The organism is Paraburkholderia aspalathi (assembly GCF_905220735.1).
In the GTDB taxonomy this organism is placed as follows: Bacteria; Pseudomonadota; Gammaproteobacteria; order Burkholderiales; family Burkholderiaceae; genus Paraburkholderia; species Paraburkholderia aspalathi.
Window position 1 is genome coordinate 2,127,981 of record NZ_CAJNBA010000001.1, and the last position, 57,671, is coordinate 2,185,651.

The 57,671-nt window shown below is 60.1% G+C and carries 51 protein-coding genes and 1 pseudogene (1 of these 52 only partly in view); 27 read left to right on the forward strand and 25 right to left on the reverse strand.

All coding sequences use genetic code 11. The annotated features are described in order from the left end of the window. Together KHO30_RS09430 and KHO30_RS09435 are read left to right on the forward strand one after the other, a co-directional pair. Positions 1–280, forward strand: partial view of an HTD2 family dehydratase gene (locus tag KHO30_RS09430; RefSeq protein WP_211700672.1) — the 3' portion only. Its footprint begins 578 nt before the window's first position; 280 of the gene's 858 nt are visible here — the last part of the coding sequence; its start codon lies beyond the left edge, outside the window; the stop codon is at positions 278–280. 70 nt (positions 281–350) lie between these two features. Continuing rightward, positions 351–1,214, forward strand: a complete 864-nt coding sequence (locus KHO30_RS09435; RefSeq protein WP_211700673.1) for an HpcH/HpaI aldolase/citrate lyase family protein — start codon at positions 351–353, stop codon at positions 1,212–1,214. Between the two features lie 114 nt (positions 1,215–1,328). On the opposite strand, the gene KHO30_RS09440 is transcribed toward KHO30_RS09435, so the two are convergent. Further along, positions 1,329–2,234, reverse strand: coding sequence for an SDR family NAD(P)-dependent oxidoreductase (locus KHO30_RS09440; protein ID WP_168435551.1), 906 nt, complete (start codon positions 2,232–2,234; stop codon positions 1,329–1,331). Positions 2,235–2,368: 134 nt separating this feature from the next. Here KHO30_RS09440 and KHO30_RS09445 point away from each other — a divergent pair, with 134 nt between their 5' ends. Continuing rightward, on the forward strand, positions 2,369–2,533 hold the full coding sequence (locus KHO30_RS09445) for a rubredoxin (RefSeq protein ID WP_154558379.1): 165 nt from the start codon (positions 2,369–2,371) through the stop codon (positions 2,531–2,533). A 111-nt stretch (positions 2,534–2,644) separates the two neighbouring features. Here KHO30_RS09445 and KHO30_RS09450 read toward each other — a convergent pair whose 3' ends face one another. From KHO30_RS09450 to KHO30_RS09470, 5 genes are all read right to left on the reverse strand, one after another. Beyond that, the gene (locus KHO30_RS09450; RefSeq protein WP_211700674.1) at positions 2,645–3,841 is read right to left on the reverse strand and encodes an acetyl-CoA C-acetyltransferase; all 1,197 of its coding nucleotides are present in this window, start codon (positions 3,839–3,841) and stop codon (positions 2,645–2,647) included. A gap of 57 nt (positions 3,842–3,898) precedes the next feature. Beyond that, positions 3,899–5,158: an acetyl-CoA hydrolase/transferase family protein gene (locus KHO30_RS09455; RefSeq protein ID WP_211700675.1), complete on the reverse strand. Its 1,260-nt coding sequence runs from the start codon at positions 5,156–5,158 to the stop codon at positions 3,899–3,901. A gap of 34 nt (positions 5,159–5,192) precedes the next feature. After that, on the reverse strand, positions 5,193–6,362 hold the full coding sequence (locus KHO30_RS09460; protein ID WP_211700676.1) for a CaiB/BaiF CoA transferase family protein: 1,170 nt from the start codon (positions 6,360–6,362) through the stop codon (positions 5,193–5,195). Continuing rightward, complete coding sequence (locus KHO30_RS09465) at positions 6,359–7,345, reverse strand: NAD(P)H-dependent flavin oxidoreductase (protein WP_211700677.1); 987 nt, start codon at positions 7,343–7,345, stop codon at positions 6,359–6,361. The genes KHO30_RS09460 and KHO30_RS09465 overlap by 4 nt, the downstream gene beginning before the upstream one ends. A 107-nt stretch (positions 7,346–7,452) precedes the next feature. After that, the gene (locus tag KHO30_RS09470) at positions 7,453–8,229 is read right to left on the reverse strand and encodes an enoyl-CoA hydratase (protein ID WP_211700678.1); all 777 of its coding nucleotides are present in this window, start codon (positions 8,227–8,229) and stop codon (positions 7,453–7,455) included. Positions 8,230–8,470: 241 nt separating this feature from the next. Here KHO30_RS09470 and KHO30_RS09475 point away from each other — a divergent pair, with 241 nt between their 5' ends. Continuing rightward, positions 8,471–9,265, forward strand: a complete 795-nt coding sequence (locus tag KHO30_RS09475) for a crotonase/enoyl-CoA hydratase family protein (RefSeq protein WP_211700679.1) — start codon at positions 8,471–8,473, stop codon at positions 9,263–9,265. Positions 9,266–9,387: 122 nt separating this feature from the next. Beyond that, positions 9,388–10,629 carry a CaiB/BaiF CoA transferase family protein gene (locus tag KHO30_RS09480; protein WP_211700680.1) on the forward strand — a complete coding sequence of 414 codons (1,242 nt, stop codon included), beginning with the start codon at positions 9,388–9,390 and terminating at the stop codon, positions 10,627–10,629. A gap of 13 nt (positions 10,630–10,642) precedes the next feature. Here KHO30_RS09480 and KHO30_RS09485 read toward each other — a convergent pair whose 3' ends face one another. After that, positions 10,643–11,401 (reverse strand): SDR family NAD(P)-dependent oxidoreductase, encoded by a 759-nt coding sequence (locus tag KHO30_RS09485; protein WP_211700681.1) that lies wholly within the window; start codon positions 11,399–11,401, stop codon positions 10,643–10,645. A 247-nt stretch (positions 11,402–11,648) separates the two neighbouring features. Here KHO30_RS09485 and KHO30_RS09490 point away from each other — a divergent pair, with 247 nt between their 5' ends. After that, on the forward strand, positions 11,649–12,446 hold the full coding sequence (locus tag KHO30_RS09490) for an IclR family transcriptional regulator (protein ID WP_211700682.1): 798 nt from the start codon (positions 11,649–11,651) through the stop codon (positions 12,444–12,446). Between the two features lie 83 nt (positions 12,447–12,529). On the opposite strand, the gene KHO30_RS09495 is transcribed toward KHO30_RS09490, so the two are convergent. Then, positions 12,530–14,008: an MFS transporter gene (locus KHO30_RS09495; protein WP_211700683.1), complete on the reverse strand. Its 1,479-nt coding sequence runs from the start codon at positions 14,006–14,008 to the stop codon at positions 12,530–12,532. Positions 14,009–14,259: 251 nt separating this feature from the next. On the opposite strand from KHO30_RS09495, the gene KHO30_RS09500 reads away from it, so the two are divergent. The 3 genes from KHO30_RS09500 (at position 14,260) to KHO30_RS09510 (ending at position 17,152) form a co-directional block, all read left to right on the forward strand. Next, entirely contained in the window at positions 14,260–15,456 is a 1,197-nt protein-coding gene (locus KHO30_RS09500; RefSeq protein ID WP_211700684.1) for an amidohydrolase family protein, read from the forward strand. 140 nt (positions 15,457–15,596) lie between these two features. Then, on the forward strand, positions 15,597–16,391 hold the full coding sequence (locus tag KHO30_RS09505; protein WP_211700685.1) for an enoyl-CoA hydratase/isomerase family protein: 795 nt from the start codon (positions 15,597–15,599) through the stop codon (positions 16,389–16,391). 56 nt (positions 16,392–16,447) lie between these two features. Then, positions 16,448–17,152 (forward strand): SDR family NAD(P)-dependent oxidoreductase, encoded by a 705-nt coding sequence (locus KHO30_RS09510; protein ID WP_211700686.1) that lies wholly within the window; start codon positions 16,448–16,450, stop codon positions 17,150–17,152. Positions 17,153–17,287: 135 nt separating this feature from the next. Here the strand turns inward: KHO30_RS09510 and KHO30_RS09515 are convergent, their stop codons facing one another. From KHO30_RS09515 to KHO30_RS09535, 5 genes are all read right to left on the reverse strand, one after another. Next, positions 17,288–18,439 (reverse strand): NADH:flavin oxidoreductase, encoded by a 1,152-nt coding sequence (locus KHO30_RS09515; protein WP_211700687.1) that lies wholly within the window; start codon positions 18,437–18,439, stop codon positions 17,288–17,290. A 124-nt stretch (positions 18,440–18,563) separates the two neighbouring features. Continuing rightward, positions 18,564–19,271, reverse strand: a complete 708-nt coding sequence (locus tag KHO30_RS09520; RefSeq protein WP_211700688.1) for a TetR/AcrR family transcriptional regulator — start codon at positions 19,269–19,271, stop codon at positions 18,564–18,566. A 96-nt stretch (positions 19,272–19,367) separates the two neighbouring features. Then, positions 19,368–20,732, reverse strand: coding sequence for a hypothetical protein (locus tag KHO30_RS09525; RefSeq protein ID WP_211700689.1), 1,365 nt, complete (start codon positions 20,730–20,732; stop codon positions 19,368–19,370). A 43-nt stretch (positions 20,733–20,775) separates the two neighbouring features. Beyond that, entirely contained in the window at positions 20,776–21,630 is an 855-nt protein-coding gene (locus KHO30_RS09530; protein ID WP_211700690.1) for an oxidoreductase, read from the reverse strand. Between the two features lie 34 nt (positions 21,631–21,664). Further along, positions 21,665–23,131 (reverse strand): acyl-CoA reductase, encoded by a 1,467-nt coding sequence (locus tag KHO30_RS09535; RefSeq protein WP_211700691.1) that lies wholly within the window; start codon positions 23,129–23,131, stop codon positions 21,665–21,667. Between the two features lie 308 nt (positions 23,132–23,439). Between KHO30_RS09535 and KHO30_RS09540 the strand changes: the two genes are divergently transcribed. Both KHO30_RS09540 and KHO30_RS09545 read left to right on the forward strand, forming a co-directional pair. Next, positions 23,440–24,408 (forward strand): phytanoyl-CoA dioxygenase family protein, encoded by a 969-nt coding sequence (locus KHO30_RS09540; protein WP_211700692.1) that lies wholly within the window; start codon positions 23,440–23,442, stop codon positions 24,406–24,408. Between the two features lie 34 nt (positions 24,409–24,442). Then, on the forward strand, positions 24,443–25,261 hold the full coding sequence (locus tag KHO30_RS09545) for an SDR family NAD(P)-dependent oxidoreductase (protein WP_211700693.1): 819 nt from the start codon (positions 24,443–24,445) through the stop codon (positions 25,259–25,261). An 8-nt stretch (positions 25,262–25,269) separates the two neighbouring features. On the opposite strand, the gene KHO30_RS09550 is transcribed toward KHO30_RS09545, so the two are convergent. After that, positions 25,270–26,844 (reverse strand): AMP-binding protein, encoded by a 1,575-nt coding sequence (locus KHO30_RS09550; RefSeq protein WP_211700694.1) that lies wholly within the window; start codon positions 26,842–26,844, stop codon positions 25,270–25,272. Between the two features lie 70 nt (positions 26,845–26,914). Next, complete coding sequence (locus tag KHO30_RS09555; RefSeq protein ID WP_244863974.1) at positions 26,915–29,101, reverse strand: PAS domain-containing sensor histidine kinase; 2,187 nt, start codon at positions 29,099–29,101, stop codon at positions 26,915–26,917. A 441-nt stretch (positions 29,102–29,542) separates the two neighbouring features. Between KHO30_RS09555 and KHO30_RS39510 the strand changes: the two genes are divergently transcribed. From KHO30_RS39510 to KHO30_RS09570, 4 genes are all read left to right on the forward strand, one after another. Further along, positions 29,543–29,677: a hypothetical protein gene (locus tag KHO30_RS39510; RefSeq protein ID WP_280531433.1), complete on the forward strand. Its 135-nt coding sequence runs from the start codon at positions 29,543–29,545 to the stop codon at positions 29,675–29,677. Positions 29,678–30,391: 714 nt separating this feature from the next. Next, a complete protein-coding gene (locus KHO30_RS09560; RefSeq protein ID WP_211700695.1) occupies positions 30,392–30,856 on the forward strand; it encodes a hypothetical protein in 465 nt (154 codons plus the stop codon). A gap of 10 nt (positions 30,857–30,866) precedes the next feature. Next, positions 30,867–31,574, forward strand: a complete 708-nt coding sequence (locus KHO30_RS09565) for a nucleotide-binding protein (RefSeq protein WP_211700696.1) — start codon at positions 30,867–30,869, stop codon at positions 31,572–31,574. After that, positions 31,564–32,295: a hypothetical protein gene (locus tag KHO30_RS09570; protein ID WP_211700697.1), complete on the forward strand. Its 732-nt coding sequence runs from the start codon at positions 31,564–31,566 to the stop codon at positions 32,293–32,295. The genes KHO30_RS09565 and KHO30_RS09570 overlap by 11 nt, the downstream gene beginning before the upstream one ends. Before the next feature lie 49 nt (positions 32,296–32,344). Here KHO30_RS09570 and KHO30_RS09575 read toward each other — a convergent pair whose 3' ends face one another. From KHO30_RS09575 to KHO30_RS09585, 3 genes are all read right to left on the reverse strand, one after another. Beyond that, the gene (locus tag KHO30_RS09575) at positions 32,345–34,582 is read right to left on the reverse strand and encodes a ParB/RepB/Spo0J family partition protein (RefSeq protein ID WP_211700698.1); all 2,238 of its coding nucleotides are present in this window, start codon (positions 34,580–34,582) and stop codon (positions 32,345–32,347) included. A 131-nt stretch (positions 34,583–34,713) separates the two neighbouring features. Continuing rightward, positions 34,714–35,547: a DUF932 domain-containing protein gene (locus tag KHO30_RS09580; RefSeq protein ID WP_211700699.1), complete on the reverse strand. Its 834-nt coding sequence runs from the start codon at positions 35,545–35,547 to the stop codon at positions 34,714–34,716. A 542-nt stretch (positions 35,548–36,089) separates the two neighbouring features. Then, entirely contained in the window at positions 36,090–36,752 is a 663-nt protein-coding gene (locus tag KHO30_RS09585; protein ID WP_211700700.1) for an alpha/beta hydrolase, read from the reverse strand. Positions 36,753–36,780: 28 nt separating this feature from the next. Between KHO30_RS09585 and KHO30_RS09590 the strand changes: the two are divergent. The 9 genes and pseudogenes from KHO30_RS09590 to KHO30_RS09625 all read left to right on the forward strand — a co-directional run. Further along, a pseudogene (locus KHO30_RS09590) lies at positions 36,781–36,921 on the forward strand (IS66 family transposase zinc-finger binding domain-containing protein); the annotation flags it as partial. Continuing rightward, a complete protein-coding gene (gene tnpB / locus KHO30_RS39820; RefSeq protein ID WP_483311289.1) occupies positions 36,919–37,017 on the forward strand; it encodes an IS66 family insertion sequence element accessory protein TnpB in 99 nt (32 codons plus the stop codon). The pseudogene KHO30_RS09590 and the gene tnpB, both read left to right, overlap by 3 nt. A gap of 519 nt (positions 37,018–37,536) precedes the next feature. Continuing rightward, the gene (locus KHO30_RS09595) at positions 37,537–40,344 is read left to right on the forward strand and encodes an outer membrane protein assembly factor BamB family protein (protein ID WP_211700701.1); all 2,808 of its coding nucleotides are present in this window, start codon (positions 37,537–37,539) and stop codon (positions 40,342–40,344) included. Between the two features lie 79 nt (positions 40,345–40,423). Then, entirely contained in the window at positions 40,424–40,894 is a 471-nt protein-coding gene (locus KHO30_RS09600; RefSeq protein ID WP_172309134.1) for a hypothetical protein, read from the forward strand. A gap of 219 nt (positions 40,895–41,113) precedes the next feature. After that, entirely contained in the window at positions 41,114–42,073 is a 960-nt protein-coding gene (locus KHO30_RS09605; protein ID WP_211700702.1) for a CPBP family intramembrane glutamic endopeptidase, read from the forward strand. Beyond that, positions 42,070–43,002: a CPBP family intramembrane glutamic endopeptidase gene (locus tag KHO30_RS09610; RefSeq protein WP_211700703.1), complete on the forward strand. Its 933-nt coding sequence runs from the start codon at positions 42,070–42,072 to the stop codon at positions 43,000–43,002. The genes KHO30_RS09605 and KHO30_RS09610 overlap by 4 nt, the downstream gene beginning before the upstream one ends. 31 nt (positions 43,003–43,033) lie before the next feature. Further along, positions 43,034–44,371 carry an HlyD family secretion protein gene (locus tag KHO30_RS09615; RefSeq protein ID WP_172309139.1) on the forward strand — a complete coding sequence of 446 codons (1,338 nt, stop codon included), beginning with the start codon at positions 43,034–43,036 and terminating at the stop codon, positions 44,369–44,371. Between the two features lie 33 nt (positions 44,372–44,404). Then, the gene (locus tag KHO30_RS09620; RefSeq protein ID WP_172309138.1) at positions 44,405–46,498 is read left to right on the forward strand and encodes a peptidase domain-containing ABC transporter; all 2,094 of its coding nucleotides are present in this window, start codon (positions 44,405–44,407) and stop codon (positions 46,496–46,498) included. Next, positions 46,495–47,970: a TolC family protein gene (locus KHO30_RS09625; protein WP_211700704.1), complete on the forward strand. Its 1,476-nt coding sequence runs from the start codon at positions 46,495–46,497 to the stop codon at positions 47,968–47,970. The genes KHO30_RS09620 and KHO30_RS09625 overlap by 4 nt, the downstream gene beginning before the upstream one ends. Positions 47,971–48,219: 249 nt before the next feature. On the opposite strand, the gene KHO30_RS09630 is transcribed toward KHO30_RS09625, so the two are convergent. From KHO30_RS09630 to KHO30_RS09655, 6 genes are all read right to left on the reverse strand, one after another. Continuing rightward, positions 48,220–49,449, reverse strand: coding sequence for a tyrosine-type recombinase/integrase (locus tag KHO30_RS09630; RefSeq protein ID WP_211700705.1), 1,230 nt, complete (start codon positions 49,447–49,449; stop codon positions 48,220–48,222). Beyond that, the gene (locus KHO30_RS09635) at positions 49,394–50,482 is read right to left on the reverse strand and encodes a fatty acid desaturase (protein ID WP_211700706.1); all 1,089 of its coding nucleotides are present in this window, start codon (positions 50,480–50,482) and stop codon (positions 49,394–49,396) included. The genes KHO30_RS09630 and KHO30_RS09635 overlap by 56 nt, the downstream gene beginning before the upstream one ends. Before the next feature lie 201 nt (positions 50,483–50,683). Continuing rightward, positions 50,684–51,460, reverse strand: coding sequence for a CDP-diacylglycerol diphosphatase (locus KHO30_RS09640; RefSeq protein WP_372341858.1), 777 nt, complete (start codon positions 51,458–51,460; stop codon positions 50,684–50,686). A gap of 91 nt (positions 51,461–51,551) precedes the next feature. Beyond that, a complete protein-coding gene (gene iaaH / locus KHO30_RS09645) occupies positions 51,552–53,006 on the reverse strand; it encodes an indoleacetamide hydrolase (protein WP_211700707.1) in 1,455 nt (484 codons plus the stop codon). Positions 53,007–53,185: 179 nt separating this feature from the next. Then, a complete protein-coding gene (locus KHO30_RS09650) occupies positions 53,186–53,401 on the reverse strand; it encodes a transcriptional regulator (protein ID WP_093636067.1) in 216 nt (71 codons plus the stop codon). A 477-nt stretch (positions 53,402–53,878) separates the two neighbouring features. Next, positions 53,879–54,538: an NADPH-dependent FMN reductase gene (locus tag KHO30_RS09655; RefSeq protein ID WP_200623009.1), complete on the reverse strand. Its 660-nt coding sequence runs from the start codon at positions 54,536–54,538 to the stop codon at positions 53,879–53,881. 461 nt (positions 54,539–54,999) lie between these two features. On the opposite strand from KHO30_RS09655, the gene KHO30_RS09660 reads away from it, so the two are divergent. From KHO30_RS09660 to KHO30_RS09670, 3 genes are all read left to right on the forward strand, one after another. Next, positions 55,000–55,680 (forward strand): J domain-containing protein, encoded by a 681-nt coding sequence (locus tag KHO30_RS09660; protein ID WP_211700708.1) that lies wholly within the window; start codon positions 55,000–55,002, stop codon positions 55,678–55,680. Positions 55,681–55,874: 194 nt separating this feature from the next. After that, the gene (locus tag KHO30_RS09665; RefSeq protein WP_093636175.1) at positions 55,875–56,075 is read left to right on the forward strand and encodes a hypothetical protein; all 201 of its coding nucleotides are present in this window, start codon (positions 55,875–55,877) and stop codon (positions 56,073–56,075) included. Between the two features lie 213 nt (positions 56,076–56,288). Further along, positions 56,289–56,810, forward strand: coding sequence for an arsenate reductase/protein-tyrosine-phosphatase family protein (locus KHO30_RS09670; RefSeq protein ID WP_200623013.1), 522 nt, complete (start codon positions 56,289–56,291; stop codon positions 56,808–56,810). 79 nt (positions 56,811–56,889) lie between these two features. Here KHO30_RS09670 and KHO30_RS09675 read toward each other — a convergent pair whose 3' ends face one another. Beyond that, a complete protein-coding gene (locus KHO30_RS09675; RefSeq protein WP_093636065.1) occupies positions 56,890–57,216 on the reverse strand; it encodes an H-NS histone family protein in 327 nt (108 codons plus the stop codon). Positions 57,217–57,671 lie beyond the last annotated feature (455 nt).

The following is a 57,671-nucleotide window of genomic DNA, read 5'->3' on the forward strand; positions in this document are numbered from 1 at the left end:
TATTCACTACGACCGGCCCTATGCCATGGAGAAGGAAGGCTATCAGGGGCTTGTAGTGCACGGCCCGTTTCTGGCGACGCTGCTGCTGGATCTGGTGCGATCGGCTCTTCCCGGCGCGCGAGTCGTAGCGTTTTCGTTTCGCGCAGTCAGTCCGGTGATCGACACGGCGCCATTCGTTGTTTGCGGACGTCCGGACAGCGATGACGGCAAGACGCTCAAACTGTGGATCGCAGGTAGCGACGGCACCTTGCGCATGCAAGCGGAGGCCGTTCTGGGGTAACTGTCACCTTTATCGCCGATAGCGAACACCTGCTATTTCCGGCATCTGACGTTAATTTTCATGGGGCGTTATGCGTTCATTTCTGTTTGTTCCGGGGATACGGCCTGAGCGTTTTAGCAAAGCGCTCACTTCTGGCGCCGATACCGTGATCGTGGATCTCGAAGATGCGGTCGCTGAAGCGGACAAGGCGCAGGCTCGTCAATATGTCGCGGATGGCGCATCGGCATTCGACGCATCGACCACGCGCGTGCTCGTGCGCATCAACGGCTTCGGTACGCCATGGTTCGATGACGACCTGGCGTTGCTCACGGCGCGCGGCATCGATGGCGTCGTATTGCCGAAAGCGGAGAGCGCGGAAGCTCTTCTTAATGTCGCGCGCGTGAGCGGCAAGCCCATTCTGCCGATCGTCGAATCGGCACTCGGCGTGTGGCAGGTTCTCGAGGTGGCCAGGGCGCCCGGCGTGGAGCGGCTCGTATTCGGTTCGGTCGATTTCGAACTGGATCTGGATTGCTCAGGTTCATGGGATGCGCTCCTCTATGCCCGCTCGAGGATCGTTCTGGCGTCGCGGGTTGCTGGTCTGCTGCCGCCAGTGGATGGCGTAACCGTAACGCTCGATGACACCGCGCAACTCGCGGCCGATGCGTCGGCCGCGCGACGCCTGGGTTTCGGCGGCAAGCTGTGCATCCATCCGAAACAGGTAGCTCAGGTCAATGCCTCGTTCAGTCCGGGCGAGGATGAACTAGCGAAGGCGCGGGAAGTGGTCGAAGCATTTGAGCGCGCTGGCGGCGGCGCGGTGTCCGTCGACGGGCGGATGGTGGATCTGCCGGTTCTGCTCAAGGCGCGGCGTCAGTTGGCGATGGCAGGCGGCTCGACGGGCGCACGGAATGGCAACGCACCGGACAGCGGTTGCGCTAGTGAATCGTGCGTCGGATAGAGGTCACCGCTTTGCCGCGCGCCTGGATCGAGTCGCTGTGCGGCAGAACAACCAGCCGCGGCTGAGCGGCCGGCCATCAAGGTCGCTCGCGGCTGGTGACGTGTCGGGACCGTATTAAACCGGATCCCAGGGCGTCAATGTGAGTGACGGCACGTTCGGGAAGAAGCTCGACTCGAACGCGGGCATCACCTGTTCGGCGATCGACTCCGGGGTCCAGCCGCCATCGCGATGCAGCGAGCGCACCATGCGGATCTGGTTGAAGAAATAGATTTCGTTAGCACGTACACCGAAGATCTGCCCCGATACCTTCGCCGCGCGATCCGACGCCAGATAGACCGCAAGCGGCGCCACCTTGCGCGCTTCCATTTTCTTCATGATCTCGACGCGCGCCTTCTGCTCGGGCGTCTCGGACGGAATCGATGCGGTCATCGCGGTCCATGCCCATGGCGCGATACAGTTTGAGCGCACATTGAACTTTGCCATGTCGAGCGCGATCGACTTCGATAGGCCCACGACGCCCATCTTCGCCGCCGAGTAGTTGGCCTGGCCGATATTGCCGATCAGACCGGAGGTGGACGTCATGTGAACGTAGCTGCCGCCGTTCTGCGCCTTGAAGTGCGGTGCGGCGGCGCGCGCCACAAAGAACGAACCGTTCAGATGCACGTCGACAACGGCCTTCCATTCTTCCGGGCTCATGTTGAAGAACATACGGTCGCGTACGATGCCCGCATTGTTGATCACGCAATCGACTCTCCCGAAGGTGTCGAGCGCTGCCTGCACGATCTTTTGCGCCGAATCCCATTCGGCCACGCTATCCGTACTCGCCACGGCTTCGCCGCCTGCTTCCCGGATTTCCGCGACGACGCGCTGTGCCGCGAACTCGCCACTTTCCGCATGACGCCCCAGATCGTTGACCACCACCTTCGCGCCGGCCGCCGCGAACTGCAGCGCGAAATCGCGGCCGATGCCCGCTCCCGCTCCGGTTACGACCACCACCTTGTCTTTCACGATATCGCTCACTGTCGTCTCCATTCGTTTCAGGCGTTGATGTAGAAAATCCGTCAGCCTATAATAACAAAACTGAACATCGTTGCATATTGTGAACGGAAGGGCGGTGCATCGACTCTTCACTCAAACCCCGCAGGACGACATCGATGAAACAGTGGCAATGCATCTTTTGTGGATTTTTCTACGACGAATCCGTCGGCCTTCCCGCCGAAGGCTTTCCGCCGGGCACCCGCTGGGCAGACATTTCCGAAGACTGGGTTTGCCCGGAATGCGGGGCGGCGAAGGCGGACTTCGTGATGATTGAAGTGTGATGTCTGCCGCCGTGCAGTACGGTTGCGCGGATAACGTCGCCACGATCACGATCGATTACCCGCCGGTCAACGCATTGAGCGTTGCCGCGCGATGCGGTTTGTTGCGCGCCTTCAGGCCCGCTCGAATATTGCGGCCAGCCCCTGACCACCGCCGATGCACATTGCCTCGAGACCGTAGCGCCCCTTGCGCCGTTGCAGCTCGAAGAGCAGTGTGGTCATCATGCGTACGCCCGTGGCGCCGATCGGATGACCCAGCGAGATGCCGGAGCCGTTGACGTTGAGCCGCTCCGGGTCGTTCCATCCCCATCCCTTGAGTACCGCCAGCACCTGGCAGGCGAATGCTTCGTTCAGTTCGACAAGATCCATCTGATCGATCGACAAGCCGGTGCGTGCCATCAGTTTCTGGACGGCGGGCACGGGGCCGATTCCCATGCGCGACGGCTCGCAACCTGCCGCGGCCCAGCCATTCAGATAGGCCATCGGCTCCAGACCGAGTGCTTCGAGTTTGTCCTCCGCGACGACGAGACACGCGGCTGACGCATCGTTTTGCTGGCTGGAATTGCCTGCGGTGACGGTGCCACCCGGGATCAGTGCGCGCAGCTTGCCGAGGCTCTCCATGCTGGCATCCTCGCGAAAGCCTTCGTCCTGCGCAAAGACGAGCGGGGCGCCTTTTTTCTGCGGGACGGTGACCGCCACGGTTTCGGCTGCCATGCGGCCTGACGCCCAGGCTTGAGCCGCGCGACGGTGGCTGCGCACCGCATATTCGTCGGCTTCTTCACGGCTGATGTGAAAGTCGTTGGCGAGGTTTTCAGCCGTTTCTATCATTCCCGAAATGTGTCCGAAGCGCGCCTCCGGTTGCGAGCGTTCGCGGCCACGCGCGAGCCGGTCGTGGAACTGTACCGAACCCGCGCGGGCTCCCCATCGCATGTCGGTGCTGTAGTACTCGATGTTGCTCATGCTCTCGACACCACCCGCCAGCACGACATCGGCCGCGCCGGTCTGGACCATCATGGCGGCCGTCGCGAGCGCCTGGAGTCCGCCGCCGCAACGCCGGTCAAGCTGCATGCCGGGTACTTCGACCGGCAGTCCGGCTTGCAAGGCGATCCAGCGTCCCACGCAAGGCGTTTCGCTGTTCGCGTACGACTGCGCGAACACCACGTCGTCGATCCGCATGGGATCGAACCCGGTGCGCTTGAGAACTTCTTTGGTCACCAGTGCGCCCAATTCCTCGACCGGCACGCTGCGCAAGCTGCCGCCAAAGGTGCCGACCGGCGTGCGTACGGGGGAGACGATCGCTGCGCGTTTCATATGCGTTCCTTCAATGGGTGTGGATCTTGTCGTCGGCTGCGTGGAGACCGGATTGCGTCAGAGGGCTCCGGCGTTTGAGCATTCGAGCGCGGCCCGGTAGTCGGGGTGGGCGATCGCCAGCAGGCGCTCGCGTCGCTGTTTCAAGGTGAGTCCGCGCAGGTCCGCGACGCCGTATTCGGTGACGATGATGCCGGCATCGCTGCGCGGCGTGCTGACGGGGCCGCTGAGCGTCGCGACAATGCGGCTTGCGGCCTTGGCCGCTGTCGACGGCATCGCGACTACGGGCAGACCGCCTCTGGCATGACGCGCGCCGCGCAGGAAATCGAGTGCGCCGCCTACGGCGCCGACGTAGCTGCCGTTGGCCACTTCTGCGTTGATCTGCCCGCTGAGGTCGACTTCGAGCGCCGAATTCAGAGCGACAAAACGGTCGATGCGGGCCAGTACGTCAGGATTGTGCGTGTAGTTCGTTGAGCGAAACTGTACGGCCGGGTTGCGATGTGCGAACCCATGAATGCGGCGACCGCCCATCATCACGCCGGCAATTGTCAAACCCCTGTCGACATTCTTGCACGTGTTGTTGATCACCCCGGCGTCCATCAGATCGGCGACCTTGTCTCCGATCGCACCCGAGTGAACCCCCAGGTTGCGCCGGTCGGACAGACGTGCAAGCACGGCTTCGGGAATCGCACCGAGCCCGAATTGAAGCGTCGAGCCGTCCTCGATCAAACCGGCAACATGGGTCGCGATCGCCAGTTCGACTTCGCCGATTCTGCCGGGGGGATTTTCGAGCGGCGCACGCGATGTCGGCAGAATGAAGTCGAGGTCGGCGTGTCGCAGATAGCGCTCGCCATACGTCCACGGCGCCTGCTCGTTGATTTCCGCAACGATGACGCGGGCGGTGTCCAGCGCCGGAACCAGATACTCGTGCGCGATCGACAGGCTGTAGCGGCCTTCATGATCCGGAGGTGCCAGTTGCAGCAGCAGCACGTCGATTTTGAGTGGGCCGGAGCGCATCATCTGCGGGAATTGCGAGTAGTGGCAGGGCAACACATCGAGTGCGCCGGCCCGCGCCAAAGCGCGATTGGCGCCTGAGCCGCAGTAGGAAACGAAGTCGATGCAGTCGGCGTGTTCAGGCCGGCATGTATCGGTGGTGCTCGCGCCCAGAAACACGCGGAACCGGCCGATCTGCCGTCGCTGCGCAATGAGTGCCTGAGTCAGCGGCACCGGTTCCGCGTTCGCCTGACCCCACATGACGTTGTCGCCAGGGCGGACGATGGAGCTAAAGTCGATGGAGCCGGCTTGCAGGAGTATGGGCATGAGGCTGACGGAGGGCGGACGGAATGGCTCGGCGCTATGTCTTCGCGACGGCATTCTGTGTGCGAATGACACCGGCAGCACCAAGCGCGGCGACGTGTTCGGCGGCGTAGCCGAGCGTATCGAGAATCTCCGCTGTGTGCTCGCCGATGGCCGGAATCGACAGTGATGGTTGTGCCGGATCGCGCTGGAACCGGATCGCGCTGCCGAGATGCCGGCGGCCGTTCGCATCGACGTTCACCATCTGACGGGCCTGCGTGTGTGGCTGCGCTAGCGCATCGGTCAGCGTCATGACAGGCGCGACACTGATGCGACGGCCTTCGAACCACGCAAGCCATTCGCTCAGTGTTCGTGTCAGGAACCTCCTCGTCAGGAAGGCGCTTAGCCCCGCTTGTGCTGCGCCGGCCGGTCCGACCGCGACGCTAATCAGATCCGGGCGGCCTAGCGGCGTCAGCAGATTGGTCGCGAAGTCGAGTTCGCGTCCACCCAGGCAAAGCCACTGCGCATCGCGCGTCTGATATGCGGCGAGTAGGGCAATCGCGTTGCTGCCGTATGCGCTATCGACCGGACCGCTCGCTGCAGGGTTGAGCGCACGCGCGGTCAAATGCGGCTGTGCGCACAGCGCTGCGTCGTACAGCGAAATATCGACGAAGTCTCCCTCACCCGTTTCACGCGCATGCAACAAGGCCATCAACACGGCGGATAACGCCGTCAACGAACCGGCCAGCGCGGCAAGCGAGGCGCCTGAGGTCACGGGCGCGCCGCGCTCATCGCGCGGCAATGTGCCGGCCATGGCCTGGATGACCGGGTCGTGCGCGGGCACTTGCGCAAGCGGGCCGGTCTGGCCGAACGCGGTCAGCGAACAGTAGACGAGGCGCGCATTGGTGCGGCTCACCGTGTCGTAATCGATGCCCAGGCGCGCCGCCACGCCCGGCCGCGACGACTCGATGACGACGTCGGCCGCATCGATCAGCTTACGCGCGATGGCGAGGCCGTCGGGGTGTTTCAGGTCCAAAGCGATGCTGCGCTTGCCGCGATTGAGCGCCACAAAGAACTCGCTGTCCGACTCGAGCGATCCGCGTGCCGCCTCGCCCGACAGCGGCTCCAGTTTGATGACGTCGGCGCCATGGTCGGCAAGATTCGATGCGAGCATCGGCCCAGGCATGAACTGCGACAGATCGACGACGCGAATGCCCGCAAGCTTCATGCGGCGGACACCTTGAATGCGAAGGGCCGTTGCGCGATTGCGGCGGCCTGCTGCATGATTCGCGCGATCAACTCGGCGCAGGTGGGCAGATCGTGAATCAGGCCTGTCACCATGCCGGCCGGAAAGGCTCCGCCTTCAACGTCGCCACTCGCGAATGCGTCCATCCAGCGGCTCGCACCGGTCAGCGCATACAGGTCGGCGACGGTGGCGCCGCCCGCGTTTTCCAGTTCGATTGCCGCGAGGCTGACGGTGTTCTTAATCACGCGGCTCGAATCGCGGAGCGTGCGTCCAACCAGCAAGGTGTCGCGTTCGGTGGCTTCCAGCAGGCGTTGCTTGATGGCGGGATGCACGCGCGATTCCTGCGTGAGCATGAAGCGTGTGCCCATATTGATACCGTCCGCACCGAGCGCGAGCGCGGCCATCAGGCCCCGGCCATCGGCGAAGCCGCCTGAGGCGAGCAGCGGAATCTTCAGCTTGTCCGCGGCGGCGGGGATCAGGATCAGCCCCGGAATATCGTCTTCGCCTGGATGCCCCGCGCATTCGAATCCGTCGATGCTCACCGCGTCAGCGCCGAGCACTTCAGCCTTCAACGCGTGCCGTACGGCGACGCATTTATGGATCACTTTGACGCCGTTTGCCTTGAACGTTTCGATGTACTTTGCGGGATTGCTGCCGGCGGTTTCGACAACCGGTACCCCTCGGTCGATGATGGTGCGCACGTAGCCGTCATAGTCGAGCCCGGCGTTACTGCCGAGAAGCGTCAGATTCACACCAAACGGTTTGTCGCTGAGCGCGCGAACCTGGTCGATCTCCCGTGCCAGTGCGTCGGCGCTCGCATGGGTGTGCGCGGAAATGAAGCCGAGTCCGCCGGCATTACCGACCGCCGCCGCGAGTTCAGCGCGAGCCACCCAGCGCATGCCGCCCTGGATGATCGGGTAGTCGATGCCGAGCAGTTCGGTGATGCGATTCTTTTGAGAGCTCATGGTCGGTCGTGAAGCCAGGATAGCGAATGACAGGTTGAAAAGGATCAGTCGAGCGAGTGTCGTTCAACTGATTCAGGCGACTGCAAGTTCATGCGTGCGCATGGTGCTCAGCAATGGCGAAACACGGGTTTGCGCTTTTCGGCGAACGCGGTCATGCCTTCCTTGCGGTCTTCAGTGGCGAAGGTTGAATAGGCCATTCGCCTCTCGAACAGAATTCCTTCGGCAAGACTCGACTCGTAGGCGCGATTGACACATTCCTTCGCAATCGCAACGACAGGTTGCGAGAATCCGGCGATGACGTCCGCTGTCTTCAATGCTTCTTCCAGCAACTCATCGAGGGGCACGACGCGGCTGACCAGCCCGCAGCGTTCGGCTTCGACGGCATCCATCTTGCGTCCGGTGAGGATCATCTCCATCGCCTTCGATTTGCCGAGCACGCGTGTGAGACGTTGCGTGCCGCCAGCGCCGGGAATGGTGGCCAGCGTGATTTCAGGCAGCGCGAAGCGGGCGTTGTCGGCGGCGAGAATGAAGTCGCACATCATCGCCAGTTCGCAACCGCCTCCCAGCGCGAGGCCGGCCACAGCGGCGATCACGGGTTTCCGGCAACGTGCCGTGCGTTCCCAGTTAGACGTGATGAACTGGTTCTTGAACACGTCCATGTAGGTCCACTCGCCCATCATCTTGATGTCGGCGCCGGCGGCAAAGGCTTTTTCATTCCCGGTCAGTACGATCGCGCCAATCGCCTGGTCCGCTTCGAAAGCATCGAGCGCAGCGGTCAATTCATCGGTCAACTGGTTGTTTAGCGCGTTGTACGCGTGCGGTCGATTGAGCTTGATGAGTCCGGTCTTGCCGCGTGTTTCGACGATGAGCGTTTCATAGGCCATGAGTTTTCCTCGCATGAATCCGGATGAACACGTATGCCAGCATGCCGTCCCGGCGACGAGGCATGCATCGGTACCCGCAGCGAGTTCCGGCGCGCTGCATCGCAGCACGAATCTGGACGGATCGGCGGTGTGCGGGCTTGCTCGTTATTTGAACGGTGTTTATAATTGTGAATGCGCGATGAGGCTTTGTCAATCGAGCTTCGAGCTGGCGCTCCATCACAATGACGCAAGGAGGCACGGCATGACGACACGCCATGAGGACGGACAGATACGCACGGAGCAGCGCGGTCACATTCTGTTGATCGGCATCGACCGTCCGGAAAAGCGCAACGGCTTCACCCCCAAAATGTTCGAGGAACTGGCCAAGGCGTACACGCTTCTCGAAGCGAGTCCCGATCTTTTCTGCGGGCTGCTTTACGCCGAGGGCGATCACTTCACCGCCGGCCTCGACATGCCGAAGATCGTGCCGTTGCGCCGCGAAGGCAAGCCATTGCTTCCGGTTGGCGAAGTCGACCCGTTCAATCTGCGCGAACCGTTACGCAAGAAGCCGGTGGTGATCGCGCTGAAGGGAATCAGTTTTACGGTGGCTGTCGAGCTGATGCTGGCGTCCGAGGTGGCGGTGGCCGCCGACAATTGCCGCTTTTCGCAGATGGAGGTCAAGCGCGGCATCATGGCAGGCTGTGGTGCGACGATCCGGATGGTGGATCGCGCAGGGTGGGGTAACGCAATGAAGATCCTGCTCACTGGCGACGAATTCACGGCACAGGACGCGTATCGCATGAATTTCGTGCAGGAAGTGGTGCCGGCGGGTGAGGAGTTCGGGCGGGCGCTGGAAATCGCGGAGCGTATTGCCGCGCAGGCTCCGCTGGCCGTGCAGGCTACCATGGCCAATGCGCGCGTGTCGCTAGGGTCGGGATGGCTGGACGCGTATTCGAAGATCCAGTCGACCCAACAGATTCTTTACAACACGGAAGACGCGAGGGAAGGCGTGCAGTCGTTTGTCGAAAGGCGTGCCGCGAGATTCATTGGGCGCTAGTCTGGCGGCAAGCAAGGCAAACGGCCACGAAAAAAGGCGGGGCGCAGGCGAGCGCCCCCGACGCTGGAAGACGACAGGTCCGGACGCAGCGTCCGGTACGAATTCAACGGAAACGATTCGATATGACGAAAGGTGCGTTGTCCGGGATTCGCGTGCTCGATCTGAGCCGCATTCTCGCAGGCCCATGGGGCGCGCAGATGCTGGCGGATCTGGGGGCGGAAGTGATCAAGGTGGAACGCCCGGGCAAGGGTGACGATTCGCGCCAGTTTGGCCCACCGTTCCTGAAAGATCGCGATGGCAACGACACGCGTGAATCGACCTTTTTCATCAGCGCGAACCGGGGCAAGAAATCGATTACCTGCGACATCGCCACCCCGGACGGGCAGGCGTTGATCCGGTCGCTCGCGGCGAAATGCGACGTACTGCTGGAAAACTACAAGGTGGGGGACCTGAAGCGCTACGGGCTCGATTATGCAAGTCTCAAGCTCGTCAATCCGCGCCTCGTTTACTGCTCGATCACAGGTTTCGGGCAGACGGGGCCGTACAGTCCGCGGCCGGGCTACGATTCGATCTTCCAGGCAATGGGTGGCCTGATGAGCATCACGGGCAACGGCGACGACATGCCCGGCGGTGGTCCCATGAAAACCGGTCCGAGCCTCGCGGATATTCTGTGCGGCCAGTACGCGGCGTCCGCGATCGTGGCGGCCCTCTATCATCGTGATGCAGGCGGCGAGCCAAGCGGCGAAGGGCAGTACATCGACCTCTCGCTGCTGGATTCGATGATCGCTGCCACCTCGCACTATGCGAGCCAGTACCTGGTGTCCGGCGAGGTGCCGGTGCGGCGCGGCACCGAGGGTAACGGCGGCATGCCGTCCCGGATGTTTCGCTGCGCGGATCGCGACATCATGATCGTGGCAGGGAACAACGAGCAGTACGCGCGGCTATGCAAGGTACTCGATCACCCGGAACTCGCCACGGACCCGCGCTTTAGCGAGATCGCGCTGCGGGTCAGGAACCGCCGGGCGCTCGGTGATGCGTTCGAGCCGCTGATCGCGCAGTGGCGGAGTGACGAATTGCTGGTTGCACTAGATGCCGCAGGTGTGCCGGCGGGTCCGATCAACAATCTGGAGCAGGTGTTCGCAGACCCGCATGTCCAGGCACGGCAGATGTGCGTGGAGGTCGCGCATCCGTTGTCAAACGATGCAGTACGCATGGTCGCCAACCCGGTGAAGATGTCCGGCACACCGATCGATGCGTACATGCCGCCGCCGACGCTCGGCCAGCATACCGAAGTCGTGCTGCGCGATCTGCTGGACATGTCGAGTGCGGAGATCGATGCACTGCGTGCACGCAAGGTCATTTGATCCCGCGGCGTAACTAAAGCATCGTCTGTCCACCATCGACATTGAGGGTCTGTCCTGTCACGTAACCCGCGCTTTCGCTGCAAAGGAATGCAACGACTCGTCCAATATCCTTCTCCGGATCGCCGAAACGGCCCAGCGAGATTTCGGCCAGGTAACGCGCGCGCTCTACCGGATTCGCTTCCAGGTAGGCATCGGCGGCAGGCGTGAGCGCCGCGGGACACACCACGTTGACCGTGATGCCGAAGGGCCCCCATTCGCGCGCGGCGACTCGCGACAAGGCCCGGATACCTTCCTTGGCGGCGGCGTACGGCGCGAATCCCTGCGTACCTTCAATGCCGGTGCGCGAGGCGAAATTGACGATCCGGCCGGAACCTTGCTGCTTCATGTGAGGCAGGACGGCCTGCATGAAATACAACGTGCCGTAGAGACCGGACTCGAGCGTTTCGCACCAGTTTTCATCGGTTACCGCTTCCAGCGGCACGCCCGGCGTGCTGCTTTGTGCGTTGTTCACAAGAACATCGATACGCCCGAAATGCTCGATGGCGAGAGCCACCGTTTTATCTGCATCGGCACGCTTGCGCGTGTCGCCAGGCACCACGAGTACCTGAACGCCGTGTTCCTTCAGCATAGTTTCGGCCTTTCGCAGCTTCGTTTCGGTGCGTCCCGTCAGAACGAGGTTTGCACCCTCGCTGGCCAGCGCAATTGCAATCCCCAGTCCTAATCCTTGCCCGCCGCCAGTGATGATGGCAACCCGGTCCTTGAGTGCACTCATGAATCAACTCCTTCGCGATACGACTATTGAACGCTCGCACGATGCGGATCAAACCGGCTCATGATGCAGGACAGCATCGTGTCGAACACATTTGTGAACGTCGTTCAATTATAATGCAAGCATGCCTTTTTATGGTCTTGGCGTAATCCCGAATCCTCCAGGAATATGTATGCTAAACCGGCGACCGACGTGAGACTATGTGAATGGTTCATTTATAATGGGTGCGATCAAATGGAAGGGGAGTGATATGTCGAAAGAAATCCTGGCTTCGGCTGACAAGGATGTAACCGGACCGCGTTCGCTGACTCGTCTGCTCGGGTTGTTCGATGTGTTGGCTAAAGCGTCGGACGGGATGTCGCTGGCAGAACTGAACGTCGCACTGGAGTCGCCCAAGAGTAGCTTGTTAAATCTGTTGCGGCCGCTTGTGGCAGAAGGGTTTCTGATGCACGACGGTGGCCGTTACCGGCTGGGGCCGTCTATTTTCCGACTGTCCGCGAATGTGATGGCCGTATGGAATTTCTCGAAGATGCTGCGTCCGTATCTGGTCGAACTGTCGGAGCGGACTCACGAGACGGTCTATATCGGTGTGCTCGATCCGGAGCATAAGGTCATTACGTACGTCGACGTCATCGAAAGCGCACAGTCCATTCGATACTCGATGATTGTCGGCATGCGCCGGCCGCTGTATTGCACTGCTGCCGGACGCGTTCTGCTGGCTTATGCGCCGGACGAATTTGTGACCGAGTACCTGCGCACCGTCAAACTCGAGCGTCATACGGAGCAAACCACAGTCAACAAGAAAGTCCTGCGCGAGGAACTGCAGCATATTGTGGAGACGGGTTTGTCGGTCAGCCGCGGCGAACTGCTGCCCGACTCGGCGGGTCTGTCATCGCCGATTTTCGGGCCGAACGGTGAGGTGATCGCGGCGATGGCAGTCGGTGCGCCGCTGGAGCGGTTCGATCGCCAACGCAAGCATCTTGAGGAACAGATGCTTGCGGTCGCGCAGCGGGCCTCGGCCTTGGGTAAAGCGAGCGAGGAAGAGTAAGGCCCGGCGAGGCGCGTCACGGTTCTTCACGGCGCTCTCACGGGCCTCAAACAGCGGCGCCCGTGAGAGGGTGCCGCTCTAAGTCATTGCATGCGTGCAGGGCCGCTCAGGCCGGCGCCTTCGATAACACTGGGGCGGTGTTCCGGGTCGCGACGCTTCGGTAACGCGTATGCGATAACGAGCCCTAGCAGCGCACTGCCGGCAACATATCCAAACACCACCACATAGCTTTGCGCCGCCGGAAACGAGGCGCCGCCGTTGCTCACGGAGGCGCCCTGCAGCAGCGTGAAAACCGCTTGCGCGCCAACCGCGAAGAAGCACGAGAAAAACACGTAGAGCAGGCCGGTCGCTTCGCCTGTCTGTTGCGCGGGTGTTGCTTCGATAATCAGGTTGTAGACAGCGGTCTGCGCAAAGGCGAGCCCGAACGAACAGAGCATCGCGCCTGGAACGAACAGCACCACACTGCGATGAAGCGGGATCAGACACGCCCAGGCAACCACCAGCATGCTCATGCCGATCAGCGCCGCCGGCCGCGCGGTATGGCGTGCGGCAACGCGACCGCTCCACGGACTGGCGAGCATCGCGGTGACGTTAAAGGTGAACATGAGGAGGCCCGCGCCGGTCGCTGTCAGTCCGAACCCGGCCCGTGTCCACGCCGGCTGCTGCAAAAAGAGCGAGAACACCTGTCCGAGTTGCATGGCGCCGACCGCGATGCACATCATGCAGGCGTTTGCGAGGATCACCTGGCGTTTGGCCAGTAAGCGGATGTTGATAAGCGGATCCACTACGCTGCGCTGATGCTGCGCCCAGAACCACAGTATCACCGCGCCGCCGATCAGCAAGCCGGCGGTTCGCGGATCCCGCAGTCCCCATGTGTGGATTTGCTGCACCGCAAAGAGAATCGCACACAACGCCGGCGCGAAGGCGAGGCCGCGCACGAAATCGATTTGAGTGCCGGGCCTCGGGCTCGATTTCGGCACGCACAAACGTACCGCCGCGATTGTCATCACGCACAGCACGACTTTCAGCCAGAACCCGCCTTGCCATGAGTAGCGATCTATCACGATACCGGCGCAAATGTAGATCAATCCGGCCGAGACCATGCCGGCCGCGGTGACAAGTCCGACTGCCGAAGGTATATCGCGGGGCGGCAGATTTTCGCGGACGAGCCCCATGGAAAGCGGTGTGATGCCCGACGCGATCGACTGCATCACGCAGCCGACGATCAGCACGGCGAGGTTGGGCGCGCACGCCGACACGATGCCTCCAACGGTAGCGATCGCGAGTAACACGAGCAGGACACGCCGGTAGCCGAGCAGATCCCCCAGGCGTCCACAGATTGCCGCGAAGACCGCCGCGCCGAGCCAGTACGCGGTCACCGTCCAGCCAACCGAGGCTGATCCGGGGAAAACCCTGTAGAGCGTCACGAGCATCGTGTAAATCACGGTGATGCCGGCTGACGCCGAGACCGCCGATATCAGTAGCGCAAGCAGGAACCAGCGTCGAGGACCCTCGACGAGCGGTTGACGCGAAGACGATTGCGGCAGTGCATCAGCGTGCATTGGATGTCTCCTTTTTAGGTCGGCTTTTGTTCATTTTCTCATAGTTGAACGCCGTGCGCATAGTTACATAAAATATTTCGCGTATGTCCTACGCGTTGTGATGGTCGCTTTCGCCGATATCAATCCGGTATCGGTCTTTCTGGTTTCGATATGGGGGTTTGAACGTCGACTGCGTGTGCCGATACTCCGGTATCAGCAGGCCAACAGGCGCGGCATTGATTGCTCGCTTCATATCGACAGGAGACTTTTTCATGCAGACCTACCAAGGAAAGATCTACGACGCCGACACGCATTTCTACGAAGTGGATGATGCGTTCAGCCGTTACCTGCCCGAGAAGTTCAAGAAAGAATGGGGCTTTACCAGCCGGGTTACCGCAGAAGGAAACCGCTGCATGTACGTCGGCGATCGCAAGGTGGAGATCAGCGAAGGCTACACGTCGGCAGAAGGGCTCGTGCCGCCGCCGGGGAAACTGCACGAATGGCTGCGAGCCATGAAGGACGGCCAGAGCAACGTCGAAATGCGGGTGCCTCCGACTCCGGACATGTTCAACCGTGACGCGCGTCTGAAGAAAATGGATGAGTTCGGCGTCGAGGCGTGCACGATGTATGTCGGCGAAATGGTGGCGTGCATTTCCTATCTGAACGAACCCGTTGCGGCAAACGCTGTACTGCACGCGTACAACCGCTGGATGCTCGACGACTGGACCTTCAACTACAAGGACCGTATTTACAGCACGCCGATCGTGACACTCGACGATCTCGACTCTGCCGTCGCCGAAGCAAAATGGCTGGTGGCGAATGGCGTGCGTGTGATTCTGATGCCGATGGGTCCATTCAATGGACGCGCGCCTGGCGATCCGTATTTCGATCCGTACTGGTCGATTCTGAACGAGGCGGGTGTGTGCGTGACTTTCCACGTTTCAGAAGCCATCTACATGAAGGACCACATGGCCGTATGGGGCGAACCGGTACAGCAGTCGCGCCAGCGCCAGACCGCCTTTGTGTGGATGCATGGTTACGGCGAGCGTCCCGTGATCGAAACGCTGTCGTCCTTCATCTTCTACAATTTCTTCGAGCGTTTTCCGAACGTCAAACTGTGCAGCGCGGAAAACGGCGCGGAGTGGGTACCGTCCATGCTGGTCAAGATGGACAAGTGTCGGGGTATGTCGAAGAATGGCTACTGGCCCTGTGGTCAGTTGAAAAGCCGGCCGAGCCAGATTTTCAAGGAAAATGTCTTCGTGGTAGCGTATCCGGAAGACGACCTCGCGCAGATCGTCGAGCAGACCGGTTCGGCGGACTTCCTGTTGATGGGCTCCGACTATCCGCACGCAGAAGGCGTTCCTGAACCCATCGATTTCGCAAGCGAAGCGTGCGGGCCGTTGTCCGAGGAGGACACCCGGAAAATCATGTACGACAACGGGCGCCGCTTCCTGCCCGCCCGGGCCTAGCCGCTCGATATCGTGTCGCCACACGGGAGACATCGGGCTGCAAGCCTTACGAGCTTTTTTGACTGATCGAATGACTACGCAAGCGTGAGTGAGGAACTGCAACGGCTCCGCACATTTGCGTCACTGTGGACAGGCTAGCCATGAATTTACTGGACTATCAGGCGTTGTTGCTGGAGCGTGACGGCGGCATCCTCACCGTTACCCTCAACCGGCCCGATACCTTGAACGCGTTCGACGAACAGATGGACGTCGAGTTTTCGCGGCTCTTCGTCGACGTTACGGAAGATCCCGAAACCCGGGTTGTCGTGCTTACGGGGGCCGGCCGGGCATTTAGCGCCGGCGGCGATATCGAGCATATGCAACAGGTGATCGACGATCCGTCGCAGTTTCTTGCCGGTATGCAGCGCGCAAAGAAAATCATCTTTTCGATGCTCGATTGTCCGAAACCCGTCATTGCCAAGATCAACGGTCACGCGGTGGGACTCGGGGCGACCATCGCGCTTTTTTGCGATCTGAGTTACGCGGCAAACCATGCGAAGATCGGCGATCCGCATGTGAAGGTGGGTTTCGTCGCGGGTGACGGCGGGGCGGTGATCTGGCCGCAACTCATCGGCTATGCGAAGGCCAAGGAATATCTGCTGACCGGCGATCTGCTGGGTGCAGAAGAGGCGGCCCGTCTCGGCCTGATCAACTACGCCGTTCCAGCCGACGAACTCGATGCGGTCGTAGCCACGATGGCGAAGCGTCTGGCAGCGGGTGCTTCGCTGGCCATTCAGTGGACCAAGACCTCGATCAACATCGGTTTGAAGCAGCTGGCGCATTCGATACTCGATGCGTCTATCGCCTATGAAGCACTGTCCAATCAGACCGAGGATCATCAGGAAGCGGTGAATGCGTTTCGCGAGAAGCGTGATCCGGTCTTCAAGGGCCGCTAAGCAGCCTGCGCCTGGTTGGGCCGGGGCCATTCCGTTACGAAACAGAGGTGTTTTACATGCAACGAGTCGTCGCGATTACAGGTGGATTCGGCACACTCGGACGGGCGGTTGGCGACGCGTTTGCCGCCGACGGGTGGAAGGTCGCGTTGCTGGATCGGGCATCGGCGCCTGACGCGTCGACCCAGGAGGGGCAGGAAGGGCAGGACAGGCAATGGCGGCTGGGTGGCGTCGATCTGACCGATCTCGGCCGCGCACGGACCGCGATGTCGTCGGTCGTCGAGCGGTTTGGATCGCTGAATGCATTGATCAACGTGGCCGGCGGCTTTCGCTGGGAAACGCTGGCCGATAGTGATCTGGATGCCTGGGATCTGATGTACCAGATGAACGTTCGCACGGCGGCGACGGCATCAAGGGCGGCGCTTGATCTGATTAGCGGCGAACCGCAGGGCGGCCGCATCGTCAATATCAGTGCAGGGGCGGCGCTGCGCGCGGGCACGGGGATGGGTGCCTATGCGGCGTCGAAAGCGGGCGTGCTGCGTCTTACCGAAGCGCTCGCCGACGAACTGAAGGATCGCAGCATTACGGTGAACGCGATTTTGCCAGGCACCATCGATACGCCGCAGAATCGCAAGGACATGCCTGATGCGGATTTTTCGCGCTGGGTGCAGCCTGCTGATATCGCGGCGGTTATTCTCTTCCTCGCGTCCCAGGCTGCCTCGGCCGTGACCGGTGCGGCCATTCCGGTCACTGGCCGTTCATAGATCCGCGCACGGTGCGCCGCCGTCTTCCGTAGGGTGGCGTGCTGGTGGACGCTGCTTTACGAGGCGAGGGCCTGACGCGGTCGGCGGGCCCTCGCGATCCCCTTGACGTCCAGGATCTCACGAGGGCCTCGCCACTCAGGTCAAACGCGTCAGGGAATCCGTGCTGAATCCGAGGAACGGTTCACCCAGGCGGGCGCGTCGAGCCCAGTGCGCGTCATGCAGCAGCGAGCGTCCCACCCCGATCAGATCGAACTCGTTGCGCAGGAACCGTTCGAGCAACGGCGTGAGGTCGGGCTGGGCAACGGTTTCCGTCCCGGCCATCGAGTCATAGAAACCTTTGTTGATCCCGATGCCGCCTACGGTCATCGACAGCTTGCCCGTCACCTTTTTTACCCAGCCGGCGAGATTCATCTCCGAGCCGTCGAACTCCGCACGATTGAAATACCGTGTGCTCGCCTCGAAAATATCGACGCCCGCCTCAGCGAGCGGCCCGAGCGTCTGTTCGAGTTCAGCAGGCGTGGTCGCAAGACGTGCCTTGAAATCCTGCTGTTTCCACTGCGAAAAGCGGAAACTGATGGGCATGGCTTCGCCGATCTCCGCGCGTAATTCGCGGACCACTTCCACGGCAAAACGGCTCCTGGCAGTCCGATCTTTGCCCCAGACGTCGGCGCGTTGATTGGTCTCACTCCAAAGAAAGGAATCGATCAGGTAGCCGTGGCCGCCGTGAATGGCAATTCCGTCGAACCCCGCGGCCTTCGCGTATGACGCGCTGCGCCGATAGGCAGCGATGACATCTGCGATTTCTTCATCGCTCATCGCGCGGGTAGGGGCACTCACGCGCGCCAGATAGCCGGCATCGAGCGAGGTCAGGCGACCGGCCGGACCCCACAGTCCGGAAGGGCGCATCGGCGCTGCAGCAGGAACGGGACCGGTATTGGCTTCCTTCATCGGGCCCATGTGCCACAACTGCGGAAAAATCACACCGCCACTCGTGTGTACCGCATCCGTCACACACCGCCACGCCGCGACGGACTCCGCTCCGGCCAGTGTCGGGATTGAGTTTTCTCCGAGACCGGCTTCGCCGAGCGCCGATGGATGATCGATGCCGACACCTTCAGTAATGATGAGCCCCGTCTCGCCTTCGGCGCGCCGCTGATAATACGAGGCGACATCAGGCCCGGGCATGCCATCGGGAGAGAAGCCGCGCGTCATCGGCGACATGACGATACGGTTTGCCAGCGTAACTCCGCGGACCGAAAGTGGCGTAAAGAGTGGCGCTGTGATCATACCTGTCTCCGTGCGTATAGTTGACTTGCGTACGGATAATGATACGCTAGATTCCTGCCGCAAAAAAGCATGCCGGCCCAGTTTCAGGTCGTGGGCCAGATGGATGCATAGAAGAGGGCGGGACCTAAGTTCGCGACTTGTGCTGGTGGTCGGGCAACTGATACCGCCACGCCGAGAGCAGCAACTGCTGAATGTGTGCGGCACGCTGCTCGCGTTGCGCGGGCGTGGTTGGAATGCCCATCAGGACTTCCACGCTGCCGGCTACGAGCGTCAGCAGGTCGCGGGCGGCCTGTGGCGCGTCGGAGACGTTTATCGTCCCGCCTTGAGCGGCTGAGGCGATGAAGGCCGCTACCGGTTCCAGCATCGCATTCACGTATTGCAGGAATCCCTTCGCTACATCCGGAAAGCGATGCGATTCCCCGACACTGACGCGGGTGATTTCGATCGTGTCCGTGGTCGCCATATGGTCCGTCAGTGTGCGCACCAGGACCAGCAATGTCTTCGCGAAGTCGCGGCGCGGCTTCAGCAGTTGTTCGATCCTGCCACGCAGATCCGACATGCCGTGCCAGATAGCCGCGCGAAACAGGTCTTCCTTGGTGCCGTATTGCCGGTAAACGGTAGTCTTGCTGATTCCCGCACGCTCGGCGATTTCTTCGACTCTGGCCCCGCCGAACCCTTCTGCCCGGAAAGTCTGCGTGGCTGCTGTCAGGAGCCTTTCGCGCAATTCGGCGGCGGCGTCCTGCGTGGGGCGCCCCGCGGAGCGCGGTGCGGCTGTCGCAGTGCCGTCAACGGTAGCGGAGCGCGAAGCTCGAAGTGCCGAGGGCTTGACCATGGGCAGAGGGACACGAGGGAAAAGAAGAAAGTGTACTCACGTCCCTGCCGGTCCGCCAGTGGGGCCGACCTTGGGCAGGCCGGCGCGCCAGCTACGTCACACGTCGATCATGCCGCGGACATAAGATTCCATCGTGCCCGCGCAGGACAGCTTGTCCTCTCCTTCCTCGAGATCCGCGTAACGGCCGACCTGCCTGACGAGCGGCCCCTTGAAACCGTCCGTGGCGCCTTCGGGAGAGAAGTCGATTGTGACCTTGTCGCCAGTGATGAATCCGCCCCAGTACCCTTCGGCAAGCAGATCGAAGAACGCAAAACGGCCTTCGACCACTCCGTTGCCATCGGCGGGATTCAGCAGTTTTTCGCCTGACTTGTCGAGCACGAACGGGACGATCCACGGACAGATCGCATAGCCTTGTGCCACGTCGGACCATGGGCCGGTGCCGATCATTTCGGACATGCCGTAGCTGTTCTGGACGTTCTCCGGTTGAATGCCATAGAAGTCGATGATCTGCTTGCGGAAATCGGCCGGCGCCTGAGTACCCTTCAAGCCGCCGCCTGTGGTGATAACCGTTTCTGGATGACAGATGCCATCCGCCACGCCGCGCCGGCGCGCGTAGTCGACCAGCGTCCAGTGCAGCGACCAGTTGCCTTGCACGAGCACAGGCCCATCGCGGCGAGCGAGTAGTTTGTCGAGAAAACGGTCAATCATTGCGCCGGTGTGTCGCTGACGCGCGGCCGCCTGCTCCTGGAAAGCCGCTATCTCGCTCGGCTTTGCGCTGCCGTCCGCGAGCGCGCGGCGCATGCGGCCCATCGCGATCGTCGCGGAGGCGAGCGCCGGCTCGTCGAACATCAGCGTGTTTTTGCTGCCGAGCTGCGTGGCGGCGTTCAGGACCGGCCCGATATGACGATGCGCGCCGCTCGGTGGCATCATCAGAAACACCGGACGTTTGCCGAAATCCCGCGCGATCAGCTTGTTTCCATACACGCCGAGTTTCACGCACGAGGCTGTTACGTGGTCCAGGTCGGCGCGCGTCTGATCGATGAAACTGCATTTACCGGAGGTGCCGCTCGAACTGAACACATGGTGTCCTGCGTTATGCAGGCGATCCATCCATGCATCGACATTGTCGACTCCGTCGACATTGACGTCAGTCACCGGTCTGCTCGTCAGCGTTTGCAGCCAGGTATTCAGATGCTTCCAGCGACCGCTTTCCACGAACTGTTCGGGATAGCTCTTGTAAATCTGATGCGCGAAAAGCAGCGGCACCATGTCGGCTTCGCTGCGGATTTCATCGACGCCCGTGTCAGCGGCGCGACGGCCTAGCAGTCTGATCTGTTCACGGCGCTGGGCGAAACGCTCCTGCATTGCCGTCAGTTGAAGCGCGCGCAAATTGTCGGGATGGTCGCGAAACGGGTCCCCGTCCTGTTCAAGCAGGCCGTAAAAGAGGTTGAGCGTCGACATGGTATCTCCGGCGTGACGTAACGTTGCGCCACGCGCCAGTGCGTTATTGATCGAAATCCGTGGCGCTCGAGACTTCGAGCCACGCGTCGAGGTTGTCCTGCAAGGACGCAAGTTTGTCGCGTACCACGCTCACGGCATCGGGCCCGAGCGGCAACCGCAACGGTGGCGGTTCGGCGCGGACCGCCTGAATAATCGCCGCCGCAGCCTTGGCCGGATCGCCGGACTGCGTACCGTGATAGTGGGACATCTGTTCGCGTATCCGGCCCACGGATTCCGCGTACGCAGGTTCGACGGCTTGGCTCCAGCGCAGCGAGCCACCCGCAAAATTGGTGCGAAATCCGCCGGGTTCGACGAGTGTGACGTGCACGCCGAACGGTTTGAGTTCTCGCGCAAGCGACTCCGACAGGCCTTCGACCGCATGCTTGGAAGCGCAATAGAAGCTGCATCCCGCGATGCCGATCAACCCCGCGACAGACGACAGGTTGACGATATGTCCGGAGCCTCGCTGACGGAAGTGCGGCAGCACAGCCCGGATGGTGTTCACGGTGCCGAAGAAATTCGCCTCGAAGACCTGCCGCGCCTCGGCGTCGGAGACCTCTTCCAGTGCGCCGAACAGACCGTATCCGGCGTTGTTGACGAGCACGTCGATGGTGCCTGCGTGAGCAAGCGCCTCTGCGATTGCGCGAGGCACGGCAGTTGAATCGGTGACGTCGAGCACGACGCCATGTGCGAATCCGGCAGACGACATCTGTTCGAAGGCGGCGATCTGAGATGCGTTGCGTACGGTACCGACGACCCGGTCGCCACGAGCCAGGACGGCTTCGGCGAGGGCGCGGCCGAAGCCGGACGACACACCGGTGATGAGCCAGACAGCGGAGGGTGTCGGTATAGCGGTCATCAAAAATCTCTCCCGAATGAAAGCAAAGCGGATTTCACACGGGCCGGCCGGCTTCGGCTACGTCACCCGCTTCTTCAGATATCCACTTCATGAAACGGTGGATGGGAAACATGCCGTCATGTGGATAGCCGCCGACGCCGTCCGAAATCGATTCGCCGAGCGTCACGATGCGCTGCACGCCGGCACATGCAAGCGCATCGCGTACTTCGACGACGCGATGCGGCGGATAAATGCCCACTGTCTGCGTTGCCACGGTGGCAAAGCGGGTGGCATCACGCAGGCTTTGCACCGGCACGACATTCACGGTTTTGCAGATGGGATGAAAGTCCACCCGCTCGTCCGACCTGACGACGAGGCCTTTGCCGTCGTATCCCCCGAATACGCGATAAAGGGGTTCCATTTCGCGCAATACGTCGACTGCCTCGCGGATGTCGGCCGGTACGACAGGACCCTGGCCGTCGCCATAGCGAAAGTCTTCGCCAAGCGCGGCTGCCAGATGTTCGCAATAGCGGTCGGCGTCCTCCTCATTGCCTTCTATGAACTGGTAGCGGCTCGCGTTGCACGCATCCTGATTGAACGATTGCACGTCGGCTGCGCCGGCACGCGCCACCTGCTTCAGCAATTCGTCAGAGGCAAACGCTTCCCGGCCGATCAGCGAGATCGATACCTTGGGGTCGAATGCGACCAGTTCGAGACCGGGGCCCGCGTAACGCATCGCGTGGCGCACGGCGCTTTCGCCCCCCCACACGACAAGCTTGTCGAAGTACTGCGGGCGATACAGGATCGACTCGACGTTTTCGTCGCCACCGCGCCAGTAAGCTGCCGAAAACGATTGCGTCAACGGATGTGCCGGGTCGATCTCGGCCATCGTACGCAGAATGGCGGTCGCGGTGAACAGATCGTTGGACGGTAGTTTCAGCAGATGCACGCCCTTGGTCAGCGCCGCGCGCATCACCGTCATCGCCGCCACCATGGGCGAATTACCCGCAAGTATGTGAACGAGCCGGGGCGGAAATGCGCGCAGACGGCTTGGGCGGCCACGCAATGTGCGCGGCATCCAGCCGTCAATGAAGCCGGCCTCACCGAGGCTGAGGCGCAATTCATCTTCGATCACGCCGCGCGAAAACAGGTTCGGGATATCGCGGTAGCAATTCTCCAGAATTCGACGCCCGAGCGGGCTCACTTCGATCATCGATTCGAGTGCCTGTTGCATCAGCTGGTTCACGTCCAGATGCAGCCGCGGACCGAGCTCGACGAGGAAATCGATGACTTGTGCAATCGGCAGATCGAATGCCGGACCCGCCTGCGCACGGGGCCAGACGAGATCGTCGAGATCTATCGCTGGCGTGCAGAATCCTTTGCCGAGATCGCGCGATACGTGCGTGACTGCATTACCCACCACCGTTCGCCCACGATAGACGTGCGGCACAGGCAGCGTTGAGGTGGCGCCACATTGCGGCGCTGGCCCGGTTTCGCGGGTTGGTGATTCGACGTGATCCATGGGGTACTCCTGCGCGATTGAATGCAAATATATGCACGATATTCAGAAAGTGCAACGAATATTGTCGTGTGGTTTTCCCCAAGTTGTGAGCGGCCGACAACACGCGCGACGATGCAACATCCCGGCAGGAGATGAGGTTGGGAGATCTGATGAGACCCTTCGTCACGAACCAGGTCCTGCATTTGCTCGTACTGATAATGCAACTGATAGTTGCATTAAATTGGGCTCAAGACTAGACTCGAATTCCGGGCGTCACGGGTGGGATATCGACCGCACGAATGAGCCGCGACGAACAATAAGGAGACGAAATGACCCCAGTACTGGAAGCTGGTGTGCTGCCGGCCATGCAGGAACTGCACGTATCGAACGATATTCTCGACAACCGCGTGGCACTTGAGGCTGCCTGGGAACGTGATGGCTACTGGTTCTTCCGGGGTGTACTGGATACGGAAGCGGTCGAGCGCTTGCGTAGCAAGTTTCTCGACGAGATCGCGCAACTCGGCGTGATTGCCCCAGGCGACCCGATCGCTCGCTACAGCGGCAAGAGTCTCAGCGAATTCCCGTTCCGTATGGAACCGCTCGCGGCACGCAAGATATGGAAGCCATTCGTTGCCGAGCCGGCCATCCATCGTTTCTTTACCAGACTGCTTGCCGACGAGCCGTTCTGGATTCCGACTGTGGAATACCGCGCGACGCCGCCAGCACAGGATCGGTCCCGTCCCCGCTTCGATTACGTTCATCAGGACGGCTTCTACAACGCGGGCATACCGTTCCTCATCTGCTGGATCCCGCTCGCGGAAATTGATGCGGATGTCGGTGGGCTGGTACTTGCCGAAGGGCTGCATAAAGGGCCCTATTTGCATGATCTCTCGCAGCCGCCGCTGTTTCCGATTCCCGATGGCGCAGTACCCGCGAACGCGTGGCGTCGCACGACTTATCGCCCGGGTGATGTGGTCATCATGCATTTGAACACTCCGCATACCGGTGTGGCGAATTACTCGGATCGCTTCCGGCTCTCCATGGACATCCGGGTGATGGCGACGTCCGGTAACACGCCGATCGTCGGCAATATCACCTCGATCACGCAGCGCGAGGTGGCAGTGCAGGGCGAAGATGGCCGCAGTGGAACGTTTACGCTCGATGAAAGTACGTATAGCCGCGGTCTCGATGGCGGCAAGGTGCCGCTCGATGAAATCCCCATGCGCTTTCACCCCGGTGACGAGGTTATTCTGGCGTCTCATGAAGGTCGCGTAACAGTCTTGCGTCCTCCTCATTAATTGTTCATCGGTTTACTTCATATTGGGTAACGAGATGCCTTATCCCAAAACATTCCATCAGCGTCTTGCGGGTAAGGTCGCGATCGTGACGGGTGCCGGTTCGCAAGGTCAAGGCGTCGGCACGGGCAAGGCGATTGCCTGCGTTTTCGCGCGTGAAGGTGCGTCGGTGTGCCTCGTCGACCAGCACGAGGCGCGAGCCGCCGAGACGCTTGCGATGATTCAAGAGGCGGGCGGCAATGCGTTTGTCTGTGCTGCCGATGTCACCGACAGTGATGCCTGCGCGCGTATCGTGGCCGCCACGGTCGAACGTTACGGCGCGCTCCACGTGCTGGTGAACAACGTCGGCGTGGCAGGCGCGGGCGGCCGCTTCGACAATCTCGACGAAGCTTCGTGGGATCGCATCATCGACGTGAATCTGAAGAGCGCGTTTCTGATGAGCCGCTGCGCGGCGCCGCGACTGATCGCGGATGGAGGCGGCTCGGTGGTCAATGTCAGTTCGACCGCGGGGATCCGGAGTCATGGGTCGGCCGCCTATGGGTCGTCAAAGGCCGGCATGATTGCTTTGACGCGAGAATTGGCGGTCGTGTATGGACGCGGCGGCATGCGCGCCAATGCGATTGCGCCGGGTCATATCCTCACGCCGATGGTCGAATCCATGCTGGACGACGAGGCCAGGGAGCGGCGCCGGAAGATCGCACCGCTCGGCATCGAGGGAGACGCATGGGACGTCGCATCGGCCGCGTTGTTCCTGGCCAGCGACGAAGCGCGCTTCATTACCGGCGCGTGTCTTCCGGTCGATGGCGGCGTGACGGAGATCGCGGCGCTTTGCGCTTATGAATTGATGCAGCTGTAATGAATCGGTCAACTCCCGTTGACCTGCCTGCGCAGGTCGGGCTTTCGAACCTTTCCGGAGGCTGTGCGCGGTAACTCTGCAACGATATAAAGACTTTCCGGAGTCTTCTGACGTGCTACGCCAGCCTCGGAGAAATGCTTCTGTACAGAGGCAAGGTCAAGAAATGCGTCATGTTGAAGCACGACCACAGCGCACACTTTTTCGCCATACCGTGAGTCGTTTTGGCCGACGACAGCCACGTCCCGTATCGCCGGATGCGTGGCAAGTACACGCTCGACCTCTTGCGATGAGATGTTCTCGCCGCCGCGAATCACAATGTCTTTCTTGCGATCGGTGATCGTGAGGCAGTTTGCCGAATCGAGCTTGCCAATATCGCCGGTGCGAAACCAGCCATCGGCGGTTAACGCATTTGCGTTGAGCGTCGGGTCGGTGTAGCCGACGAATAGCTCGGGACCCCTAGTCAGGATCTCCCCCTGACTACCGAGCGGTAACGCTCGATCCATCTCGTCCACGATGCGCACCAGGCTGCCGGGTTGAACGCGCCCATCCGTGCAGGCGCGCTCCTCGAAGGAGCTATCGCGCCAGCCGATGCTGACCGTCGAGTGTTCCGTCAGCCCATAAGCGCGAGTGCCCGCGAAGCCGGCGCGGTCCGCCAGTTCGATATGTTCGGGTGTGACGCCGGTTCCTCCCAGACCGTAGGCCGCGAGAGACGAGAGGTCGCGTCCTTCAAGCCGGGCCGCCTCCAGCAGACCTTGCAGATGGAAGGGCGTGCCACCGGAGAGGCGAACCCGGTAGCGCTCGATCAGCTCGGCTGCGAGCGATGCATTCCAGCAGTCCGTGAACACCATCTCCGTAGCGGTCACGAAGGGGCGCAGCAGAAAATTGAAACCGGCGATGTGACCGGCAGGGAAGGGGGTGAAATAGGGCCCGGGGCCGTCGATGAAGGGGATGGACCATTCGGCGCCGACGGTCTGGTGCGTGTGTTGCACGCCCTTTGGCGCCGCCGTGGTGCCCGACGTATAGAGCAGCAAGCAGACATCCTGTGGCTGTGGAAGCGGCGAATATAGGTCGATCGCCGATGCTTGCGAAAGCGCTTCAACGGCCGCGAGCGTGATGCCGTTGCGTGGCGTGCGATTGCCAACGACGATGACGCGTTCCAGATCGGGCAGGCTGCCAAGTGCATCGACGCGTTCCAGGAAATCGATTCCGCGCCAGCGCTCGGGCACGCACAGAAATCGAGCCCGCGAATCCCGCAAGATGAAACCGACTTCGGCAGGCCCGTAGATATGTACGATCGGCACCAGTACCGCGCCGACTTCAAGCGCGGCCAGGTATAGCACTGCGGTTTCCCGCTGGGTCGGCAGTTGCATGGCGATAGCGTCGCCGGCTCGCAACCCGAGGGCGCGCAACCCGTTGGCGAGGCGCGTCGCCGTGCTCAACAGTTCCAGCGTGGTGACGCTCGCGACGCCTTCTTCGGTGTGAAAGTGCAGCCGTGTCTCAGGATGAGCCTGCACAGCTCTCGCCAGCAGCACATTCAGCGGGACCTCAGGTTTCCAGTCGGTGCGACTGGCGGCGTTGTTCATGTCGACGACTCCAGTAAATCCCGCAAAACATCGACCCTGACGTCACGTTTGTCATGGCCAGGGCCCGGACCTAAGGCGGATTAGGGAAGGTTAGCATCTCTGATCGACTGGGCACGTGTACCTTGATTACGGTGCCGTTGCCAGGCGAGCTGGTGACGTCAAGCTCGCCACCCAGCATCAATACACGTTCCTTCATGCCCGCTAACCCAAAGGACTTCTTTCGGATCACCACGGGATCAAATCCGCGACCGTCATCGCGCACTTCCAGCAGACACTCGTCCCCCTTTTGCTCTAGCGTAATGAATACCTGTTGTGCGTCGGCATGTCGCGTGACATTTGTGAGTGCCTCCTGGACGATCCGGAACATCGCAACGGCCCGCTCTTCGGCCAGATCCGGAATTTCTTTCGGCACGCTCAGACGGCAGGTCGTCTGACCCTGCTGCGAAAATTCGGCAGCCAGCCACTCGAGCGCCGCGGCGATACCCGCGTCGAGCACCGCGGGACGCAGCGAGGTCACGACGTTGCGTAGCACCTGCATCGTCTTGTCAGACATGAGCAATATCTTCTGAACCTGCTCGCCGAGGTCCGGATTGTCCTGGCCGAATCGCACCCGCAGGGTGGAGACACCCATGCGAAGGGCGGTCAGATGCTGGCCGAGTTCGTCGTGCATCTCGCGGGCAATACGCTTGCGCTCGTCTTCGCGCGCCGTTTCGCGGCGCGAGGTGAGTTCGCGCAACAACTCGTAAGATTCATGCAAGCGTTGCTCGGCTTCCTTGCGCTCGGAGATATCGCGCCAGATAGTCAATACGCTCTGGACTATCCCATCCGCGTCGTACTCGGGTACAGCATGGGCATACCAGCAACGAGGCTCGCCGTGCCGGTTCCAGTTCACTTCGAATTTGGCCGCCACGCCGCTTTCCACGATCTCCTTGAGTTTCTCGTGAACCAGACGTGTTGCTTCGTCCGCTGCACCCAAGGAATTCGCAGGGTCGCCTAGCAGTTCCTCGGCCTTGACGCCACTCACGCGCACGAACTCCGGATTGACATACGTACGGCGGCAGTTCCGGTCGTAGCGGACAATCGCATCCGGCGCATTCTCCGCAAGCGTGCGAAAGGCCCGTTCGCTGTCGCGCAATGCCAGTTCGGTCGTTCTCAGTTTCGTGATGTCGCGCCCAATGCCCAGCACGCTCACGACCTTGCCTTCGGCGTCCTTCTCTGGGAAATGCCGCGCCTCGAGTATGCGGACGTCATGGATGGTTTGCCATCGCGTTTCATCCTCGTTCGGCTGCCCCTCCAGAAACGCGCGTTGGATCTCCCGCTCGATACGCTCGGTTTGCTCCGCGTCGCTGGTGGGAAGCTCGCTCGCCCGCTTGCCGACCAGGGCCTCTTGTGGCAGGCCGTACGCCTGGGTGACGGCGGGATTGGCGTAGAGATACCGGCATTCGCCGTCGAATCTGGCAATGAAGTCCGGGAAATTCTCGGTCATCGTGCGAAAGAGTTGCTCGCTTCGCTTCAATTCGTCGACGTCGCGACTGATGGCTAGCACGCTGGCAACCTTACCGTCGGGCGCAAATTCAGGAAGGATCCGCAGATGACCCCAGCGAATCCGTCCATCGACGTCGCGCAGTCGCACCTCCCCCGTCACTTCAGCACCTGTTTGCGCGACTTGCTGCAACTGCTTCATATACTGGTCCGCGTCGAGAAACGTCGACCGTTCAGCCGGTGTCGTGCCGAGCACGTCGGCGGCTGGCAGGCGCATCAACTCGAGAAGGGCCGGGTTAGCGTATACGCGGCGATAGTGGAGATCGTAACGGGCAATATAGTCAGGAGAATGCTCCACGACGGCGCGAAAGGCCTGTTCGCTCGCGTAGAGCCGTCGCTCCGCCTCCTTGCGTTCGGTGATATCGCGTGCGAGTGCCAGGTTGTATTCCTTGCCACCGTATTCGAAATGGCTGGCGTTGACCTGGACAAAAAGCAGGCTACCGTCCTTGCGGCGGTGCACGGTCTCGATGAAAAGCGAATCACCGCTCTCGCTCAGCGCCCGCCATGCCTCAGCCCACCTTTCGGCGCTCCAGTCGGGATCGATATCCGGCACCGTCATCTGCAACAGTTCTGTGTCGCTGTAGAGGAGCGTTCGGCAGGCTTCCTCGTTGACATAGACGAAGCGGCCGCTTTCATCGATCAGATAGGCGGCTTCACACACGCGATTGAGCGCAAAGCTTTTCAGGTTCAGGAGTTCATCACGTTCGGCCAGCAAGCGCTCCAGATTCTCGCGGTCTTTGCGCAGAGCAGCATTTTCTCGTTCCAGTTCCTTGAGAATCGCCTCTGGCGCTACGTCGCGTGTGGATTTCTTCATACGTTGCTTACCGATAATCCTGCAAGACGCGGAACCACGCCTCCAGTCGGAACTTCAGCGCCAACTCACCAAGCCGTTTTTTTCGCGAATTTCTTGCAGTTGACGAGGCGCGGGTTAATGTTTGCATCAGATCCTTAAGAAAGCGAGTCCCGCAACCCAGACTATTACCATACGCTCCGGAATAGGGACAAGCCAGTTGAATCGATTCTGGACGTCAGTGCCTCGTTTGTGTACCGGGTGCCCGCAGCACGCCGCTGCCCTTCGTGATACACGATCCTTTCACAGAGTCAGACCGGTAAGTCTCCTCGCGCGTGACGCCGACAACCCGGGTATTGGGCAGCCATGAACACAGATCCCGATGTTCGCGTTGATCTGATCGATCAGATTACGGAAATACGCAACATGATCGCGGGCGGCACGCGAGCACTTGTTGGCAAGAACAAGGCGGCAGGGGCTGCGATCATGTTTATCCAGTAGAAGTGCGCTGCATATGGTGCCCAGAACCGGCGGTAGCCTATCCTGCCATCACTTTTCGAATGTTGTATTTCGGCCGTGGAATTTGGCATTTTCCACGAGGTTGATCTGCTGAGTCTGAGAGGTCACCCGTGCGATTCCGTTGGTTCTGTGCCGACAGTCTGTTAGCGTGTCCAGTCGATTCGGATGATTACATCTCGCGAGGTCGAGGGGTTGGCAGTGGCAGTCTGATGGCTCTGAGCCCGCAGTTCGCGAGGTCATCCGGGTGAATTTACACAGGCAATACTGCAGGTCGCGCTGTCGTGTCGCTTCAGTCTGACGGGCTACCGCCATATGTCGGCTAGCTCACGTTGCCGGTTTGTGATCTGGGCGTGAGCAGTCCGTAGAGCGACCCGATCAAGTCTGCCGGTATGGTCGCTTGAGTCTTGCAGGTGCTGCGTTTGCGGGATTGCTCACTACGCGATTCACGTTCGAGGGTGAAGCGGGTGTGCTCGCGCGCCGCCGCGCAGCAGTTTGATACCTCATACACCAAAGTCTGCGATGTACCCTATTGAAGGCTGTCGATTCGAGAACGGCATCAAAAATATTTCTTTGTTCCATCGGTTTCCTGCGTATTCCGACTGATTCCGATCGCGTAATTCTATCGTCGGAAGGGGTATTGACGAGCCGTTTCACGATTCGCATGATGGTCTCGATGGCGACGCATGGGAGCGAATCGTGCCGGTTGCAAAAAGCTATACACGGGCGCAGTGGGATGAGTTTGTCCATGCCCTTGAGGCATTACCGGAGAAACCCCGGAATGAACAACGCGTCACGGTTAGCGATGCGATGAAAGAGATCCGGGCACATATCACTGCCACGCAGGCAAAGGGCTATACGCTCGAGGAAATTGTTCAGGAGGCTGTGCGTAAGGGGCTGGATGTGAGTATTGGCGCAGCCAAATATGCGCTGTATCGTCCAGCATGTTCCGACGCGGCTTCCAGAACGGCCAATCCGCAGGGAGCGCGGGAGGCCGACCAGTCGTCCCCTCCTAAGAAGGCTGTAAAGCGAAAGGGCGCTCGCGTGAACGACGTACATGACATCAAACGACAACAAAGGGGAAGGGGCGTAGACCAGCCGGGATCAATGGAGATTCAGGACACGTTCTCGTTTGAACTCAGGCCTGATATCGAAAACCTGTAGGAGAGTGGTCATGGATACGACTCACCCGATTTATCTCGTCGGCGGCAGCAAGGGCGGTGTTGGAAAAAGCATGGTGACGCTCGCCCTGGCTGACTACCTGCAGCGACAGGGTATTCACGCGGTACTGCTGGAAACCGATACATCGAATCCTGATGTCATGAAAGCGCTCAGGGACGAAATCAGGTGCGCCGCCTATGATCTCGACGACGCAGATGGCTGGATCGGATTCGTCAACTTCTGCGATACACACCGGGACGCAGCAGTGATCGTTAACACCGCAGCACGCAATCAGACAGGGGTTGCCCGATACGGCGGGACGCTGGCCCGTACGCTGGATGAACTGGATCGGCAGCTTGTGGTGCTATGGGTGATCAACCGGCAGCGCGATAGCCTGGAGTTGCTGCATATTTTCGGGCAGACGTTTCCAGATACCCTGACGCACGTTGTTCGCAATGGCTACTTCGGTGCGCCGGACAAATTCACGCTGTATCAGGAATCACAGCTTCGCAAAGCCATCGAGACAAAAGGGCGCTCGCTCGACTTTCCTGATCTGGCGGATCGGGTTGCGGACGAACTGCGCAGTCAACGCATTTCCATCCAAAAGGCGACGGAAATGATGCACATCGGGGAGCGGGCGGAACTGCTGCGTTGGCGGGCGCTTTGCAATGCCATGTTCTCGAAGGTGATCAGCGCCGACGGGGAGACACGTGAGCAATAGCCGGTCGCAGTCGGTCGATCCGCTTAGCCGCCTGTTTCGCGAAGTGTGCGGCGATGTTCCGGACGTGGCCAGTCTTGCGCGCATGCATCGGGTGTCGAGCGCGCTGAACCTGCATGACAACGACGCGCTATGGTCGATGATCACTGTGCTCGAATACTATGCGCGCCTGTATGAAGCCATGCCGGAGCGTATCCGGTGGGCGAGCGAGGGGAGCCTCGAAGCCACACGCCGGGAAGTCGGCGGCGCAACCGATGCGCTGATGCAGCAGCATCGGGATGCGCTGGAGCGATGCAAGGCAACGATCCAACTGGCGGAAAACCTGATACGGGAACATGAGGAGCGGTACCGGGCAACACTCGCGCAACTCAATGAGACTGCAGTAATGGCCCTGGCTGAGCGCATGTCAGATCAGGTAGCGCGCAAAGCTGGCAACCGGTTGATTGGTGTCGCAGCGGTGTCGGCCCGTGAGCAACGCGAGCGACTGGACAGCGCGGTCAGCGCGTTCGGGCAGGCGGTTGAGGCAGCGACGGCGCGCGTGGAGACGATGACTACACGCACGGAAAGGCGTTTTGCGCGCTTGATGCGTCGGTTGTTGCTGGTGGGCTGTGCCGTCCTCTGCCTGCTACTTTCAGGCGGATTGGTTGAGTGGTGGAAGGGCGCTCATCTGGCGGTTGCGGACTGTCGCGCGGTCCAGTTCCGGCAGGCAGACGGCAGGCCTTGAAAGGGCCGCCGTCTGCCTTGTGCCCGGTTACCAGGGCAACGGAGCGGGCTTACGATTCGTGCCGGTCGGCTTGCGCGATGCTCACGCTGGCAGCGGTCGGGAAAGGCCACGGAGGCACCTTACTGCGGGTGAGGGGAGACGCATCTGCATCGCCAGACGTATTGTTGACGTCCTCGTCGTCGTTGTCTGCATCCGGTTCGGCGTCGGCGTCCTTGCTGTCCGGTGTCTCGCCTGCGCCGTCCCCGGGGTGGGCATAGTCGTCGTCTTCATCGTCGTGGATATCCCATGAGTGCGAGGCTGGGACTTCTCTATCGGTGAGGATTTCCGGGAGCCATGCGGCCTTTGAGAGCCGCAGTTCGGCGGCAGCAGCGGCGTCGGCCTTCTTCATCTTGCCGAGATCGGCGGCAACCTTCGGGGACACGGCGGCGGACACGACTTCCGCGATGCGCGCCTTGCTGACATGATCGAAATACGCGGCGCGGGTTGGCGTCCAGTACCGGGTCATGTCGAGGTTCAGGGCGCTCGCGAGCGAATTGATCGAATGCGGCTTTTCCTCGCCCGCGATGCCGTCGAGTAGCGCGCCCGTGCAGAACGCGAGCAGATCGAGCAGCGTCGTGCCGGGGTCCTGCTGGACGAGCCACGGCAGCAGGTCGGCGCATTTCGCAGGTAGTTCCTCGATCCAGCGGGCACGCTGCGTCTCGATGGCGCTCCACGCAGGACTGGCAGGCAGGTCGTCCGCTGCCCGCAGCAGCCTGTCATGGTTGTTTTCGCCGGAAAGCGCCAGACAGTCCCGTGCGGACGTGTGGCCGTATTGCTCTGGCAGGGTCTGCGGGATCAGTTGCCGCAGGAGTGCCGCGAGGGCGACGGAAGGCTGCTCGACCAGTTCCGCACGGATGGCTGCGGTGCGGTGCGCGGTGAGCCGCTGGCAGAGTTTCGCGCTATGGACGGGCCTGATCTTCGGTGCTGGCGAGCCTGATGTGTCCGCGGCTTTGGCTTCCATCGTGCCGGTGACAGTCGCGCCTGCCGCGTCGAGCGCTGCACTGTTCTTGCGCCGCACCAGGCCACGCTCGATGAGCAGTTCACCCTGCGGGCCGACGATCACGAACGCACCCGCTTCGGCCATCTGCTGCGCGTCCCACACCTCCGCGCGGCTTTCGAGTGCGAGGAGCGCGGCGTTGACGCGTTCGATTTCCTCATTGAGCCGGTCGGCTTTCTCGTAGGCGTTTTCATCATCGTCCGACAGTGCTTCGAGCTTTTCGGCAAGTCCGTCCTGTTGCGCGGTGAGGCAGTCCATTTCGCGCCGCTCGTCCTCCGTGTAGGGGCGCTGGACCGGGCGCAGCCTGCCGTGACGGTTCAGTTCCAGGAAGTCGCGTTCGACGCGGGTTTCGATCCAGCCCCATCCCTCGGCACGGACCTCTTCCGCCGCTGCGTCGAGGTTCTGCGCGACGAGGCGCTGAAGCAGTTCGGCGTCGGCAATATAGCCCGCGTTCTGATCGTCACTGAACAGGTCGCGACGCACGTATCCACCTGCTGCTTCATAGACGCTCAAGCCGATGAACCGCACGAGGCGGCTGCGGCTCGCGTCGATCTCGGCGTGCGTAATGGCCTGTCGCAGGTAGTTGGGTTGACGCTGCCACTCGTTCGCATCGAACCAGATGTGTTCCTGCGTCTCGTGATCGTCTGCGAGGGCGAGCGCGGCAAGCTGGTCGAGCGTGATCGCGTCCTCGCGCAGCAGCGCGAGCAGCCTGCCTGATACGTTGGCGAGCTTCATGCGCCGTTTGACCGTGACCGGCGTGGCAGAAAACAGCGCGGCAATGTAGTCAACGCTACGGCCTTCCTCGGCGAGCAACCGGTAGGACCGCAGCACGTCGAACGGGTCGAGCCCTTCGCGCTCGCTGTTCTCGATCAGGGAGATGGCGAGGGCTTCGCCTTCGCTGACGATGCGAACGGGCACCGGATAGTCAGCGGTGATGTGCTTCTGTTCGAAAAGCAGGTCGAGCGCGGCCTCGCGGCGCTGGCCCGCGCAAACGCCGTATTTGCGCTGTTTGCCGCGCGTCCCTTTGAACTCGTGGATGACGAGGTTTTGCAGCAGGCCCTTTGCGCGGATGTTGACCGCGAGGGCCGGAATACCCGTGAGCGGTGCCGTGCGGGCATTGAGTGGCGAAGGATGCAGGCTGGAATACGGAACGGTAACGACCGGCTGCTCGTTACCGAAGCTGGTTTCGAGCACCGGCGCGGTTTCAGTGGCGTTCGCTGTGGTAGTGGTTTCAACTTCATGGGATTGCATGATTGACTCCAGAAAGTGGGAAGGGAAGTTCCGGGTCACGGTTTTGCCAGACGTCGTCAGGATTCGGCCCGGATAGGAGTCCTGACAGGGTGAAGTGGAGTGGGGTGGCGAAGTGCCACCCCTGCCCGTGCTTATGCCTTCAACTGGCGCATCGCGTCAGCGAGCATCCAGAGGGCGCGGTTGAGCTTCACGTTCTGGTCGATGCCGGTGATCGGCCGTGTGGACATCGAGCGGCCCGTGCGCGAGCGTCCATGCAGGCCACCCTTCGTGAGGTTTTCCTGCACGCGGTTGAAGACCGTCCAGAGATCGTCGCGGCGATCCTCGAAGCGCCGCACGTTGAGTAACTGGTTTTCGGTGATGGGGGCGGGTGCGTCGGCGTCGGTTGGGTCGTAGCGCAGGGCGAGCGCGGAGCGGGCGAACGCATGCTGTTCGTCGCGGTCAAGCGTGACAGCGCGCATGCCGTCCTTCTGCTCGCGGATCAGGTCGAAACCGTCGAGCACGTCGAACGCGCCATTGATGACGTTCTGAACGATGTTGCCCTTGTGCGGTACGCGGATATCGGCCACGTTGTCGCCTGCGACCATGCCGTTCTGGCAGACAAAGCGCAGCATGCCCGCGAGCATCTGGTAGCTGCTTGTGCCGTCATGCGAGTTCAGCAACACGATTTCGTTGGCTTCGTCGCCCATGATCTGGTCGGCATGGCGAAGCCGCAGCATGTGCTTCGTGTACTCGCGGCGGTCGTCGTGCCGCACACGGGTCTGGCAGACCATGAACGGCTGGAAGCCTTCGTTGCGCAGGCCGCGCAGTACGTCGATGGTTGGAATATAGGTGTAGCGCTCCGAACGGCTTTGGTGCTTGCCGTCCGCGAAGATCGACGGGACGACACGGCGGATCTGGTCGTCCGACAGGGGCAAATCGGAGCGAAGCATCGGGGAGCCGTAACGGAAAGAGGAAGCGAGTCGCATGGCAATCTCCACAGCAAATGGTTGAGGGCCTGAACCGGGCGAAGGGATGTGCCGTGCCGTTGTGGCTGGACACCTCCCGGTGGAACCCGGGGTTGGCTTTTCTGCCGCCAGGCTCCCTGGTTTCCGCCCGTGCGACTTGAGGAGCCGATAGCGGGCGCGCGTCAAGGAAAAAGGCGAGGGAGGGGTGCGGGCAACACGGTCCCTTGCCCCTTGATGCGTGCCCGTTATCGGCTACGGTCGCGGGTCAAGGGCGGGAACCTGGGAGCCCGGTGCATGCCATGCACCGGGTTGACCGGGCAGGGATGCCGCGCGGCCGACGCCGCCGCGTGGTTGTGCCGGCCATGCTCGGGTAGAAGGTGACGGAGTTGACTGCTGCGCCAGGGTTTGATGCCCGACAGGGGCGAGGCGCGGGACGCGGCGCGGCGCACAGCACAGCGTGAAGGCGGTCCCGGTGCGTAAACGTCGGGAGCGTCCTATCGGTATGGGTGGTTATCGATGGGTTTGCGCGCCGCTAGACTTCTTGCTCCGGTTCTTCGTTCACGTTAGCCGTTGAGGCGGACTGTCCAGGGCGGCGAGAAAGGCATTCGACCCAAGTCCAAGCGGCGTACCGGCTTCGCTAGCCTCGCCGCCGCATTCGCCGTGGATCGATCCCTGCGTACGCGAGCGGACGCGGCGCTCATGGTGCCGAACTCCTGGATCGCATTGACCATCTGCGACAAGCCCGGCTGTTCCCGCGGGTAGTACCCGGCATTCTCCAGCGTCACCTTACGCATCGGCACTCGCCGGATACGCTTGAGGAAGATTTCGGCCAGGTGCAGCGGCGTCCAGCGGTCCCGCGCGGGCTGCGTCAACAGGATAGGACAGACGTCGAACGCCTCCGGCTCCATGATGGGCACGCACTTCGTGTATGACGCGAGGAAAGCGAGGGTCACCCACTTGCTGGCGGAGGTGCGGTCAGCCAGGCAGACCTTTAACGCGGCCGGAACGTTGACCAGCGTGAGCATCTTACTGGCGAGCGTCATGGGCATGCGCAGCCGCCGCAATGGCGTCCTAGCGGCGAGCACGGTGAGCGGTATGCCGACGCGGCTGATGAGCAGGTTGAGATTGGTCTCCTCGCGCACCTGCTGCTCGCGCTGATCCAGGAAGGTCATGCCGACAATGGCCGCGACCGTCTTGTTCAGGGCTGCCACGTGGTAGGTCAGCATACCGCCGGCGCTCAGTCCGTACAGCACGATACCCGATCATCTGCCGCGCGAGACGCACGCATATCTTCCAGACTCGGCCGAGCGTTGCCTGCAATGCGGTGCCGCGATGAAGCAACTCGGCGAAGACGTTTCTGAGCAGCTTGAGTACGTACCGGCGAGCTTCAGGGTGAAGGTCTACCTCCATCGTGATGCGGTCGATTTCCGCAAGAGCATCAACGGGCTTGCGGCGCTGGTCGTGCAGTCAATGAAGCTCGGGAATTCCTAGAGAATTGCTTTGCAGATCGCGGTTGAAACTGGATGACGAGGCAATTGCGACGGCGCGAATCTGTTCGGGCATCAATGATATGAACGCACCGATGCGCGAGGCGCACAAATAAGCCATCACCCTCAGCAGCAGGGAACTCGAGGCTGAAGCGGCTATGAAATGAGAAAGGCCCCGTCGAACTCTCTCGAGGCTTTTTCTTTGGAAAACCTAGTACGCCCTTTGAAGCGAACTATAAATCGGTAGGATTACCTGTTGATATTTTCGGTAATGAACCGTAATAATCCGTTTCGCATAATTTTCGAAATATCGACACAGCGTTTCGTCTGGACAAGGCAGAATCCAGAAACTCGCGTGGATACCAACACATCGCAACGGTTTTTCTTTCTAAAAGCTTTTTGTATCCTAACAGAAAGTCGAGCGAAGGGTAAATCCCAAATAAGCGTGTTTCGTTGTTTTTTTAACTGTCCGTCATTGGCCCTCCCGACAGGGCGCATGACGTAATCGGATCATATTAGAGACATGAACGATTTCAGCCCGAACAGACAAGCGTTGTTGCGTGACTTAATCGAGGCGAAATGCATATTCCGTGCACCGCAACACCGGCTTGTCTCATCCAGTGGAAAATCGCTTTCGTGGCTGATCGATTTAAGACCTGTCTTACTGTCGTCTGAAGGGCTCGATACGCTCGCTGAATTATTTTGGGCACGTTATGCGAACGAACTGCCGTTTCAAGTCGGCGGTATGGAAATGGCTGCTGTTCCGCTCGTGGCTGCAATCCTCATGAGTGCCGCGCAAAAAGGTTACAACGTCAACGGCTTTATCATTCACAAGGAGCGCAAAAAGTATGGCCGGATGAATGCGATTGAAGGTGGCGTTTCCGACGCGCCGGTTCTGCTCGTGGATGACATTTTCAACAGTGGCGCAAGCGTCGAACAATCGAGGGTCGTACTCGCTGACATTAACCGGACGATCTGGAAAGTATGGGCCGTGATCGATTACGGATCGCACACGGGATCGGACTGGCAGAAACGGCACGGTGTTACTGTCGAATCTGCGTATGCGCTGGCGGATTTTGGCCTGAAACTGTCATCGCCTAAAAGCCTTGCAACGCAGCTTACGTTTATCACGCGTTGGGTCAATAAAGCCGCGTCCGCAAATCATCATTACGTCGTGCCCAAGTCGGCACCACAGGCGCAAAACGGCCTTATCTACTTCGGCACGGACAGCGGCGAAATGCGTTGTGTCGATGGCGCAAGCGGCGAGACGCGCTGGAATTTCAAAATCGCGACGGGAAAGCACAAGGGCATTTGGTCTACCCCATATGTGACGCCTGAATCCGTTTTCTTCGGCGGCTACGATGGCAGCCTGTATGCACTGTGCGCCGAAAGCGGGCGCGAACTCTGGCGCTATGTTGAACCCGACTGGATCGGTTCATCCCCGGCCTACGCCGCTGATCTGAATTTCGTCTTTATCGGTGCTGAGTACGCCAGTCCAACGCGCGGCGGGGGTGTCGCTGCCATCAACGCGAAAACCGGTCAGAAAGTCTGGGAATTTCCGGTGCGGTGCTACGTCCACGGCTCGCCGGTCTATGCTGCTGACCCTTCGCTAGTGCTGTGCGGCACGAACGACGGCGAACTACTGGCGCTCGATGCGCGTACCGGTGCCCTTCGCTGGAAATTCCAGACGACCGGCGCAATCAAGCACGCGCCCGCGCTCGATCCTGCCCGTCGTCAAGTTGTGTTCGGATCGTTCGACGGCGGTATCCGTGGTCTCAGTCTCGATAGTGGCGAACTGAAATTCTGCATACAGACCGGAAATGCGGTCTACACCACGCCTTTAATCGACGGTGCGCGCGCCTACTGCGGCTCGACGGACAAATATCTTTACGTGATTGATCTGGCGACAGGCGAAGGTATCGCGAAGATCGGCGCGCACTCCAAGATATTTTCGTCGCCCGCCCGTATCGGGCCGTGGATATGGTTCGGCAGCACGAATGGGCGCGTACGGGCAATCGAGCCGGAAACGTTTGAACTCGCCGGTGTGTTCCAACTGCCAGACGCCATTACGAGCGCCGTCGAATACGATCCAGTCAATCAAATGCTGGTTGTCGCCAGTACGGCCAATCGCCTGTACGGCATATCCGTGACGCCGCCTCTCGCACCTGCACAAACATCGGTCGGTCAACCGCAAGCCAACGTAATCGCGATGCAACTGGCTCGCCTTGTTGTTGATGCGATTGTGAACCGCACGCCTTTGCCTGACCCGGATAAATATAGACTGGCAGGTACGGTGCCCCAGGGCGGTGTGTTTGTCAGCCTGAGAAACCGGACGACCATGCAACGCGTTGGACGCGGCGGGCAATGGACGTTCACCGCACGCGATTTGTCGCCCGAATTGTCGGTCATCGTCGCGGCGATGAAAGCATGCGCGAACCTGCCAACCGATTCTCTTCGCGATACGGCTGTCAGCGTGAGCCTTTTTGGTCAGCTTGAGGAAACCACGCTCGAAGCGTTGAACCATGAAAAGTTCGGGATCGTGGTACGCGCCGCAGCAGGTGCGAAGCTTGGCGGCGCGTTGCCGAATTCGCCGGAATATTCCAACGAACACGGTCAATATCTTCATGCCCTGCGCAACGCGAAGCTAGCTCAGTGGGAAGGGCACATGCTTTATCGGCACACGGTTGAACGGCAGGCGGAAATTTCCGGTTGGCCGATCTACGGCGCGCCTTTTCCGTACGAACCGGCTGAATTGACGCGTTTCGTATCGTGGCTGCTTGACCCGCAGCAGTACGACGAGCCGGAGCATTTCGACCTCGGTTTGAGGGATCGACTTTCGGCGGTTGCTGTGACGCGTTGCGCGGATAGCGCGTCGTGCGATGACGCTCGCCGTCAAGCCGTCGGTGCAGCGTTCACCACGGCTCTGTTGCCGGTCACGGGTGCCCAGACCTTGGATGACCTGAAAGAAGCAGTTGCAGGCCACCGTACGAGCGCGGAACACGTTTTGTTGTCGCTTCTGTTCAAAGGCCGCAGCATTGGGGATCGCGCGCGCTGCCGCGGATATTTCCGCATAGATCGCGATGCGTTGATCTGTGAAGGCGACAACGAAACGCGGATATTTCTGCCTGTCTCGACCATGCAAAGCGGGATGGACGAAGAAACATTCGTCGCGTCGTTGCCCGATTTTCCAGCTGCGACGTGGAAAATTGCCCCCTGCCTGACTTGGGCGCTTGCCGAAGGCAAAGCAAATCCGCTTCCGATGCGTGGTGCGTTTGTTGAGCAGGCGCAATGCGACGACGCGAACACGAACGTTGGCATGCGTCTGCCCTGAGCACCGATTCAAGGATCAATGGCTGCGCGGGTGCCATTGGGGTTGCACATTTCAAACCCGCTTTTTCAGGAGTGAATCAATGCAAACGATTGACGATCTGGATTTGCTGCGTTATGTGGCCGGTGGTGATGGAGATGGCGGCGATGGGGACGGCGATGGCGACGGCGGCTATGGCGACGGTGATGGGGATGGCGATGGCGATGGCGATGGCGACGCGTCAGCCGATGCGGGCGTTTCCGACGACGCAACGTCGTTGGCCGATGCCGGTTTTAATACCGGCGATAACGATGCCATTTCGCAAGCCGAAAATAACGGCCAACTCGCAGAAGCGACGAAGGGGCTGCAAGACACGGCATTTGGCGGTTGGGCACCCTCTGCCGTAGCAGGCTATGACGCCGCGCAACAAGGTCTTTCTCTGGGCCAAGCTGAAACAGCAAACCTCGCATCGTTCCAGTCTTCGCCGATTGGTTTCGCCGCAGGCTATGCGGTCGGTGCTCTCGCGCATGGGATTGGCGTCGGCGGAAATGGCGGCGGCGGTCATAACCACTAAGCCGTCCCCTGACGTACTGGTCATGAATTTCCGGTAAATCGGATTCGTTGCCTGATCGGTGAATGATGGTGCGCAACTGGTCCCGCGACTGGCCGCCTTTCTTCATCGGTATAACGCGCTGTCACGATGTTCCATAGCGCAACTACGCTGTAGCGCTGTCGCCACGCTCCAAAGCACTGTGCAGAAAATAGCAACCGCTGTTCTATTCGAAATGTGCTCATGACAACCAAAAACGATTTTGCTCGTGCTTTTGTTGACCTTGCCAAGTTGGGCCGGACCGACTGGCGGGCTCTTGCACTGACCATCTTGATTCTTGCGCTTCTCAGTGCCGTGGGCACTCTCGGTTCTTTGATGTTGCCCATTCCGGGAATGCAGGCGTATCGAAACCTGTATTTCCATCATTTCAGCTTCACTCTAGCCGTTCAAAATTTACTCACTGACGCGGGCGGTCCGGTTGGTGTTTTGGGCTTCTGGCTTGCGTGTAAATTCATTTTGCGACGCCCGTTTGCTTCGCTCATTTCGGTCGATCTGAAATTTAGCGCAAAACGCTTTTTGCTCGGCGTTGCGCTCTATCTGCCTGCCTTCATGGTCGGCGTTGCGCTCATGTGGATTTATGCCGGGACGCGCTTCGGTATCTGGACGTCTCCGGTTGGATATTTTCATCCACAGCAAGACACTTTGAGTTTCAGCAGGATTTTAGGATTATTCGTCGAAAGTTCGATGATCGCTTTTTCCGCGTTCGGCGAAGAACTATATCTGCGGGGATGGATGACTCAGACCCTTGGGCAATATATTCGCGTCCCGGTTGTCGTCGCGGTACTCGTTGCCATTTTGTTCGCGATGTTCCATACGCAATATGGCTGGTCCGTAAAGATGGTCATGTTCTTTAATTCCGTGGGATTTTCCGTCCTGAGTTTGCGGGATCGACGGCTTGAGCTTGCGATTGGGGCACACTCTATGTCGAATATTTGGGTGACGCTGATGCCGATGATCTTTACCGGTCCGCATTCCAATGCGAAAATCCTGATACCAGACGCAGCTGTTTTCGCGTTGACAAAAAGCGCGCTGCCTTTGGCGTTGATGTTTCTCTTTTTGCAGAAGACGAACGGATGGTTTACGCCTGCGGGCGAACGCCTGTCCAATAACGAAAAAGCTGCTTCCGAGGAGCACTGCGCATGAAGACGAAATCCTACTCCTTCATCGATCTTGCGAAGTTAGGACGAACCGAGTGGTGGATTCCCGTCTTGACGTTGTTAGTCATCGCGCTTATCAGCATCCTTAGTACGCTGACGGTACTGGCCTTTACAGGTTGGTCGGTTTATTTCACGCATTTCAATGCGGCTGCCCAAATGAAAGGCTTGCTTACTAGCGGGGGGACTTTGGTTGGTGCTCTAGGATTCTGGGTTTCGTGCAAATACTTTATGCGACGCCCGTTCCGCTCCCTGATTTCTGTTGACCTGACGTTTAGTGTTCGGCGCTGCCTATCTGGTGCGGCGCTATTTCTGCCCGTCAATCTGATTGCGCTCACGGCTATGACGCTTTACGCATCGGCGCGATACGGCGCGTGGATGATCCCATTCGGACACTTACGATTGCCGACTAGCGGTCAAATTTTCGCGGCGGCGGCTGCGATCATCGCAATTCCGTTCTTTGCATTTTCGGAAGAACTGTTTTTCCGAGGATGGTTGACGCAGACACTTAGGCAATATGTCCGCTTTCGACTCGTCGTCGTGACAATCGTTGCGCTGGCTTTTGCGGTCTATCACACGCAGTACGATTTCCACATGAAAGCGGTGCTGTTCATGTCTTCGTTCGGGCTTTCGGCTTTGAGCCTGCGCGATCAACGTCTCGAATTGGCTGTCGGCGCACATGCGATGCTGAATATCTGTGTGTCGCTGGAAATGCTGTTTTTTAGCGGAGGATGGCATACGCAAACGTCGGCACCTGTAACGACGTTCGATTGGTTTGCGCTCGCCGCCATCAAGAGCGGGTTGCCTTTCGCGCTCATGTACTGGGTTTTGACAAAAACTAACGGCTGGTTCGCGCAGAACCTGCAACCGAAGTTGCCGACTTTCAACCCGCGTGAATATCAAGGGCGCGCACCGTGACCGCTGGACAAGCCATGACGACAGGCAAGCCATGAGCGATATCTCAACCGTTCCGGACACTGAGCAGGCGGAAGAGGCACAGGAGCCGCAACAGCAGAATAAGCGCGCGTTGCTGTTCCGGCCTGCCGCGCTCGAATATCGCAAGCATCAATGGCTGGGTGAAGTCGTGCTGACCGGTTCAGCACGCCGCCTGTCCGGGAGCGTTGTTTTTTTTGCGATTGCCGTCGCGGTCGTGTTGTTCCTCATTTTTGGTGAGTACACACGGAAAGAAGAGGTGCAAGGCCGCGTCATGATTGACAACGGCGCGGCCGAAATCTATCCGCCCACTGTCGGCACGGTGCTTCGCGTGCTTGTCAACGAAGGTGATGCCGTGAAGGCCGGTCAACCCTTGCTCACGATTTCGACCGAACGAACAAGCGCGGTCGGCAATTCACGGGAGCAAATCAGCGCTGAATTGAACGCCCGCCGATCCAGTCTCGAAAGCGATGCGCGGCATATTGGAAGCATTTTCGAGCAGAACATAGCGATGCTCAAGGCGAAATCCATCGAGTTGAGCGCGGGTATCGAGCATCTGGATATGGAAATTACTACGCTTGACGCGCGCAGCAGGTTGGCCGAAATCGACAGTGCGCGGTTCGCACAGTTACGGCATGACGACGTGGTATCGCAATCGGAATACGAACAGCACGAACAGAGCATGCTGACGGGTCGCGCGCAACTCGAAGACTTGCGTAGGCAGCGCACGGCCTCTCAGGTGGAACTGGCTCAGGTGAACGCCGATCTTCGAAACGCGCCATTAGACGAACAAAACCAGTTGGGAACCATCCGGCGGCAAATGCTACAGGTGGACGGTGAACTAGCTGACAACGAATCGAACCGGGAAATCACTATCCCGGCGCAGATTGCAGGCACGGTAACGGCGCTGCTTGCCCGTCCGGGTCAGTCGGTCAATGGATCGACGCCTTTAATGTCACTTCTGCCGCAGGGTGGAAGCCTTGACGTGAAGCTATTTGCGCCAAGCAAAGCAGTCGGTTTCGTAAAAATCGGTGCGCCGGTTGAATTGCGGTATGAGGCTTTCCCGTATCAGAAATTCGGAGCATACGCGGGCAAGGTCACGCAGATAGCGCGTACCGCACTGAGCCCGGCGCAGTTGCAGGCGCAGGCCGTAACCGATACGGGTGATCCTGACCGGTCCGAAAATCTGTATCAGATTACGGTCGCGCTCAATTCGCAGACCATCAATGCGTACGGTGAAGCCATCCCGTTGCAGGACGGCATGCGCGTGGACGCCGACGTGGTACTCGACACGCGCAAGCTGTACGAATGGGTTCTGGAACCGCTCTACACGCTCACCCGCCGCTCGCCCTGACCGCAGTTCACGCTTCACCTAACCCAATTGACCATGAATCGCCAACTTCAATTCGGATTTCGGCGCAGCATTGACGCGCAGTTGCAAACGGAAGCCACGGAATGCGGACTAGCCTGTATAAGCATGATCGCAACGTTTCATGGGTACGACACGGATTTGCCGACGTTGCGGCGGCGCTTTTCGCCGTCGCTCAAAGGGCTTACCTTGGTCGATCTGCTTAAGATCGGCGCAGCGCTTGATCTGGCCGGGCGTGCTGTTCGACTTGAACCGGAAGAGCTTCACATGCTGCGCCTGCCGTGCGTCCTGCATTGGGATTTCCGGCATTTCGTTGTGCTCGAACGCGTTGGCCGCGATTACGTGATGCTGGTTGATCCTGCACTCGGCGCGCGGCGCATGTCCCTCAAGGAATTGTCGCTGCATTTCAGTGGCATGGCCCTTGAACTGGTGCCGACACCGGCATTTCAGCCGCGCCGGGAGCGACAGGAAATTGGCTTGCGTTCCATGATGGGACGCGCAAGCGGTGTCGGTCGCGGATTGCTCAAAATCTTTCTGCTCGCGCTCGCACTCGAGGTTTTCACCATCGTCGCGCCGTTCTATCCAGAATGGGTAACGGACCAAGCGATTACGACCGGCGACCGGCATTTGCTTGTCGTTTTGGCACTCGGCTTTGGATTGGTGATGGTGATCCACGTAGCCACGGAAGCGATGCGCTCGTGGGCCGTTACGACATTCAGCACGCTCGTCAATGTGCAGTGGTTAGCAAACGTGTTCCGCCATCTACTCCATCTGCCGCTCGACTATTTCGGTAAGCGCCACATCGGCGATATCGTTTCGCGGTTCGACAGCGTGAACACGATCCAGCAAGCACTAACGGTCGGCTTTGTCGAATCTGTACTTGACGGCCTCATGTCGATTGGCACGATCATTATCATGGTCGTCTACAACGCCCGACTATCGATTATCAGCGTGGTTGCTGTGCTGCTCTATGCCATTCTGCGAGCGTGCATTTATGGCGCACTCAGAATGTCAAACCAGAAGCAGATTGTTTTTGCGGCGCGCGGGAAAAGCATGCTGATGGAATCGGTCAGAGGCATCCAGAGTGTGCGTCTGTTCGGCAAGGCTGAGGATCGGCTTGCACGATGGCTAAACGTCGTCGTCAGTGAAAAGAACGCTGATTTGAGAACGCGCCGCCTGCAACTGATCGCGAGCACGGGCAACCGTTTCATTTTTGGGCTCGAAGCGATTCTAGTGACCTATTTCGGCGCGCTGGCAGTCATTGATCGTTCCTTGTCGCTCGGCATGCTGTTCGCTTTTTTGTCCTATCGCGGGCAGTTCACTGCCCGTTTCACAGCGCTGATCGACAAGCTATACGAGTTGAGAATCCTGAAACTACACGTGGCTCGGCTCGCGGATATCGTGCTTACGAAACGCGAACGCGAAGAGGTTAGGCGAGCGCCGGATAAGGATGAATTCGCGCCGACGCTTGAAGTCAAAAATCTGTCCTACAGCTATTCCAAGAATGGACCCAAGATCATCGACAACTTCGATCTGCGCGTAGAGGCAGGGGAAGCAGTCGCGATTGTCGGGCCTTCGGGTCAGGGCAAAACGACGCTGCTTAAACTGCTGGCGGGTTTATCGATCCCGCACTCCGGAGAAATCGTCGCGGGCGGTATGTCGATTCGACAAATGGGTCTCGCGAACTATCGTTCGTTGATCGGTGTGGTTATGCAGGAGGACCGGCTGTTTGCCGGATCGATTGCCGAAAATATCAGCTTCTTCGATCCGTCGCCTGATTTCGCTTGGATTAGCGAATGCGCAGAAATGGCATCCGTACATGCGGATATCCGGGCGATGCCGATGGGTTATTACACCTACATCGGTGATATGGGTTCGGCACTGTCTGCGGGGCAGCGGCAACGCGTGATGCTCGCACGTGCGCTTTACCGTCGTCCGAAAATTCTGCTGCTCGATGAAGCAACGAGCCATCTAGACGTCAAAAACGAGCGTGCCGTGAACGCGGCCATGCGCAAGCTGAATATCACGCGGATCATTGTGGCGCACCGGCCCGAAACCATCGCATCCGCGGATCGTGTCATCGAGCTTGGGCGCGCGCGGGAAACGGCATGACGAAAATTCACTTGCTGCGCTCGCCTGTCGGTCGTCTTGCCTTCACGCTTACCGGTATCGCGCTCGCGGCTATACTGCTTGCCACTCCTCTTACTCAGGCACAAATTGATCCTTTTTCGACGCGTGCCGGGCTCGAAGACGTGTCGCCCGAACTGAACCGGATGGCGCGCGATGCTGGTGCCTGCAACCCGACGAGTTTGCAATCGCCTGTTTCCATATACGAAGCGGTCAGCCGGGCTTTGTGCAGTGATCCGACCGTGCGCGAAAGCTGGGCCAATATGCTTTTGAACGCGGCTCAGGTCGGAGTCGCAAAGGCTGCTTGGTTGCCGACGCTCGACGCAGACGGAACCCGCTCGCACACGACCGAAACGCAAACCATATCAGGTCCAACGCTTCCCGACGAGATTGGCCGCGCGTCGGATCGCTACGCCGAGTTGAAGCTGTCATGGGTGCTATTCGATTTCGGAAGGCGGGATGCCAATCTCGCCTACTACAAGGGCCTTCTTGAGCTTTCCAAGGCTGCGCATACCGATGCACTACAGACCGTGTTCGAACAGGCTGCGGGGGCCTTCTATGCGGTCTGGGCCGCAGAAAGCACGCTCAATGCGGCGATCAAGGCCGAAGCCAACGGGCGGCGAAGCTATGAGATTGCCCAGCACAAACATGTTGCCGGTGCGGGCACGCTCAACGATGAACTACAGGCCAAAGCGGCATGGCAGGAAGCGATTTATACGCGGGTTAATGCAGCCGGTACGCTGAAAGCGGCGCAAGGTACCTTGTGCCTGCGGATGGGAATTCCGGTCGAAACTGAGGTCAGGATAGACGTTGACTCAGGCGCACAGCCGGACGTGAATTTCACGTCTTCAATTTCCGATCTGCTCGCGCTTGCGGAATCCGTCAATCCGAAGCTGCGAGAAGCCCAAGCGCAAATCCAAGCTGACGAAGCGAACGCAAAACTTGCACTGCGGCAGGAAATGCCGACGATTTCCCTGTCCGGCTCGCTGAGCAACGATAAATCACTGGGCGCATTTCCGCGCGACACGCGTACAGGTAGCAAATATGTCGGAATTCAAATCAGCATCCCGATATTTGCTGGCTTCGGCGAAGAGTACCATCGGCAGGCATCCGAAGCGCAGGTGAATATCGACCGCGCGAACCTGCATAAAGCCGAACTGGAAGTTGCTTCGGCAGTTTGGCGAAATTATCAGGACGTGATAACGAAGACGGCAAACGTACAGGTTGCGGCGTCCACTCAGGAAAGCGCACAGGAGGCATACGATGTTGCCAGCAAACGTTATAGCGCAGGTGTCGGGCCGCTGCTCGACGTGCTGAATGCTCAGAATACACTTGCGACCGCACAACGTCAGGTAGTCCAATCGCAGGCCGACTGGCGCGTTTCGCGGCTGGTGCTCGCGTTTTCAATTGGTACGCTTGACGGTGAACGTTGGGCACCGCACGCCGAAGCTCCTTGACGGCGGTCCGAAACACATCGTGCCGCTGCTTCGTGCGTCCAAGGTCTGCGCGCCGGCCATCGTCTACCGAGCCGTCAAAGGGGGGGACGAGCCATAAAAAAAGCCGCCGTTCCGAAATGGCGGAATTTCTATTTCTGCTGTAAGCGGTGCGGCTCAGTGCAGTGAACACTCACGAATTTCCAGCCGCCCATCGTCTGTTTCCAATGGTCCGCTATGCGTCTAAAGAAGCGAGGCGCAGAGCCGCAACAATCAACTGCTCATGCTTTGGAGATAGTCGCCCCAATCCTGCATCATTTTCTGCCTTTCAGGAAGAAACTCAGCTTTGTTATACGCTCGGCTCACCCGGTTCTTCTCGACGTGGGCCAACTGTCGTTCAACCGCAAGTGGAGCAAATCCCTGTTCGTGCGCCCATGTGCTAAACGTACCGCGTGCACCGTGCGCCCTGAATAGCCGTTCGTCATTGAATCCGGCGCGGATCAGCGCTGCATTGATCGTGGTAGGCGACATGGGGCGCGATTTGTCTTTGACGTTTGGGAATAGGTAGTCGTCAGCGATTGTAGCTCCAGTGATTTTCTGAATTTCTTTCAGAATTTCAATTGCCTGAGTACTCAGTGGCACGACGTGTGGATGCCTCATCTTCATGCGCTCGCCGGGAATGGCCCATATCGCAGATTTCAGGTCTATCTCCTTCCACGTCGCGCCCCGCAATTCGATAGTTCGCACCGAGGTCAGCAACAGCAGATGCATTGCCAAACGTGTAAGCGCTGTTCCCACGACCGACAATGAATCCAGCAAGCATTTGAGTTCATCGGCCTCCAGCGCCCGATTGTGGCGCGTAGGAGGAAGCGTCACCACGTCCGACGCTTTGAGCGCCGCAACAGGATTTGCGTCGGCCCGCCCTCTGATAATGGCCCGCCTGAATATCGCGTCAAGGTGCTGACGCAGACGCACTGCAATATGAGGAGCACCCCCGGGCTTGCGTTCATCACCTGAAAGGGTCTTGCGTTTTGCAATTGATTGCAGCAGATCGTAGACGTGAGCCACTTTGATATCACGTACTGGCATCTTCCCGAGTGGCGAATCTTTCACATAGCGCGAGAGAAAGCGTATTGCCTGCCCGCAGTAGTACTCGCTCCACCTGTCACGGTTGTCTTCAATCCAGTCCTCGCAGATGGCCCAAAAGGTGTTCTTGTTGTGTGTGATCGTCTGTAGTTGCAACTGCTGCTCATAGGCCTTGGGGTGGATGCCGGACGCCACGAGCTTGGCCGCATCGTTGCGACGTTGGCGGGCGTCGTTTATCGACAGGTCAGGGAATCGCCCAAGGGTATAGCTGCAGTCCTTGCCATCCAGCCGGTAGTCAAATTTCCAAACCTTCGAACCCGAGACCGATACCCGCAGATACATGGAGTCGCGGTCACGGATCTTATAGGGCTTGTCTTGCGGTTTGGCGTTCAGCAGTAGCGGGTAGGTTAGCTTCACGGAGCTCTCCTCGACGGACAACTACCATGAATTTTACCCGCAATTTACCCGCAAAACTGTCGGAAGCATGTGGATCACCCTGGATCAAACCGGATAGATCCCCATAAACCGGAAGCGCAACCGCGGCGAACGTATAAAGTTTCAACCATTCGCTGTAACCACCTACCAGAAAGCCTCCCGAGCGTTCTATGTACTGCTGGCGGGACGTTTCATAAACCTCCCGAAGTGCAAACCACGGCACATGCGGCAAGTCGTGATGAACCAGATGGTAGTTGTTGTTCAGGAACAGCAGCCGCCAGAACCACCCCGCTTCGTTGATGACAGTGCGATGCTCGTGAGCATGTGCCACGCGATGTTCCTGAAACGAGCGGATCGAACCTAACGACAACGATCCATATCCCGCGCCGACGATAAACGCCCAGGCAGGGACTCCGCAGACACGTTGAAGCCATATCGTCAGCGCTGCCAATGCAACCAGATGCGCGACCCACATCGGCACATGACGCAAATCGCCGCGTTTGATAGTGCGGAGTTCATCGACACCCGTTGCCGCTATGGAAAAAGCCGGCCCAACTATCAGTCGGCCGACAAACGTATTGCGGAAGGTCAGCAGCGCGCGAATCGCCAGACCCGCACGTTGCCACACGCGCTGACTGACGAAGTAGCTTTCGGGATCGCGCTCAGGAAGCGTCAGATGCGGATCGTCGTGATGCTGAAGATGCGAATCACGATAGACGCTGTATGGAAACCACACCGCGAGCGGCGCGAATCCTAATAGCGCGTTGAAGAACGGCGAACGCGTCGGATGGCCGTGCAGCAATTCATGTTGAAGAGACATGTACCACGCACTCAGCAACGCTAGCAGTGCAACGGTCAGCGGCAGGCCGAGCATGCGCGCATGCGTCGCCACACCGAACCATCCACCGTAGATCGTGGCGATCAGCAGCCACGTCGGCCATTGCGTGCGCCATGTCCAGCTTGCAGCCTGTTGGGCGAGTGCTTTACGTTGCGTGTCGTCGAGGTAAATCGCCATCGGCTGGATCGGTCGGAATGCAGGTTTAGACCGATCCTACGGACCAATTCACGCGACTAGAACCATTTTGTTCAGCAATGCATCTGCAAATACGTGCAAAAGCGCGGGGCCATATCGCCGGCCCTTGCGCAGCGCCCGGCCGCTATCACCCGGCGCGCAGGGATCCTCGCGGATCCTGTTCGGGCAATCGGTAAAAGACGCTTATTTATCGTCCGCCACGTGGCAAGCGTGATCGAGCAAACCTTCCGCGGAGCCGCTGCCGTTGTCGGCATCGAGACTGCTATTCACGACGAGCCAGCCGTCTTTCTCCGCAGATGGCCCCGCACCCGTCACGAGAATGGTTTGCATGGCCATCGCTGCAGCGTCTTTGTTATCACGCGCGACGATGAGAAACGGATTGCTCGCCTGAGTGAGTGAGGTGACGCGCATGATCCGGTAGCGCTGGCCGTCGAGTGTGTCCCAGCGCCACTCGCCAGGCGTGTCCTTCGCGTGACGCGCCAAGGCGTCGCTCACCTTGCTTTGCATGCAATCGATATGGATATGCAACTGGTTTTGCGTACGGCGGAATTGCGAGTTGATCTCGAGGCCGAGTTGATTGTCGGGCAAGGAGCGCTTGACCGACTTCTCGACGTACAGCCGCGACACCCACGCATCGTCCCAGTAGTCCGGTGCATTCGGCGCAAGCACGAACGGGCTTTCTATGCCGGTGACGCGGTCGGTCGGAATCAGCAGATGCTGTGAGCGGCCGACAATATCCTTCAGGATCGCATAGCGTTTGTCGAGATCGACGACCGTGCATTGGCCCGGCGTGCCGGTGGCCTGTTGCGACGGCACGCAGCGCATATCGACGATTTTCCAGAGCGCGTTCGAGTCGACTGCAGCAAGGCGCGCGCAGGAGGCGACGGTGAAGACGACCGCCAACGCGGCGGCGGTGCGCAGAATAGTGTGGCGAAGGCGGGTGGGTTTGGGCACGGTCATCGGCATGCGGATCGGCATTTTTTTACTGGAGTGTTCAGCGACATCTTCAATGGCATCTTCAACGGCACCTTCGACGGCATTTTCAGAACCGTCAGAGCGCTGGCGCCGGCAGCACGCCGAGCAATTGCTCGAAGGCGACGCCGATCGCCAGCAGCCGTCGGTCCTCGCCGAGCGGACCATCCAGTTCCAGGCCGACCGGCAGGCCGCCGGCAGTCATCCCCGCCGCCAGCGATAAGCCCGGAATGCCGGCCGTGCTGGCCGGGTCGGTATTGCGCAGGAACGCGTCCATCGTATCGATTGGCGCGGCGCCATCGATCGATACTGTCGACGAGCCGTTCAGGTCGTCGATCGGCACCGCGGCGAGGCGCGTGGTCGGGAACAGCAGCGCATCGAGACGCTCATCCGCGAAAGTCGCGGCGACATACTGCTGCAAGCGCGGCCGCCATTGCTTCAGCGCTGCGTCGTAATGAGCACCGAGTACGTCGGCGAGCACGCCGTCGTAGATCGCGCGCACGTCAGGGCTCGCGATGCGGGCTGCCAATTCTTTGACTGTCTTTACCGGCGCGTTATTGGCGACGAGCCAGGCGAGCACGTCTTCGCGCGGCTCGTGGATCGCGATCGGTCCGCCGACATGGCCGTTCAAGATCTCCAGTTCGCTCATCGCTACAGGCACGAAGATGACGCCCTCTGCTTCGAGGCGGCGCAAGGCGGCGCGCGCGACGTCTTCCACCTGCTTTTCGAGCCCTTCCCAGAGCGGCTCGGGCAGGCCGATGCGCAAACCGTTCAGCGTGAGTGTGGTCAGCGCCCCCGCTCCGGTGATCACGCCGTCGAGCAACGCGATGTCGGCAACCGTGCGCGCCATCGGCCCCACCGTATCGCGCGTATGGCTGATCGGCACGACGGCATCCGGATCGTGATAGCGCCGTTCGGCACCACCGTTACCCACCGACGGACGAAACCCCGCGATGCCGGTCAACGCAGCCGGAATGCGCGTCGAGCCACCGGTGTCGGTGCCGAGACCCGCGGGCACGATGCGCGCGGCGATCGCGGAGGCGGTGCCGCCCGACGAGCCGCCAGGAATCAGCGTGGGGTCGTACGGATTGCGCACCGGTCCGGCGTGCGTGGCGAAGTTGGTGCTGGTGATGCCGAACGCGAGTTCGTGCATGTTGGCTTTGCCGAGGATGATCGCGCCGGCATCGAGAAGCCGTTGCACCGAAGGCGCGTTCGTCGTCGGCACGAAGCCTTCCAACGCGGGCGTGCCCGCCGAGGTCTGCAAACCGGCCGTGTTGATGTTGTCCTTCACGACGATGGGCAAACCGGCGAGCGGCAATTGCGCTTTTGCTTCGGGCGGCAAGGCATCGATGCGCTGCGCGGCGGCCAGCGCGCCGTCGAGATCGAGCGTGGTGAGCGCATTCAGGCTCGAGAGCGACGCCGCGCGCGCCAGCAGCGTGGCCATATAGTCGGCGGCTTTGAGGCGCCCGGACTGGATCGCGGCGACCGCTTCGGTTGCGGTTAGGGCCAACTGTTGATCGACGGTCCATGTCATCGCAGGCGTCTCCTTTAACTGAGGTGTCGCCTATTCTGGCACAGCCGCTTAAAAATCGACGCCCGGTGGCGCAAGGTGGTGCGCGTTTGCCGGCTCGCAGGCCGGACGGCCTTCTATATGGTTCTGCACGCGAGACCCGCGCGACCGCCTTGACGCTATCTGATGAGTCTGCCGGCGTGCTATTGCCGGCTGTCGATCCACATGCGTCCCCAGCGGAACGCGTAGGCGAGTGCGTGCTCTTCGTCGAAGAAATAATCGAGTGCGTCGAACGAGTAAGCCTGGCCTTGACTTGCAGACGTTTTTTCGATGGTCAGGTTGGCGGCGAACAGGCCGTTGGGCAGCCGTTGCGCAGCCGGTGCGACTTCGTAGCCCTTGTAGCGGATATTTGAATTCATGATCGTGGCAGTGAGTGTGCCCGCGTGTATTGCTAAGGAGCCGGCGCGCGGGACGCAACCCTGTGCGTCAGGCAACCGGTGGTGAGCGGGCAGGATCAAGCGTAGGCCGCGCCGCGCAGCGGGTGAACCAATCTTTCGTCGTAAGCAAATCAGCGAGGTTCGGGAACGGTCTTCAGGAGGCCGGATCGGACCATAGTCGCAGCGTTCGAACACACTATCCGGCGTTGTGGGAGAGCGGTCTGTTGTGTGGCGCACGGTTTGGACCAGCGGAAACACGAGCGCGTTCGAGCGCGCTCGGCGTGACTTGTCAGCCTTAAAAGTATCGTCGGAGGATGCTGCGGTTAGCGGGGAGAGGAGGCAAGCGCACGCATGCGTCGAATGGTTCGTCGAGGCAGTGGGATGGCCGCCGGCTCAACGCAAACGCAAGTGCGTCGGGGACCCCACAAGCGTGGGTCCTCGACGTCGTACGCAAAGGGGTTAAACCGCGTGCAGCAATCTGGCGGGTTGCGCTTCCTTGACTGCATTGCCGAGCGGCGCGGCCGTCGGCGTGCGATGCGCGTTGAACGCCAGGGCGAATTGCGCGGCCTGCTGGCCGACTGTGGCGAGCTGATCGACGACCTTGGCGTCGGAACAGGTGTCGACGGTGTCGAAGCGTGTTTCCAGCGTGTTGATCCCGGCGCCGAACGGCGTTGGCCAGCCGCGCAACGCGTGGACGATCGAGCGCAGCGACGTCAGCACCGAGCCGGCCGCCTGCCAGCCATAAGCGGTGACGATACAGCCGACCGCACGGCCATCCAGATACGGGCGTTCATCGGCGCGTAGTTCTTCGAGCGTGTCGAGTGCGTTCTTGACGAGGCCGGAGACGCCGCCGTGATACCCGGGCGTCGCGATGATCAGCGCGTCCGCATGGCGCACGGCTTCGATCAGCTCGAGCTGTTCGGCGGTGCGTTGAGGGTTTTCCGGAGCGTAGTGGGGCAGGCTATGCAGGAAGGTGCCGCCGAACAGGCGGGTATTGGCGCCTGCGGCTTCCGCGCCACGCAGCGCAAAGCCGAGCGCGCGCTCGGTCGACGACGCCGCGCGTGTCGTGCCGCCGATGCCGATCACGAGCGGCCGGCGATGAGGGTCGAAACTGGTCAACGAAATGCTCCTTCGGTAGCGGCTCACGGGACGCTGGCGCGGGGCTGCGCGTAGACGACCCGGGGCGAACCGGACTTTGAAGTGTCATCTTAATGACCGCCGCGAGCCGGGCGAAGCGACTTTTTGTTCTAACGATATAACCGCGCGGGGTTATCGGCGGCTCAGTGGGCCGTTTGACGGATGTATCGCAACCGATACGCCGCCCTGTGCAATGCAGTTGAGGCGGCCCCCGATAAGCATATGGCGAACCATTGTTTGGGGGCGCGATGACACGCGGCTATGATCGAGTCGTCTCCTCCATGACATCTCCTTGACATGGGACTCGGCCTCGCTACGTAAGTGGCGAGGCCTTTTTTTCGTCTGGACTTTCAGCGGCGCCCGCGCGTGCCGCTTCACGATAAAGCCGTTTTTTGCATGCTACGATGGTCCGCAACGCGAATCACGGCGAGGTCGAACAAGCAATGGCAACCCTGTATGACACGCTTGGTGTGCACGCGCACGCCACGGACGAAGAAATCAAGCGGGCTTATCGCAAGGCCGCGATGAAATGGCATCCGGATCGCAACAACGGCGCCGAGGAAGTTGCGCGCGCTACTTTCCAGGAAATCAAGGACGCGTATGCGATTCTCTCCGACGCCGCGCAGCGCAAGGTGTATGACGCAGTCTATGCCGAGCAGATGCGTGGCTGGGAAGCGCAGCGTGCCCGCCAGCAAAAAGCGCAGGCCGAACGTGAAGCGGCGGTACGTGCCGCGGACGAAGCGGCCTACGCCGAGATGGTGTCGCTCGCCATGCGTTTCGCCGACGATGGCCACAATCGCGACGTGCTGTTCGGTGTGCTGCTAGGACGTCGATGCGAGGCGCAGCGGGCCGCGCAGATCGCCGACAGCGTGTCTGCCTTGCAGGCGGCGCGGCGCGAGGCAGAGAAGGTGGCGGCTGCCGCCGAAGCGGCAGCAAAGGCGGTGGACGTACCCGACGTTTCAGCGAAAGCGGAGGCAACGACGGTGAACGACGATGCCGCCAATCGTGACGCCTCAGGTAAGCCCGCCAACTCGGGCAAGCGCGAAGAAAATGCCAGCGACGCCCATCCGGCCGGCGTACTGGGTGGACTCTGGTTTCAGTTCCTGAACGGCTTGCGGTTTTGAACAGACGGTTCTGGCCGAAAGACCCCACACGTAGGCCGAATTGATATAGAGCGCGGCCTTCGGCATCGGTCTATCCGCTTCTAGAATCAATGACATGTCCGTGACATGTGTCATTGTCGCCGACTCCACTTCCCCCCGCGAATGACCCGCTTCGCTTGACCTCCACGTTGCAGATTCCGAGAGGCACGACGGCCATGGTTACTTTTATTTTTGTCGTTGCGATGGCGGCGTTTATCCCGTACGTCGCGGCGCCTGGCATTGCGAACGGCGTCAAGTCGATCAGCGCGCAGCCTGCGGCGATGTTGTTCGAAACTTCACCGGCTGCGTCGGACGGCGCAAGCGACGCCGCGAATCGAATCGTGTCCGAACACCGCGACAGCGGCGCTTCCGTATGAGGAGACGCCGCCGCGAAAAATTGTCGGCTTAATGAAAGATTCGACTTTGCGCTGCTAAACTTTGTCGCCAATGCAGCGCGCGATATCCGTGGATCGAGCGCCCTGATACAAATTCTTGTGGCGCAACAATTTACGTCATCGTAGTGTCACGGGGACGCAAGACTAGGCCGGCATAATTGCGCATAGAGAGAGATAAAAAAACTCGGGGTGAGCGTGACCAAAAAATACAAGGTGCTGTTTCTCTGTCGCGAGAATTCAGCACGCAGCATCATTGCCGAAGCTTTACTGCGCGAACTGGCTGGACACCGGTTCGAAGCGTTCAGCGCGGGGCCGGAGCCGGCCGCGCGTGTTCACCCTATTGCGATCGCGCAATTGCGGCCCGGTATATCGGACCTCGGCGTGCTCTGCCCGAAAAGCTGGCTGGAATTCACCGGTGAATGGGCGCCGCGGATGGACCTCGTCATTGCCATGGACGCGTGCGTCGCCGGGCATCATGCGCCGCGCTTTCCGGGAGACCCTGCGTTGTGTAGCTGGAACTTCGCCGATCCGCTTGCCGATGGCATGCTCGAGCCGGAGCGCGTCCGTTCGTTTGAAAAGGTCTTCTGGCAGATAGTCCGCCAGCTCAGCACGTTTATCGAATTGCCGCAGTACGCGGCGGCGCCGGCTTGTACCGGCGACGCGTCGTGTGCATCGCTGAACGGCGCAACGAATCCCGCCATTCAGTGCAACGTGTGAACGGCCCCGGCGCGTCAGCCAGTACGGGGTGATGCCTCGGGGTTATGCCTTTGCTCTGGCGGTGTGGCGATCAGACGGCTTAGCGGTTGTTCGGGCGCGCAAGCGGACTTCCCGCGAATGGGTCGTTTAGCCAATCCACCTGTTTTTTCGGCTGCGGGGCGGGTGCCGGCGTGGCCGATAATTCGAAGTGGTCGATTGATTGACCAGCGCTAATTGCCTGTTTAAGCCATTGGGGCATTTCACCCTGGCCGTCCCAGCTATCTCCCGTTGCGCTGCGGTAGCGTTCAGCTTTTTGGCCCTTCGGTTCGGCCGCCAGCACGGCGGCGAGGTCTTCTGGTTTGATACCAAACTCTTCCATGCGGTGGCGGAGATACGCAATCATGCTATCTCGCTTCCTTTCGTCCATAAGATATTCGTCCTTCTAAAGCGTCCGGCGTTCTGTCAGTTACAGATTGCAAGGGGAAGCCGCGAAAGCATCGAGCCCATGTATATGGGGTCCGCTCGCGGTCAGGTTATTGATCGAAGGAAATTCCAGTGGCTGCGTCAAAGAACGTCGCCCCATACATTGCGGTACAGCATATGTCCAACAAGGCCGGCTATAAGGCTGACTGTGCCAATCAGTGAATATTCAAGCGCTCCGCCGCGCGGCAGGTACGGCTGGGTAAGCCCTACGGCCGCAATGGAAAAAACGGTGATGACAATGCAATGATTGCGAACAGTCGGCCTCAAGTCCACGCTCCGTCTCTCGCCGGTGCCTCGCGCGGGGCCGATTTTTGTGCGTTATGCCAGCATCATAACGCACTGTTCGGGTAACGCACGCGCCTGCCGGCCTGATTTTGTTACTGCATGCAGCCGATTGAG

Coding starts and splice junctions, on each gene's coding strand:
- KHO30_RS09435 (WP_211700673.1), top strand. CDS start 351: ATGCGTTCATTTCTGTTTGTTCCGGGGATACGGCCTGAGCGTTTTAGC.
- KHO30_RS09445 (WP_154558379.1), top strand. CDS start 2,369: ATGAAACAGTGGCAATGCATCTTTTGTGGATTTTTCTACGACGAATCC.
- KHO30_RS09450 (WP_211700674.1), bottom strand. CDS start 3,841: ATGAAACGCGCAGCGATCGTCTCCCCCGTACGCACGCCGGTCGGCACC.
- KHO30_RS09455 (WP_211700675.1), bottom strand. CDS start 5,158: ATGCCCATACTCCTGCAAGCCGGCTCCATCGACTTTAGCTCCATCGTC.
- KHO30_RS09460 (WP_211700676.1), bottom strand. CDS start 6,362: ATGAAGCTTGCGGGCATTCGCGTCGTCGATCTGTCGCAGTTCATGCCT.
- KHO30_RS09465 (WP_211700677.1), bottom strand. CDS start 7,345: ATGAGCTCTCAAAAGAATCGCATCACCGAACTGCTCGGCATCGACTAC.
- KHO30_RS09470 (WP_211700678.1), bottom strand. CDS start 8,229: ATGGCCTATGAAACGCTCATCGTCGAAACACGCGGCAAGACCGGACTC.
- KHO30_RS09475 (WP_211700679.1), top strand. CDS start 8,471: ATGACGACACGCCATGAGGACGGACAGATACGCACGGAGCAGCGCGGT.
- KHO30_RS09480 (WP_211700680.1), top strand. CDS start 9,388: ATGACGAAAGGTGCGTTGTCCGGGATTCGCGTGCTCGATCTGAGCCGC.
- KHO30_RS09485 (WP_211700681.1), bottom strand. CDS start 11,401: ATGAGTGCACTCAAGGACCGGGTTGCCATCATCACTGGCGGCGGGCAA.
- KHO30_RS09490 (WP_211700682.1), top strand. CDS start 11,649: ATGTCGAAAGAAATCCTGGCTTCGGCTGACAAGGATGTAACCGGACCG.
- KHO30_RS09495 (WP_211700683.1), bottom strand. CDS start 14,008: ATGCACGCTGATGCACTGCCGCAATCGTCTTCGCGTCAACCGCTCGTC.
- KHO30_RS09500 (WP_211700684.1), top strand. CDS start 14,260: ATGCAGACCTACCAAGGAAAGATCTACGACGCCGACACGCATTTCTAC.
- KHO30_RS09505 (WP_211700685.1), top strand. CDS start 15,597: ATGAATTTACTGGACTATCAGGCGTTGTTGCTGGAGCGTGACGGCGGC.
- KHO30_RS09510 (WP_211700686.1), top strand. CDS start 16,448: ATGCAACGAGTCGTCGCGATTACAGGTGGATTCGGCACACTCGGACGG.
- KHO30_RS09515 (WP_211700687.1), bottom strand. CDS start 18,439: ATGATCACAGCGCCACTCTTTACGCCACTTTCGGTCCGCGGAGTTACG.
- KHO30_RS09520 (WP_211700688.1), bottom strand. CDS start 19,271: ATGGTCAAGCCCTCGGCACTTCGAGCTTCGCGCTCCGCTACCGTTGAC.
- KHO30_RS09525 (WP_211700689.1), bottom strand. CDS start 20,732: ATGTCGACGCTCAACCTCTTTTACGGCCTGCTTGAACAGGACGGGGAC.
- KHO30_RS09530 (WP_211700690.1), bottom strand. CDS start 21,630: ATGACCGCTATACCGACACCCTCCGCTGTCTGGCTCATCACCGGTGTG.
- KHO30_RS09535 (WP_211700691.1), bottom strand. CDS start 23,131: ATGGATCACGTCGAATCACCAACCCGCGAAACCGGGCCAGCGCCGCAA.
- KHO30_RS09540 (WP_211700692.1), top strand. CDS start 23,440: ATGACCCCAGTACTGGAAGCTGGTGTGCTGCCGGCCATGCAGGAACTG.
- KHO30_RS09545 (WP_211700693.1), top strand. CDS start 24,443: ATGCCTTATCCCAAAACATTCCATCAGCGTCTTGCGGGTAAGGTCGCG.
- KHO30_RS09550 (WP_211700694.1), bottom strand. CDS start 26,844: ATGAACAACGCCGCCAGTCGCACCGACTGGAAACCTGAGGTCCCGCTG.
- KHO30_RS39510 (WP_280531433.1), top strand. CDS start 29,543: ATGAACACAGATCCCGATGTTCGCGTTGATCTGATCGATCAGATTACG.
- KHO30_RS09565 (WP_211700696.1), top strand. CDS start 30,867: ATGGATACGACTCACCCGATTTATCTCGTCGGCGGCAGCAAGGGCGGT.
- KHO30_RS09575 (WP_211700698.1), bottom strand. CDS start 34,582: ATGCAATCCCATGAAGTTGAAACCACTACCACAGCGAACGCCACTGAA.
- KHO30_RS09580 (WP_211700699.1), bottom strand. CDS start 35,547: ATGCGACTCGCTTCCTCTTTCCGTTACGGCTCCCCGATGCTTCGCTCC.
- KHO30_RS09585 (WP_211700700.1), bottom strand. CDS start 36,752: ATGCTGACCTACCACGTGGCAGCCCTGAACAAGACGGTCGCGGCCATT.
- KHO30_RS09595 (WP_211700701.1), top strand. CDS start 37,537: ATGAACGATTTCAGCCCGAACAGACAAGCGTTGTTGCGTGACTTAATC.
- KHO30_RS09600 (WP_172309134.1), top strand. CDS start 40,424: ATGCAAACGATTGACGATCTGGATTTGCTGCGTTATGTGGCCGGTGGT.
- KHO30_RS09605 (WP_211700702.1), top strand. CDS start 41,114: ATGACAACCAAAAACGATTTTGCTCGTGCTTTTGTTGACCTTGCCAAG.
- KHO30_RS09610 (WP_211700703.1), top strand. CDS start 42,070: ATGAAGACGAAATCCTACTCCTTCATCGATCTTGCGAAGTTAGGACGA.
- KHO30_RS09615 (WP_172309139.1), top strand. CDS start 43,034: ATGAGCGATATCTCAACCGTTCCGGACACTGAGCAGGCGGAAGAGGCA.
- KHO30_RS09620 (WP_172309138.1), top strand. CDS start 44,405: ATGAATCGCCAACTTCAATTCGGATTTCGGCGCAGCATTGACGCGCAG.
- KHO30_RS09625 (WP_211700704.1), top strand. CDS start 46,495: ATGACGAAAATTCACTTGCTGCGCTCGCCTGTCGGTCGTCTTGCCTTC.
- KHO30_RS09635 (WP_211700706.1), bottom strand. CDS start 50,482: ATGGCGATTTACCTCGACGACACGCAACGTAAAGCACTCGCCCAACAG.
- KHO30_RS09640 (WP_372341858.1), bottom strand. CDS start 51,460: ATGACCGTGCCCAAACCCACCCGCCTTCGCCACACTATTCTGCGCACC.
- iaaH (WP_211700707.1), bottom strand. CDS start 53,006: ATGACATGGACCGTCGATCAACAGTTGGCCCTAACCGCAACCGAAGCG.
- KHO30_RS09650 (WP_093636067.1), bottom strand. CDS start 53,401: ATGAATTCAAATATCCGCTACAAGGGCTACGAAGTCGCACCGGCTGCG.
- KHO30_RS09660 (WP_211700708.1), top strand. CDS start 55,000: ATGGCAACCCTGTATGACACGCTTGGTGTGCACGCGCACGCCACGGAC.
- KHO30_RS09665 (WP_093636175.1), top strand. CDS start 55,875: ATGGTTACTTTTATTTTTGTCGTTGCGATGGCGGCGTTTATCCCGTAC.
- KHO30_RS09675 (WP_093636065.1), bottom strand. CDS start 57,216: ATGGACGAAAGGAAGCGAGATAGCATGATTGCGTATCTCCGCCACCGC.